Below are 57,671 nucleotides of genomic sequence, written 5' to 3'. Positions count from 1 at the left end.
GGCCAGACCCGCATACCGGTCACCTACCTGCTGCCCGGCTCCGGTTCGCGGGACAGCTGGGCGGGCCAGCACTCCGACCACCCCTACAGCCTGTTCGCGCACGTCGGGGTCAAGACGGCGGTGCCGGCGACGGCGGCGGACGCGTACGGGCTGCTGGTGACCGCGATCAGGGACGACGACCCGGTCGTGGTCTTCGCGCCCTCCGGCGCGCTGGGCCTGCGCGAGGACGTCGACCTCGGCGGGCTCGCCCCCGTACCGCTCGGCTCGTCCCGCATCCACCGGGCGGGCAGCGACGTCACCGTGGTCGCGGTCGGGCACCTCGTGCAGGACGCGCTCGCCGTCGCCGAGGAGCTGGCCGGCTCGGTGTCGGTCGAGGTCTTCGACCCGCGCTCGCTGTACCCCTTCGACTGGGCGGGCCTTGCCGCGTCGCTCGACCGTACGGGCCGGCTGGTCGTGGTGGACGACTCCAACCGGTCCTGCGGCATCGGTGCGGAGATCGTCGCGACCGCCGCGGAGGAGATGCGGCTCGTCGCACCGCCGCGCCGGGTGACCCGCCCGGACGGTGCGGTGCTGCCCTTCGCCCGCGACCTCGACCTGGCCTGCCAGCCGACCAGGTCCCAACTGCGGGCGGCGGTCGAGAAGTCGGTCGGTGCGGGGTGACGCGGGCGCGGAGTGAGGCGGCCGGCCGAGATGACGTGTGGCGAAACCGAGGAGGAGAGCTGTGACCGGCACCAACATCCGGGCGAGGCTCGCCGCCGACCCGGGGGTCGGCGCGGGCAACGTCCTGCCCAAGCTGTTCGAGCACGGCGCCGACCCCGACGGTCCCGGCGCCGCCTTCGACACCCCCGTCGACGGCCACCCGGCCTGGCAGCAGCTGACGTTGGCGCAGCTGCGCGAACGCGTCGCCGCCCGGGCCGCCTGGTGGCGGGCCAACGGCATCGGCCCGCGCGACCCCGTCGCCATCCATGTGTCCACTGCCGCGGACTGCCTGCTCACCTTCCAGGCGCTGGCCTGGCTCGGCGCGATCCCCGCGCTGATGAACCCGCACCTGCCCGGGGACATCGCCGCCGAGTACGTCCGCAGGCTGCGCGCGGTCGCCATTGTCACCGACCCCGAGCACCGCGACCGGCTCGCCGGGCACTCCCTCGGCGTCGCGCTGCACGCCGACGCGGCCGAGACCGGCACCGGCGACCCGGCGCAGGCGCCGCCGCCCTACCGCCACCACGCCGACGACCCGATCGCCATCACCCACTCCTCGGGCACCACCCGGATGCCGGCCGCGGTCGTGCACTCCAGCGCCAGCCTCTTCGCCGCCACCCGGCTCTTCCGGCTGTCGGCACCGCGCGCCCGGGGTGCCGAGCGGATACTGAGCACACTGCCCGCCGCGCACGCCGCCGGCATCTCCGCGCTCAACATGGCGCTGTGCCTGCGCAGCGACCTGCTGCTGCTGTCCACGCAGAACGACGGCCCGGCGGTGCTGCGCGCCATCGAGCGCTGGAAGCCCAGCGGTGTCCTCGGATTCGCCGCCACCTGGACGCAGTTGGCCCGCCACGACCTGGCCGCGTACGACCTGGACTCGGTGTCGCTGTGGTTCAACACCGGTGACTGCGCGCACGAACCGCACATCCGCCGCCTGGTCGCCGTCGGCTCCCGCGAGACCGTCACCCGCGACGGTGTGCGCCGCACCCCCGGCTCCAGCTTCGTCGACGGCCTGGGCTCCACCGAGATGGGCCACTCCGCCTTCCACATCACCCACACCTCCACGACCGAGCGTTACGGGCGCTGCGTCGGCGTCCCGCACGGCTTCGCCGACGTGGCGCTGCTCGACACCGCCACCGGCGAGCAGGTGGGTGTCGGCCAGGTCGGCCAACTGGGCCTGAAAGCCCCCACCTTGGCCCCCGGCTACTGGAACGACTCGGCGGCCACCTACCGCAACCGGCTCGACGGCTACTACCTCACGGGAGACCTGATGTACCGCGACGAGGAGGGCTACTACTTCCACGTCGACCGGGCGGTCGACGCCGTCGACCTCGGCGGCGAATGGCTCTACACGGCCATGTCGGAGGAACGCATCCTCGCCGCCTGCCCCGACGTCCACGACTGCACGGTCGTCTCGGTGGACGTCGGCGGCCGGGTCGTCACCGACGTGCTGCTCGCCCTGCACACCGGCGCCGACGCGACCGCCGACCGTACGCCCGCGGTCCGCGCCGCCCTCACAGACGCCGCCGCGGCGACCCTGCGCAAGGTCGTGGTCATCGCCGAGTCCGACCTGATCACCGGCCCCACCGGCAAGGTCCGCAAGTTCCTGATGCGGCAGCGGCACCGCGCCGAGACGGCGGGGGTGTGACATGGCAGCCGAGACCGGGCCGCGGCCCACGGAGCGGGTCGCCGTCGACTTCGCAGGCGAGGGCGAGGGCAGCGACGAGCTGTCGTGGGGCATGTGGGAGATCTGGAACGCGATGCGCCGGCAGCGCAGCGCCCTGCCCATCGGCGGCCGGGCACCCCTCGAACCCGGCACGACCGTGGCCGACCTGGCGGCAGAACTGAGCTACCTGATGGGCCGCTTCCCCTCGATGCGCACCCGGCTGGTCATGCACCCCGACGGCAGGACGACCCAACAGCTCTTCGCCACCGGCCGCATCGACCTCGACGTCTACGACGCAGAGCCGGACGCCGACCCCGAGGAGGTCGCCGCCGCGGTCGAACAGCACTACCGGGACACCGAGTTCGACTACGCCGGCCGGTGGCCGGTCCGCATGGGTGCGGTACGCCACCGCGGCACGCCCACCCATCTGGTCACCGTCATGCACCACCTGGTCACCGACGCACTCGGCGGTGCGCTCATGCTCCGCGAGGTCAAGGCGCGCGAGACCGCGCCCGTCACCGGCCTGCAGCAGCTGGAGCAGGCCAGGTGGCAGAACTCGCCCGCCGGGCAGCGGCAGAACGAACGGTCGCTGCGCCACTGGGAGTCTGTGCTGCGCACCGTCCCCGCCCGGCAACTGCCCGGCCCCACCGACCCGCGCACCCCGCGCCACTGGGCCGGCTTCTTCCGCTCACCCGCGCTCGACGCGGCCCTGCCGGGCGTCGCCGCACGCACCGGCGCGGAGATCCCCACCGTGCTGCTCGGCCTGTACGCGTACGCCCTCCACCAGGCCACCGGCATCAGCCCCGTCGTCTTCCGGCCGATCGTCAACAACCGCTTCCGCTCCGCGCTTTCCGACGTGGTGTGCATGGTCGCGCAGGCCGGCGTCTGCGTGCTCGACCTGGAGGGCGCCACGCTGGAGCAGGCGGTCGAGAAGGCCGGGCGCAGCAGCATGTCCGCCTACAAGCACGCGTACTTCCACCCGAACCGGCTGGTCGAGCTGGTCGAACGGGTCTCGCGCGAGCGCGGCGAGGACGTCAGCATCGGCAGCTTCTTCAACGACCGCACCGCCCGCCGCCCCGATCCCTCCGCCCCACTCCCGACCGCCCAGGACCTGCACGAGCTCCGGGCGCAGACCTCCTTCACCTGGACCCTGAAGGAGGACACCCAGACCGAGCGCTTCTTCGTCAACGCGGACGACGCCCCCGACGGCACGGTCTTCGAGATCCGCATCGACACGCATTTCGTCTCGCCCGCGGAGGCGGAGGATTTCGCCGCGGCGATGGAGGCGGCGGCGGTGGCCGCCGCCGGGGCCGAGGCGTCCGGCCGGGACGTCGCGGCTTCCGCCGCGGGGGGAGTTGAGCCCGAGGATGCGGCTCACGGTGCCGTGGGTGCGGAGGGGTGCGGCCGGGACGTTGCGGCTTCCGCCGCCGCGGGGGCTGAGCCCGAGGCTGCCGCTGCCGCTGCCGCTGCCGCTGCCGCTGCCGCTGCCGCGGGCTCGGGCGCGTCCGGCCGGGACGTTGCGGCTTCCGCCGCGGGGGACCAGCCCGGTGGGCCGACCGGCGGCGCGGTGGCTGGCGCCTCGGCCGACCTCGGCGGGGCCGACGGCCGTGCGGCGGATGGCGGCGGGGCGGACGGCGGCTCGGCGGATGGAGGCGGGGCGGACGGCCGTGCGGGGGCTCGCCGCGAGGCGGCGGCTGCCGCGCTGGGTGCGCGCACCGCGTCCGGTGCGGTCTCCGGCGGGGGCCACGGATGACCGCCGTGGTGGGGGTCGGGGTGTGGGTGCCGGAAGGGCGGGTGGGGATCGAGGAGGTGGGCGGGGAGCTGGGGCTGAGCGGGATGCAGGTCAAGATCTTCCGGCGCTACCACCGGCTCGGCGAGATCGCCCGCGACCCGCACGGCGGGCTCGCCGAGTTGCTGCGCGGTGCGCTCGACGGGCTCGACGCCCTGCGCGGCCAGGAGCACCGCGTGCGGTACGTGCTGCACGCCCGTACCTTCCCCACCGTCGTGCCCTACCCGCACGACCCCGTGCGCGAGGTGTGCGACGCCTACGGCCTCGGCCACGCGGCCGTCTTCGCGGTCGGCCACCACGCCTGCGCCTCCGGCCTGCTGGCCCTGGACGCGGCGGGCCGGCTGCTCGCCGCAGAGGGCGACCACGACGGCCTCGCCCTGGTGCTCACCGGCGAGAAGACCTTCACCGCCGAGGCCCGGCTCGTCCCCGGCACCTCCTTCTTCGGCGAGGGCGCCGCCGCCTGCCTCGTCGCCGCCACGGGCGAGCGTGACCGGCTGCTCGCCTACGCATCCGACCTGCGCGGCGACATCGACTCGGGCGACGAGGAAGCCGCCCTGGCATTCCAGCGGGTGTACGCGGACACGCTCGCCGCGACGATCACCGCCGCGGTGGCCCGCGCGGGCCTGGCGATGGACGACGTCGGCGTCGTCCTGCCGCACAACGTCAACCGCGTCGCCTGGCACCAGGTGTGCCGCACCCTGGGCTACCCGCGCGAGCGGGTCGTGCTCGACAACGTGGCCGCCACCGGCCACCTCTTCTGCGCCGACAGTTTCGTCAACTACCGCACCGCACAAGCCCGCGGGCTGCTCCGGCAGGGCGAGCCGTACGTGATGGCCGCCGCCGGCGCGGGCAGCGGCGCCGCCTTCTCGGCGATGGCCTTCGTCCACTGACCCCACCACTCCCACTTCCCCCGCCAGGAGGCACCACCGATGACGGAGCAGGACACCACAGCCGAGGCCGCCGACCCGGCGCTGCGCGACCGCCTGGTCGACAGCATCCGCGACCTCCTCCCGCAGGTCCTCGGGCGCGAGGTCGCCGGCGTCACCGCCGACACCGCCCTCATGGACGCGCTCGGGATCAGCTCCACCACCGGCCTCGAACTCGTCCTCGAACTGGAGGAGCGCCTCGAACTGGAGATCAGCGTCGAGGAGCTGGGCCGCGACGACTTCGGCACGGTCGGCTCGCTCGCCGCGTACGTGGCGGGAAACCTGCTCACGGAAGCGTGATGATGCGGACCTTCGTGCCCCATGCCGCCGCCGACGAGGCCCCCGCCGGGTGGGGGGTGCGCCGGGCCGCCCGGCTGGACTTCCCAGGCCCCGCGGCCCTCGCCGCCGACCCCGTGCACACCGAACGGCTGCGCGTCTACCTCACCGACCTGCTGCACCCCTACGGACTCGCCCTGGACGAGGCCGCGTTGGCGCGCGGCGGCCAGTCGTACGCGGAGATGGGCGAGGCGCTCATCGCCCTCGCCCTCCCTCCCGGCGAGTCCGTCGACCTGCTCGTCCTCGCCTACGCCGTCCCCGACATCGCCCCCGGCCGCGCCACGACCACCCGGCTCAGCCACGTCTGCCCCGGCGCCCCGATGGCCTTCGCGGTCACCGACCAGGCCGCGACCGCCCCGTTCACGGCCCTGCGCCTGATCCGCGCCTACGCCAGTGCCCCGGCCATGTCCCGCGCGCTGCTGCTGATCGCAGAACAGCCGTCCGTCCCCTACGACGCGCACCTCCCCCGCACCCTCCCGCACACGGCAAGCGCCGTGGCCTTCGTCCTCGGCCCTGACAGCCCTTTCCCACTGACGCTGCCAACGGCGCCACCCGCGCCGGGGAGAGTGGGTGCGGTGTCGCCGCCCGCGGGCGGGGGAGCGGGTGGGGCGATGGCGCTGTCCGCGCCTGGGGAAGCGGGCGCGGATACCGTGCGGCCCGCGCTCGGTGGAGCGGACGCGGTCGGCGCGCTGATCGCCGCTGCACCTGGCCCGGTGACCGCGATCCTCGGCCCGGGCCTCACCCCTGCCGCCGCCCCCGGCGCGCACCGCGCGCGTACCGCAGACCCGGGGCGACCCACCACCGGCGTGTGGTGGGAACTGGCCGCCGAGGTGGCGGCCATGCGGGACGCGCCGGCCGCCGCCCCGCCGCACCTGCTGGTCGCGGACCGCGACGCAGCCTCCGGCGCCCTGTCACTGGCCGCCCTCACCCCCGCACTGGAAGCCGCCGTGTCCGGGAGCCAGCCATGAACGCCCCCACACCGCCCCCGCCCCCCGCCGCAACACCCCGCCCCCCCGAGCCCATCCTGACCACCCCGCCCAACTCGGCGACGAGTGCGCCGCCCGCACCGATCCTGGCTGCCGCATCTGGCCCGCCGCCTGCGCCGGCCTCGGCCGCGACGCCTGGTGCGGCAGCCGGCTCGGCGCCGGCACCGACCGCGCCCCCCGGCACGCGGCCCGCTGCCGCCGGAGTCCCCGGCGCGCCGCCCAGGCCCGCCCTGGCCGCGACGTCCGGTCCGCCGCCTGCGCCAGCCGGGGCCGCGGCGGCCGACTCGACGCCCCCGCTGGCTGCGGTGCCCGGCTCAGCGGCGGGCTCGCGGCACGCGTCGGCTCTGGCCGCGACGTCCGGCCCGCCGCCTGCTCCCGGCTCGGCCGGGGCATCCGGCCCGGCTGCCGGCTCGCCGCCCGCGCCCCCCGGCGCGCTCGCCGGAGACCTCGGTCCGAGGGGCGGGCAGGCTGTCGAGGGTCGGTCGGTGCGGGGGGTGCCCGGGACCGTGGAGGGGTATCGGGCGCTGGCCCGGGGGCGGCTGGGGGGCGAGGTGTGGGACTTCTTCGAAGGCGGGGCCGAGAGTGAGCGGACCGTCGGGGACAATCGGCGGGCGTTCGGGCGGGTGACGTTGCGGCCGCGGGTGCTGGTGGACGTGTCGCGGTGCGACACCGCCGTGGAGGTGCTGGGGGCGCGGCTGCGTACGCCGGTGGGGGTGGCGCCCACCGCCTACCACCGGTTGGCGCACCCGGACGGCGAGGTCGCGACGGCCCAAGGCGCCGGCGCGGCGGGCGCGTTGTTCGTCGTCAGCATCTACGCGAGCCGCACGATCGAGGACGTCGCCGCGGCGGCGACGTCGCCCTGGTGGCTCCAGCTGTACTGGCTGCGGCGCCGCGACATCCTCGCGGACCTCGTCGCCCGGGCGGCAGCCGCCGGGTGCGGGGCGGTCGTCCTGACCGTGGACGCACCGCGGCTGGGCCGCAGGCACCGCGACGCCCGCAACGGCTTCGCGCTCGGCCCTGGCATCCGTGCCGCCAACCTCGACTCCGCCGTGACCGCCTCCGCCCACCTGCCGGCCGCAGGCCGCTCCGCGCTGGCCGCGCACGCCGTGGAGGCCGTCGACCCGTCGGTGACCTGGTCGGACCTGGCGTGGTTGCGGGCGCGCAGCGACCTCCCGCTGGTCCTCAAGGGCGTCCTCACCGCCCAGGACGCGGCCCTGGCCGTGGACCACGGCGCCGACGCGGTCGTCGTGTCCAACCACGGCGGGCGCCAACTCGACCGCGCACCCGCCACGTTGGACGCCCTGGCCGAGGTCGTGGCCGCGGTCGGCGGCGCGATCCCGGTGCTGCTGGACGGCGGGGTGCGCGGCGGCACCGACGCCTTCGCCGCGCTGGCGCTGGGCGCCCGCGCGGTCCTGCTGGGCCGCCCCGCCCTGTGGGGTCTCGCGGCGGGCGGCGCCGCCGGGGTGGCCGGCGTACTCGACCTGGCCACCGAGGAGTTGGCGCACACCATGGCCCTGGCGGGACGCCCCGACCTGGCGTCGATCGACGGCTCGGCCGTACGGCTGCGGGCGGAGGCACGATGACGGTCCTGCTGCGACGCGACGACCTGCACGCCTCGGTGTCCGACCCCGAGTCGGCGTCGATGAACTTCCTCAACGAGGTCGCCGCCCGCTTCCCCGCCGCGATCTCGCTGGCCGCGGGCCGCCCCTACGACGGTTTCCACACCACCGACGACCTCGACCGCTACCTGCGCGGCTACCTCGCGCACCTCGAAGCGCTCGGCCTCAGCCACGAGCAGCGGCAGCGCCAACTCCTGCAGTACGGGCGGACCAACGGCCACCTGGGCGCGCTCATCGCGCGCATGCTGCTGGTGGACGAGGGCATCGAGGTGCCCGAGCAGGCGGTCATGGTCACCAGCGGCTGCCAGGAGGCGATGGTGGTCGCGCTGCGCGGCCTGTGCGCGCGGCCCGGCGACGTGGTGCTCGCCGTCGAGCCCTGCTACGTGGGGCTCACCGGAGCCGCCCGGGTGCTCGGCGTCGAGGTCGTCCCCGTGCCGGAGTCGGCGGAGGGGCTCGACCCGGACACGGTGCCCGCGGTGGTGGCCGCGGTCAGGGCCTCGGGGCGCCGGCCCCGCGCCCTCTACCTGGTGCCCAACTTCGCGAACCCGTCCGGCGCTTCGATGCCGGTGGCCGCGCGGCACCGGCTGCTGGAAGTGGCCGCCGAGTGCGACCTGCTGCTGCTGGAGGACGACCCGTACGGCCTCTTCGGCCTGGACGACGAACCCCGGCCCACGCTCAAGGCGCTGGACACCGGCGAACGGGTCGTCTACCTCGGCTCGTTCGCGAAGTCCTGCTTCCCCGGCGCCCGGGTCGGCTTCCTGGTCGCCGACCAGACGGTGGTGGACGCGGTCGGCCGGCGGACCCTGCTGGCCGAGGAACTGTCCGCGGTCAAGAGCCTGTTGACCGTCAACACCTCCCCGGTCGCGCAGGCGGTCATCGGCGGCTTCCTGGTGGAGTCGGGGTGCAGCGTGCGGGCGGCCGGCAAGGAGAAGACCGCCTTCTACCGGCGCAACCTGCGGACGCTGCTCGGCGCCCTGGAGACGTCCTTCGGCGGCGATCCGCGGGTGCACTGGAACACCCCCGCGGGCGGCTTCTTCGCCGTCCTCGACGTGCCGCTGACCGCGGACGAGGCGCTGCTGGAGACCTCGGGGCGGGACTACGGGGTGCTGTGGACCCCGATGAGCTTCTTCTACGGCTTCGACGGCCGGGGGCCGGGCGGCGGGGGCCGCCGGCAGATCCGGCTGTCGTGCAGCGCGCTGCCGCCCGAGGACATCGGCGAGGGCGTACGGCGACTGGCACAGCTGGTCGGCGACCGTGCGGAGGAGGAGCGGTGACCGCCGACGAGGTCCAGGTGTGGCTGGTGCCCGACGTGCGGTCCGAGCAGGTCGTCGCGGACCTGCTCGGCGTACTGGACGACGGTGAGCGGCAGCGGGCGGCGGCGTACCGCTCGGCCGACGACCGGCGGCGCTTCGTCGTCGCCCACGGCGCCCTGCGCCACATCGTCGCCGCCCGCACCGGCGCTGCGCCCGCCGCCATCCGCTGGGTGCGCGGCCCGCACGGCAAGCCGGACATGGCCGGCCCGCGGCCCGCCGTACAGGTCAACCTCTCGCACTCCGGCGACCTCGCCCTGGTCGCGGTCACCGCGGTGCGCCGCGTCGGCGTGGACGTCCAGCAGGTCCTGCCGCACCTGGACGCGGCCGCGGTGGCCCGCCGCTACTTCCCGCCCGCGGAGGCCGAGTCGGTGGGCGCGACCGCCGACCCCGCGGGCCGGGCCGACCTGTTCGCGCGGCTGTGGTCGCGCAAGGAGGCGCTGACCAAGGCACACGGCGGCCGACTGACCCAGGGCCTGCGCATCCCGGTCCTCCCGCACCGGGTGCCGCCCGCCCGCCCTGAGGACGCCTGGTCGGCCGGCTACCGCATCACCGACCTGCCGGCCCCGCCCGGCTACCGGGCGGCCGTCGCCCTGTCCGGCCCCGCGGACTACCGGGTGGCCCTCAACCACTGGACCCCGCAGGCCCCTTCACCGCAGCAGCCGGAGCAGCCGCAGCAGCCCCAGCAGCCACCGCACCCGTCAAGCCACCCGCCGCCCGGAGGTCGCCGACCGTGACGCTCGACCCGCAGATCCAGGACATGCGCGACCGGCGCGCCCGTACCGGCGAACCGCCGCTGTACACACTGTCGATCGCCGAGGCGCGGGCCGCCGACCTGGCCGCGATCCAGGCGGACGCGGGCACCCCGCGCGCCCTGTACGAGGTGCACGACCGGGAGATCCCCGGCCCCGGCGGTCCGCTGCCGCTGCGGATCTACCGACCCGGACCTGACCCGCAACTCCCGGTGCTGCTCTACTACTTCGGCGGCGGCTGGACGCTGGGCAGCATCGACACCGCGGACGCGGTGTGCCGGGCGCTGGCCGCGGAGGCCGGGTGCCTGGTCGCGAGCGTCGGGTACCGCCTGGCGCCCGAACACCCCTTCCCCGCCGCCGTGCACGACTGCCACGCCGCCCTGCGCTGGGTCGCCGCGCACGCGGCCGAGATCGGCGCCGACCCGGCCAGGCTCGCCGTCGGCGGCGACAGCGCGGGCGGCAACCTGGCCGCCGCGGTGACCCTGCTGGCCCGCGACGCCGGCGGCCCCCCGCTGCTCGCCCAACTCCTGGTGTACCCCAACACCGACCAGTCGGCCGACGACGCCTCGATGCGCGCCAACGACGACCCGTGGCTCTTCAACCACCACTCGGTGGCCTGGTACGCCCGCCACTACCTCGCCACCCCGTCCGACGCGGCCGACCCCCTCGCCTCGCCGCTGCGCGCCCCCGACCTGGCGGCCCTGCCCCCCGCCCTGGTCATCACGGCGGAACACGACCCCCTCCGCGACCAGGGCGAGTCCTACGCCCACCGCCTGACCGCCGCCGGCGTCCCGGTGGAACTGACCCGCTATCCCGGCATGCCCCACGGCTTCTTCGCGATGACAGCCACCACCCCCGCGGCCGCCAGGGCGCAGTCCCGGTCCGCCGCCTTCCTCCGCACCCGCTTCGCCCGCGAGGCCTAGGCCGTGTTTTGGAAGTAGCGCCGTCCGCCCACAGGGCGGGCCCCGCGGCGTCTGGTGCGTGCGATCGCAAGGCGGAGGGTCGTCCTCGTAGTGGGCCTACTCGGACGACTCCGGCAACGCAGCGAGCGTGCAGGCCAGGCGTCGCGGGGCAGGCGGGACCTCCAAAACACGGCCTAGTCCAACCGGCTCGCCAGCCAGGTGAGTTGGCGGCGGGTGTGGAGGGCCTCGCCACCCTCGTGGTGGTTGAAGGGGTAGACGTGGACCGTGCGGTCCGCGGCCGCGTAGTGGTTGTAGGCGGCGAAGACCGTGCTGGGAGGGCAGACCGTGTCGCGCAGGCCCACGCCGACGTGGAGGGGGGCGGTGGCGCGGCGGGCGAAGTGGATGCCGTCGACGTAGGCGAGGGTTCTGCGGACGGCGGGTTCCGCCTCGCGGTTGACCGCGAGGTAGCGGACGATCTCGCCGTAGGGGTCGGCGTCGGTGAGGTCGATGGCGCGCTGGATGTGGCACAGGAAGGGTGCCGAGATCATCAGGGCGGCGAGGTCGGGGACCAGGCCCGCGGCGGCGAGGGCCAGGCCGCCGCCCTGGCTGTTGCCGACGGCGGCGACGCGGCCGGGGTCGACGCCCGGGAGGGCGCGGGCGGCGGTGACGGCGCGGGCCGCGTCGGTGATCAGGCGGCGGTAGTAGTAGTCGTGCGGGGTGAGGATGCCGCGGGTGGCGACGCCGGGGCCGCCGGGGGCGGCGGGTGCCGGGTCGGGGGTGGCGCCGCCGTTGCCGTACAGGTCGCCCTGGCCGCGGCTGTCCATCAGCAGGTGGGCGTAGCCGGCGGCGGCCCAGGTGAGGCGCTCGTGCGGGAGGCCGCGTCCGCGTCCGTAGCCGAGGTATTCCACGACCGCGGGCAGGTCGGCGGTGGCGCCGCGGGGGCGGGTGAACCAGCCGCGTACCGGCTGGCCTTCGTAGCCGGCGAAGGTCACGTCCCAGGTGTCGACCAGGCTCAGCCCGGTGTCGGCGGGTGCGACGTCGATCAGTACGGGGGTCGCGTCGGCCTGCTTGAGGGTGGCGGCCCAGAAGGCGTCGAAGTCGTCGGGTTCCGGCACGTCGGGGGCGTACTGCTGCAACTCCCCGAGCGGTAGGTCGAACAGGGGCACGTGTCCTCCAAGGGGCCTGCCGGGTAAGGGGGTTGGGCTGCGACGCGGGTTCGGCGCACCGGCGCCGGCGTACGACCGGGCGCGCGGTTCAGGGCGCGGGTCTGGGCGGTGCGGTGCTGGCGCGGACGACCAGTTCCGTGCCCAGGTCGATGCGGCTGGTCGGCACCTCGACGCCGGCCGCCAGGTCGAGCAGCATCCGGGTGGCGGTTCCCGCCATGTCGTGCAGCGGCTGGTGGACGGTGGTGAGCGGGGGTTCCATCCACTCGGCGACCGGCAGGTCGTCGTAGCCGACCACCGACAGGTCGCCCGGCAGGTCGAGGCCGAGGTGGCGGGCGGCCCGCAGGACGCCCATGGCCTGCGCGTCGGACCCGGCGAAGATCGCGGTCGGCGGGTCGGGCAGCCGCAGCAGCTCCATGCCGTACTCGTAGCCGGCGTTGAGGTAGAAGGTGCCGTGCCGCACCAGCGAGGGGTCCATCGCCAGGCCCGCCTCGTCGTGCGCCGAGCTGAATCCGGCCAGCCGGGCGCGGCTGCACAGCAGGTCCTCGGGCCCGGAGATCATGCCGATCCTGCGGTGGCCGAGTTCCAGCAGGTGGCGGGCGGCGACCAGGCCGCCGTTCCAGTTGTTGGAGCCGACGGTGGGCACGGACGCCGGGGTCGCGCTGTCGGTGTCGACGGCCACGAAGGGCACCCGCTGCCTGCGGAGTTTCTCCTGCTGACCGGGCGTCAGCCCACACTGCACCAGGAGTACGCCGAGCGGCTGGCGGCCGACGATGAGATCGAGCCAGGTGTCGGAGGGCCGGTGGCTGCCGCCCATCTGGGTGAGCACCAGTTCGACCCCGGCGGCCGCCGCGGCCTCCTCGACGCCACGGATGATCTCCATGGCCCACGCGGAGTCGAACTCGTGGAAGACCAGGTGGACCTGGCTGGTGGCCTCGGCGGGGCGGCGGGTCCTGCGCCGGTAGCGGTGCCGTTCGAGGCTCGCCTCGACCCGCGCCCTGGTTTCCGGGGCGACGTCGGCGCGTCCGTTGAGCACCTTGGAGACGGTCGCGACCGACACGCCGACCTCCGCGGCGATGGTGGCGATCGTCGCGGCACGCTGCCCGCCTGCTGAAACGGAACTGGTCAAAGGGGGAGCCCTACGCTGCTGGGTCTGCTGGGACTTCGAAACTTTCGGTTTTTGTCGTGAAACTGTCTGAACCGAACGAGTGGCCAGGCGGTGAATATACGCCACCTGGGGCGGCTCGGCCAGGCTGGAAACCCGCTGTCGCGCCTATTGACACCCGTTCTGCCACGTCCTTAGGCTGCCCGACACATTAAGCACGAGTTTCGAAAGTTTCGACTCCGCCCGCTAGTTCTCATGCCGCCTCCTGGAAGGCCCTCCCCGGCCTGACCAGTGCCAGCGTCGGTGGGCGTGCGTCGCCCATCCACCGCACGGAGGCCCACGATGAGCACGACCAGGACGGTGGACCTGCCGTCCGACGCGCCCGGCGCGGGCGGGCGGAGTTCCGCCCGGACCCGGCCGAAAGGGCGCGTCGGGCGCATGGGCCGCAACCGCAGCCAGGGGCGGCGCACCTGGCGCCAGTCACTGCGCCGCGACTGGCAGCTCTACTCGCTCGCGGTGCTGCCGCTGACCTTCTTCGCGGTGTTCCGCTATCTGCCGATGGCCGGGAACGTCATCGCCTTCCGCCGCTTCCACCCCGGCGGCAGCATGTTCGGCGACCAGTGGGTCGGCATGCGGTACTTCAGGCTGTTCTGGCACGACCCGACGTTCTGGCACGTCTTCACCAACACGCTGGTCATCGGGCTGCTGACGCTCGTCTTCTGCTTCCCGATGCCGATCGTGCTGGCGCTGCTGCTCAACGAGGTGCGCAGCCGCAAGTTCAAGAAGCTGGTCCAGTCGGTCTCGTACCTGCCGCACTTCCTGTCCACGGTGATCGTGGCCGGCGTGGTGATGCAGTTCCTGGCCGCGGACGGCCCGGTCAACCAGGCGCTGCACCACTTCGGGCACTCGCCGATCCTCTTCATCCAGCAACCCGGCTGGTTCCGCTCGATCTACGTGTCGTCCGAGCTGTGGCAGACCGTGGGCTGGGGCACCATCCTCTACCTGGCCGCGCTCACCTCGATCGACGACAACCTCTACGAGGCCGCGCGGATCGACGGCGCCAACCGGTGGAAGCAGACCTGGCACGTCACGCTGCCGGGCATCCGGCCGACGATGGTCACGCTGCTGATCCTCAACATCGGCACGTTCATGGCGGTCGGCTTCGAGAAGATCCTGCTCCTGTACAACCCGCTGACCTACCCGACGGCGGATGTCGTCTCCACGTACCTGTACCGGATGGGCGTGGTCTCCAACAACTTCAGCTACGCGGCCGCGATCGGCCTGTTCGAGTCGCTGATCGGCCTGGTGCTGATCGTGTCGGCCAACCGGATCTCCCGTCGCACAGTGGGGACGAGCCTGTGGTGACCCTGGACACCAACGCCACCATCGAGGACCGGCCGACGCAGCCGGCGGGCATCCGCACCACCCGCGGCTACCGGGTCTTCCAGGTCGTCAACGGCCTGATCCTGACCGGGGTCGTGATTGCGACCCTCTACCCGATCGTCAACATCGTGGCCCGCTCCTTCAGCAGCGACGGCTACATCCGCTCGGGCAAGGTCAACCTGCTGCCGCGCGGCTTCAACGTCACGACCTACAAGGCCGTGATGACCAACTCGATGTTCTGGACCGACTACCGCAACACGGTCGTCTACACCGTGGTCGCCACGGTCGTCGCGATGGTTCTGACCACTGCTTACGCGTACGTGCTGTCCAAGCGGGACCTGCGCGGCCGGGGCGTGCTGGTCGGGGTCGCGGTCTTCACGATGTTCTTCTCCGGCGGCCTGATCCCCAACTACGTCCTGGTCACCACCCTCGGCCTGAAGAACAGCGTGTGGGCCATCGCGCTGCCCAACGCGATCAGCGTCTTCAACCTGCTGGTGATGAAGGCGTTCTTCGAGGGGCTGCCGGTCGAACTGGAGGAGGCCGCCGCGATCGACGGCCTGAACACCTACGGCATCCTCTGGCGCGTGGTGCTGCCGCTGTCCAAGGCGGTGCTGGCCACGATGGTGCTCTTCTACGCGGTCTCCTTCTGGAACTCCTGGTTCGCCGCCTTCCTCTACATGGACCACTCCGACCTCATGCCGGTCACGGTCTACCTGCGCAACCTGATCTACGGGTCGACCAACGCGACGTCCGTCGGTGCCTCCGAGGCCGACGCGAGCGCGCTCGGCGCCAACATCCAGGCCGTCACGATCGTGCTGACCACGCTTCCGATCCTGGTCGTCTACCCCTTCGTCCAGCGGTACTTCGTCTCGGGAGTCACCCTCGGCGCGGTCAAGGGCTGACATCCCACCCACCTCGAACTCCCGCGCACGGCGGGAAGGGAGTCTGACATGAACAACATCTCCCGGCGCTCGATGCTGGTCTCGCTCGGTGCGGCCTCGCTCGGTGCGGCCACCCTGGGGCTCACCGGCTGCAGCAGCGACAGCGGTTCCGACGACAAGGGCAAGGACCTGTCGAAGAACAGAGAAGACGCCATGGACAAGTTCGGCGTCAACGAGCAGTTCAAGGCGGCCAAGCCGATCGCCTTCACCACGCTGCTCAACGACAACCCGGGCTATCCGGAGAAGGCCGGCTGGCTGTTCTGGACCGAGCTCGCCAAGCGCACCAACGTCACGCTCAAGCCGACCGTGGTGCCGCTCAGCGACTACGAGAACAAGCGCAGCGTCCTGATCGGCTCCGGCAGCGCCCCGGCCCTGCTGCCGAAGACCTACACCGGGCAGGAGGTGCCCTTCGTCGCCTCGGGCGCGATCCTGGCGGTCAGCGACTACGTCGACCTGCTGCCCAACTACCGCGACAAGGTCGCCCGGTGGAATCTGCAGGGCGACGTGGAGACCCTCCTGCAGGACGACGGCAAGTACTACGTGCTGCCCGGTCTGCACCAGGACGTGTGGATCGACTACACCTTCGCGATCCGCACCGACATCCTCGAGGAGCTGGGTCTGCAGGTCCCCGAGACGCTCGACGACCTGCACAACGTGCTCAAGGCGATGAAGGCCGCGCACCCCGACTCGTACCCGATGTCGGACCGCTGGAACCAGCCCACCGCGGGCGGTGCGCTGCTGCAGACCATCGGCCAGGCCTACGGCTGCGGTTACGGCGGCGGCTGGGGCTACCAGAACGCCACCTTCGACACCGCCGCCGGCAAGTTCGTCCTCACCGGTGCGATGGACCAGTACAAGGGCATGATCGAGTACGTCCACACGCTGGTGGCGGAGAAGCTGCTGGACCCGGAGAGCTTCACCCAGACCGACGACCAGGCCGAGGCGAAGTTCACCTCCGGCAAGTCGTTCGTGATCAGCACCAACGCGCAGGAGCTGGTCAACATCTACCGTCCGGGCCTGGCCAAGTCGGTCCCGAACGGCAAGGTCGCCAAGATCCCGGTGCCGATCGGCCCGGCCGGTGCCGTGAAGGTCGGCCTGCGGCTGGAGAACGGCCTGATGATCTCCACCAAGGCGCGCGACTCCAAGGACTTCGTCGCCATGATGCAGTTCGTGGACTGGCTGTTCTACTCCGACGACGGCCAGATCTTCGCCAAGTGGGGCGTCGAGGGCGTGACGTACACCCGTGACGCGGCCGGCAACTTCCACCTGACCAACGACGTCGACTACGTCGGGCTCAACCCGACCGCGACCAAGAAGCTCAACGTGGACTTCGGCTTCTCCAACGGCAACTTCGCCTACGGCGGCAGCACCCAGCTGCTGGAGTCGACCTTCTCGCAGGAGGAGAAGGACTTCCAGAAGGTGATGAACGCCCGCAAGACGCTGCCCGTGCCGCCGCCGCACCCGCTCAACGCCGACGAGCAGGAGCAGTTCGCGCTGTACGAGGCGCCGCTGAAGGACTACGTCCAGCAGCAGACCCTGAAGTTCATCCTCGGCGACCGCCCGCTCAGCCAGTGGGACGCCTTCAAGAGCGAACTCAAGGGCAAGAACGGCGACCAGTACCTCAGCCTGATCAACGGCGCCTACGACCGCTACAAGAAGTCCAAGGCCGGCGGCGACAAGAGCTGACCCCGGCGGAGCAGAACCGGCCGGCACCGACGCAGTCACAAAAGGACCACACCACATGCGCATCCACGTTCCCGACCAGCCCGCAGGACAGCTGACGGAGGCCTGGCGCCTCTGCGTCGGAACCGGCCGGTTCGACCTCGCGCTGCGGCGCGACTACCAGGACTCCCTGGCGCTCGTGCAGCGCGACATCGGATTCCGGCACATCAGGGGCCACGGCCTGCTCAGCGACAACGTCGGCATCCACCGGCCGTACGAGTACCAGGGGGTGCGGCACGTACGGCACTCCTTCGGCTACGTCGACCAGGTCGTCGACGCCTACCTCGACCTGGGGATCAAGCCCTTCGTCGAACTGGGCTTCATGCCCTCGGGCCTGGCCTCCGGCGACCAGACCGTCTTCTGGTGGCAGGGCAACGTCACCCCGCCGCGCGACTGGCGGGAGTGGGCGGAACTGGTGCGCGCCACCGTGCGGCACCTGATCGCGCGCTACGGCCTGGAGGAGGTGCGGACCTGGCCCATCGAGGTGTGGAACGAGCCGAACCTGGACGTCTTCTGGGAGGGCGCCGACCAGGACGCCTACCACCGGCTCTACGAGGTGACCGCGTCCGCCGTCAAGGACGTGGACGCGGCACTGCAGGTGGGCGGCCCCTCGCTGGCGCCCGGCTACCAGCCGGAGTGGATCACCCGCTTCGCCGACTTCGTCGCCGAGCGCTCGGCGCCGATCGACTTCGTCAGCCGGCACGCCTACACCTCGGGACCGGCCCAGGAGGTGCCCTTCGGCACCCACCAGACCCTGGTGCCCGCCTCGGGGCTGCTGGAGCAGTTCGCGGCGCCCGGCGAGCAGCTGGCCGGCACCGAGCTGGCCGAACTCCCGGTGCACATCACCGAGTTCAACTCCTCCTACCGCCCCGACAACCCGATCCACGACACCGCGATGCACGCCGCCTACCTGGCGCCGGTGCTGGCGGCGGGCGGCGACCTGGTCGACTCCTTCTCCTACTGGACCTTCAGCGACATGTTCGAGGAGGTCGGCATCCCCACCACCCTCTTCCACGGCGGGTTCGGCCTGCTGACGCACCGCCAGATCAAGAAGCCGACCTACCACCTGTACGCCTTCATGGCCCGCATGGGCGACACGGTGCTCGCCCGGGGCGAGGACCACCTGGTCACCCGGCACGACGACGGCCGGGTCACCGTCCTGGCCTGGGCGCCGGTCGACGTCACCGGCGGCGAACCGGTCGACGGCCACACCGTACGGCTGTCGGTCCCGGTGGGCGGCCCCGAGGGCTCGGCCGTCTACGCCCACCGCTCCACGGTCGCCGAGGACTCCGGCAACGCCTACGCCGCCTGGTGCGAGATGGGCCGGCCCGCCTCACCCGGCCGGCGCCAGCTCGACGCCCTGCGCGAGGCGTCGGAGCCCGCCCGCAGCCACCGCTCCCTGCCGGTGGCCGGCGGGCGCGTCGACTGCGACCTGGTGCTCGCCCGGCACGAGGTCACCCTGCTGGAACTGACACCGGTGCAGGACGAGACCCCCGCATGGTGGGACGAGAGCCGGCTGCTCGGCCTGGCCCCGCAGCCGCAGCGCGACGGAGGGGCATGACATGACGACCGCGTCCGCGGCACGCAAGGAGTTCGGCGAAGGCCCGCTGGCCCGCGCCGCCGCCCTGGTCTACAGCCTGCTCGTCCTCGAAGTGCTGCTGGTGCTGGGCGCGGCGCCCGGCCTGGTGCTGCTCGGGCTGCTCGACCGCGACGCGAGCAACGTGCCGCTGGCCGCGCTGTGCGCACTTCCCCTGGGACCGGCCTGGTCCGCGGCGCTCTACGCCTGGCACCACCGCAGCCGCGACCTGACGGAACTGCACCCGGCGAAGGCGTACCGGCGCGGGTACCGGGCCGCCGTCCCCGGGGTGTTCACGCTGTGGGCGCCGTGGCTCGTCGCGATGGGACTGGTCGGCACCGTCCTCACCCACCGCGACGCGGCCGGTGTGCCCGGCTGGTGGCTGGGGCTGCTCGCGGTGATCGCGGCGGTCTCCGCACTGTGGATGGCCAACGCGCTGGTGATCACCGCGCTGTTCACCTTCAAGGCCGTCGACACCGCACGGCTGGCCGCGTACTTCCTGGTGAAGTCCTTCAAGGCCACCGTGGGCAACCTGTGCGTGCTGGCCGCGGCCGTCGCCGTGACGGCCGCCGGCGCCCAGCTGCTGCCCCTGCTGCTGGCGTCGGTCGCCGCCGCGGGCACGCTGCTCAACAGCCGCCCGATGATCACCGAGATCCGCGAGGAATTCACCGCATGAGCCTGCCCGCCACCCCCAGCACGCCCTACGGCGGGGACTACAACCCCGAGCAGTGGCCGCAGGAGGTGTGGAAGCAGGACTACCGGCTCTTCGACAGCGCCCGCATCGACACCGTCACCCTCGGCGTCTTCACCTGGGCGCTGACCCAGCCGGCCGAGGAGACCTACGACTTCACCGTCCTGGACCGGATCGTCGCGGAGGCCGAGGCGCACGGCCGGCGGATCTGCCTGGCCACCGGCACCGGCGCCCACCCCGCATGGCTGGCCCGCGCCCACCCCGAGGTCACCCGCACCGACTTCGAGGGCCGCAGGCACCGCTACGGGCAGCGGCACAACTCCTGCCCCAGCTCCCCGGTCTTCCGGCGGCTGTCCGCGGCCGTCGCAGGGCGCATCGCGGAGCGGTACGCCGACCGGTCCGCGGTCATCGCCTGGCACGTGGGCAACGAATACGGCGGCGCCTGCTACTGCGAGAACTGCACGGCGGGCTTCCGCGGCTGGCTGCGCGAGCGGTACGCGACCCTGGACGCGCTCAACACCGCGTGGAACACCACGTTCTGGTCGCACACCTTCTCCGACTGGGACGAGATCGAGGCGCCCTCCGCGCTCACCGAGCACTGGCGCGGCCCCGACCACACCGCCTTCCAGGGCATCACCCTGGACTACCTGCGCTTCATGTCGGACGCGATGCTCGCCAACTTCCGCGACGAGAAGGCCGCGATCCGCCGCCACAGCCCCGACACCCCGGTCACCACCAACTTCATGGGCATGTACCGCCCGATCGACTACCACCGGTGGGCGCCCCACCTGGACTTCGCGTCCTGGGACAACTACCCGCCGGAAGACCAGTCGCCGGCCTGGATGGGACTGAGTCACGACCTGATGCGCGGCCTCAAGGACGGCCAGCCGTTCTGGCTGATGGAGCAGGCGCCGAGCACCACCGCGTGCCGCGACGTCAACCCGCTCAAGCGGCCGGGGGTGATGCGGCTGTGGAGCTGGCAGGCGGTCGCCCACGGCGCCGACGCGGTCCTCTTCTTCCAGATGCGCGCCTCACGGGGCGCCAGCGAGAAGCTCTTCGGTGCGGTCATCAACCACGCGGGACGCGACGACACCCGGGTCTTCCGCGAAGTCGCCGCCCTCGGCGAGGAGTTGGAGCGGCTGGGCAGTGCGGCGCTGGGTGCCCGCACACCGGCGCGCACCGCGCTGCTCTTCGACTGGGACAGCTGGTGGACGCTGGAGATCTCCGACGGCCCCTCCCGCCTGGTCCGCTACCAGCAGGTGGTGCTCAGCTACTACCGGGCGCTGTGGGAGGCGGGCGTCGACGTCGACGTCGTCCCGGTCACCGCCGACCTGTCGCGTTACGACGTGGTCGTCGCCCCGGCCCTGCACATGGTCAAGGGCGACCTGGCGCAGCGGCTCGAAGCGGTCGCCGAACGCGGCGGCTCCGTCCTGTCCTGCTACCTGTCGGGCCGGGTCGACGAGTCCGACAACGCCTTCCTCATGGACGTCCCCGGGCCGCTCGGCCCGCTGATGGGCGTCAGGATCGACGAATGGGACGCCCGCGGCCCCGAGTTCGCCAACCCGGTGCGCTTCGGCGACGGTTCCCCCGACGCCGAGGCCCGGCTGGTCTTCGAACTGGTCGTCCCGCAGGGAGCCGAGGTCCTGGCCACCTACCAGGCCGACTTCTACGCCGGTACACCCGCCGTCACCAGGAACCCCTTCGGCGCCGGGCACGGCTGGTACGTCGCCGCCGGGCTCGACCAGGCCGGCGTCGGCCACGTCGTGCGGCAGGTGCTCGACGCACACGGCATCGCGGGCCGCCACCCGGACCTGCCGCACCTGGAGACCGCCGCCCGCGTCGCGCCCGACGGGACAAGGCTGCTGTTCCTGCTCAACCACGCCGCCGAGCCGGTCGAGGTGCCCGCGGGCGCCGGAGGCCTGGACCTCCTCACCGGTGAACACATCACTCCGGGCCGCCCGTTCGGCCTGGACGCATACGGGGTGCGGGTGCTGCGCGAGGACGACTGAGCCCGCGCTCCGGCCCAGAACGCCGCCGCCCCTCGTCCGGAGGGCGGCGGCGTTCGCCTTTCACCGTCCGCCGTTTCGCCGTTTCGCTGTCCGCCGCTTCGGCGCCGGCCGGTGTGCGGCTACGGGATGTGCCGCCCGTGCGCGTCCGGCACCCCGGACTTGCGCAGGAAGTAGGCGTTGACCTGGTCGCGCCACTCCTGTGCGCACCGCACCTGCTCGTCCAGGCGCTCCGCCACCCGCGTGTGCAGGGCCGCGTCGACCAGGCCGCCGCCCGCCAGCTCCGCCCACCGCGACCGCATCGCCTCCGCCTCCAGGGCGCCGGCGAAGTGCGTGTCGTAGATGTGCTGGATCACCGTGGTGCCCGAGTGCAGCACATGCCCGTACGGCACGTGGTGGAAGAACAGCAGCAGTTCGTCGGGGCACCGCTCGGCGGACTCGTAGACCTCCGACCAGGGCTGCGGGTACTGCCCGGTGTAGCCGGTGCCGGTCGCGCGGGTGCGGTCCACGCCGATGCCGTCGCGGTCGGCGTAGTGGTAGGTGCCCCACGGGGTGTACTCGTAGCCGTCCACGTCGGGCCCGTAGTGGTGGCCCGGGCGGACCATGAAGCCGACGCCGAGCGGTGCGGTGTAGCGCTCGTAGGTCTGCCACGAGCCGTCCATCACCGCGTGCAGGGTGCTGCGCAGCGGGGCGGGGTCGCCCGACGGCAGCGCGCCGAAGGTCAGGTCGATCCACTCGTCGAGCAGCGCCGCCGGGTCGCTGTCCGGCGCCCAGGCGAGCCGGCCGAAGGCGTACAGGTTGGCCTGCGCCAGCGGGTGCCCGGTCCAGTACGGGTCGTCGCCGACGTTGGACACCGCGACCAGGCCGCCGCCCGCTGCCGGGTCGGCGGCCAGCGCCGCGACGTCGCGTGCCTCGCCGCCGTCGCCCCACGGCCGGAAGCCGAGGACGCCGCTCCACATCGGGGCCAGGTAGCACACGTGCCGCTGCTGCCCGGTGTACTCCTGCGTGACCTGCAACTCCACCGCCAGCCGGGTGCGGGGCATCGCCGCGATCACCGGGGAGACCGGTTCGCGGGTCTGGAAGTCCATCGGCCCGTGCTTGACCTGGAGCACCACGTTCGCGGCGAACTCGCCGTCCTGCGGGGCGAAGTGGTCGTAGGCGGCCCGCGCGCGGTCCGTCGAGCGGTCGCGCCAGTCCTGCTGGTGGTTGTAGACGAACGCCCGCCAGTGCACCTCGCCGCCGAAGGGCGCCAGCGCCTCGGCGAGCATGTTGGCGCCGTCGGCGTGGCTGCGCCCGTAACTGAAAGGCCCCGGCTGGCCCTCGGAGTCGGCCTTCACCACGAAGCCGCCGAAGTCCGGTATCGCCTGGTAGACCCCCGCGGCGGCCTTCGCCCACCAGGCACGGACCTCGCCGTCCAGCGGGTCGGCGGTCGTCAGCGCCCCCAGCACCACGGGCGAGGCGAAGTTGACCGACAGGTGCAGCCGGATGCCGTACGGGCGGAAGACGTCCGCGAGTTCGGCGACGTCGCCCAGCCGGTCGGTCAGCAGGTGCGTCTCCGCGGTGTGCACGTTGACGTTGTTCACCGACACCGCGTTGATCCCGGTCGCCGCGAGCAGCCGCGCGTACGCCCGCACCCGCGGCAGGTCGCCGCGCGGCCCGCCGTCCCGCCAGAAGACCGACCCTCCTGCGTAACCCCGCTCGACGTGGCCCATCACCGGGTGCACTTCCAGGTTGTCCCAGTGGTCCAGCATCCGGGTGCGCATCGCCGGGCGGTGCGCTGCGGCCGGGACGTCGCCGCCCTCGAAAGCCGACCCGCCGAGGCGCACCACGTGGAAGAGCCCGTACAGCAGCCCCGCCGCCGCGTCGGCCAGCACGAAGCAGACACCGCCGACCCGGGCGAAGACGAACCCCTCCTCGCCGAGCGGCTCCGCACCGGCCGCGGCCCGCACGTCCACCACCGCGGGCAGCGCGGGTACGTCACCGGTCAGCGCGAACACGAGGTCGTACGGGCCCGCCTCGGCGTCGGGCGAACGCCCCACCCGGCCCCCGTAATCGACGCAGGCCCGCGCCACCTCCTCGTACACCGTCACCGCGAGCGGCCCGTCGCCCCGCACCAGCACCCGGTGCGAGCCGAGCGCACGGAAAGCCTCGGGCGGCAGCCATGCCGCGTGTACACCGGTCGCTGTGTCCATGCCCACGGAGAATTCCCGCCTCACTCGCCCGACGGCCGCCATGGCGCGGCCCGGCACCGAATCTACAGAATCCGAATAACGAGGTAAATGCCGAGGTCACGGCTGGTGCGGAAATCCTTGCGGAGCGAAAAGTTTCGAAGCTCCAGTGGATTGCCGCGACTTCCGGTATTTCCGCCGGCAAGGCCGCCGCATTTGTCGGGGCCGCCGCAATTCGCGGCCGCGGCGGCCCCCCGGGCCGGTCACCCGACGGCGACGACCCTGGCCCAGCCAGGCGGCGGATTGCGGGAGTAGCGGGCGTCGTCGGACGGGTCGCGGCGGAAGAGACCGACCACCGTACGGAAAGGCGGGCGGACCGCGGGCCAGGGAGTGTGGCCGTCGGTCAGCACCACCACGGCGTCGGGGCGCTGCTGCCCGGCCCTGGCGAGGCCCGCCCGCAGATCCGTACCGCCGCCGCCGACCAGCGGGATGCCGCCCGCGCCCGCCAGCCGGTGCACCGCCCCCGCGGCGGCGTCGCACGACAGCACGCCCACCCGGTCGCGGCCACCGCCCACCGCCCGGGAGATCGCGGTCACTTCGAGCAGCGCAGAGCCCAACTCCTCGTCGCTGACCGACCCCGAGGTGTCGATGACCACGCACACCCGCGGCGGGTTGCGCCGCAGGCTCGGCAGGACCGCGCGCGGCACCGCCGCGGAACGGCGGGACGGCCGCCGGTAGGAGTAGTCGTCGCCCGCGCCCCCCGCGGACGCCGCCGAGCGGATCGCAGAACCCAGCAGGTCACGCCACGGCTGCGGCGGGTGGAAGACCTCCTCCGCCCAGCGCCGCCAGCCCTGCGGGGCCTCCCCCGGAGCGGCGTTGATGCCCTGCGCGACCCGGAAGCGCACCGCGTCCCGCTCCTGCGCGCTCAGCCCGTGCGCACCGCCGGGGCCCAGCTCCCAGCCCCGCTCCACCCCGTCCACACCGCTGCCGCAGTCCAGCCACGCCAGCCACGCGATGTGCGGCCCCAGCCGGAACCGCCGCAGGTAGTCCTCCATCAGCTTGCCGCCCGGCAGGCCCAACATGTGCGGGGTGACCGCCCCTTCCGGCCGGGCCAGGCCCTCGCCGAAGGCGTCGTCGTTGATCTCGCAGTCCGCCGCGATGTTCATCCGCAGCCGGTCGGCAGGTCCGCTCAGGCCCTCCCTGCGGGCCAGTTGCTCGCCCCGCCCGTGGTGGTCCCGCAGCAGGTGCGACACCTCGTGCACCCACACCCCGGCCAGCTCCTCGACCGGAGTCACCGCCACGAACGCCGGTGCCGCATAGCACCGCCAGTGCCGGTCCACGGCCATCGTCGGCACCGCACGCGACTCCACGACATGCAGCGCGAACAGGGCCGAGGCCAGGTAGGGGCGGGCACGGGCCGCCAGCAGGCGGGCGGTGAACAGCTTCTCGAAGTCCAGCGGGGGGAGCGGCGGTTGGGGCGCGGGCTGCGCTTTCGGCGGTACGCGGCGCGGGCGGACGTCCCGCGGCGTCGGGCGGCCGCTCACCGGCCCGCCCGCGCGGCCTGCGCGACCCGCGCCGCCGCGCGGTCCGCGCCCCGGGACAATGCCACCACGCCCGCCAACCGCTCCACGGCCGCCGGTACTTCCCAGTCGTCGCGGCGCAACGACGCCAGCGTCGTGGCCGGGACCACCACCAGGTCGGGGGCGCCGCTCTGCAACGCCCGCACCAGCAGCGCCCACGCCGCATCCCAGCGCTCCCGGGTCGGCTCCCTGCGCACCGCGGCCACCACGCCGTCCAGCACCGCCTGCCGCAGGTCGCCCCGCTCCGGCAGCATCGCCGCACCCGGGTCCGCGAGCAGCGCCTCCGGGTCCGGCAGGTCCATCCGGTCCAGCCACGCCAGCAGTTCCAGCCCCTGGCCGTCGCCGACCGTGCCCCGCACCAGCAGCGACAGCACCTCGCGCGACGAGCCCGCCGCGGTGGCGAACGCCACCAGGCGAAGCGCCATGTCCCAACTCCGCGGCGACGGCCACGCGCCGCCCCTGCGCGCCTCGCTCGTCGGCAACTGGTGCACAAGCGCCGGGCGCACGGCCAGGAACGTGCACACCGCCCGGCGGGCGAAGGCCACCGCGTCCGTGAGCCCGTCGGCCGCCAGCCGCGGCAAGGTGGCCCGCGGCCACGTGCCGCCCAGGCCCCGGACCACGACGTCATGGTCGTGCGCCCACTGCAGGTGCACGAAGCGGTTCGCCAGCGGCGGGCTCAGCTCCCAGCCGTCCGCGGCCGAGGAGCGCGGGTTCGCCGCGGCCACGATCCGTACTCCCGGGGGGAGTCGGAGGGCACCGACGCGGCGCTCCAGCACCACCCTGAGCAACGCGGCCTGCACGGCGGGCGGCGCGGTCGACAGCTCGTCCAGGAACAGCAGCCCCCGGCCCGCCCGCACCAGCCGCACCGCCCAGTCCGGCGGCGCCATCGCGACCCCCTGCACCGCAGGGTCGTCCCCCACCACCGGCAGCCCCGAGAAGTCCGAGGGCTCGTGCACGCTGGCGATGACCGTCGTCAACGGCAGTTCCAGCGACCCCGCCAACTGCCCCAGAGCCGCGGTCTTCCCGATCCCCGGCTCCCCCCACAACAGCACCGGCAGATCCGCCGCCACGGCCAGCGTCAACGCCTCCAGCTGCCCATCGGAACGCGGTTCCGTCCCCGTCTCCCCGAGCAACGCCAGCAGGTCCCCTGCGACCTCGAGCTGCGTCGGGCCTTCGTTTGTCATCGTCATATGACCTCACCTTCTGTGTGTACCGACCCGCCTGCGTCAGGCGGCTCACTGGTTGATGCCGAGCGTTTTCGTCTGCGCCGAGCCACTGGGGGCGCCCCCAACCGGCCGGTGGTCCGGGGCGGACCGGGCAGCCCCTTCGGGTCGGTGGCGGCCCGCGCGCCCGGTGGTGGCTGGTCGCGCAGTTCCCCGCGCCCCTCAAGAGCGCCGCCGTCCGCAGCGGTACCGCCTCACCCCGGCGGGGGCCGCCGCTGCCTGCGAGGGCAACCCCCAGGGGCGCGGGGCTGCATCTGATCTGCGGCCGGCGCCGCGTGGGCGCGCTCAGCCACCCGCCGGCCGGTGGTCCGGGGCGGACCGGGCAGCCCCTTCGGGTCGGTGGCGGCCCGCGCGCCCGGTGGTGGCTGGTCGCGCAGTTCCCCGCGCCCCTATGTGCTCGGCCCCGCCGAAGAGGCACCGCTTCGTAGCCCGGGGCGGGTCGGGAGGGCGCGCCCCGGAGGGGGGAGGTTGGCGCGGTAGAGCGCGTGGGCTGTGCGGCGGGTGGATGCCGAGCGGAGGGCGGTGGCAAGTTCGCCGTCGCGCAGGGACGCGCCCGGGCCGAGGAGGGCCTCGACGAGGGCGACAGCCGCGGCGGTGTCGCCGTGGTCGAGGCGGCCGCGTACCTCGGGCAGGCAGTCGGGCCGCCGGTGGGCGGTGTCGATCGCCCGCAGGCACGGCAGCGGCGTACCACCCAGCGCGGTGAGCAGCGATTCGCGGTGGAGTTCCGCGGGGCCGTGGTCGAGGGGGGCGAGGACGCCGTCGACCAGGGCGATGCGGTGCCGGGCGCCCCGGCAGTCCACGAGCCGCAGCTGCTCCACCGGGTCCGGTGGCGGCGGACGGGTGCCCGCCTCGTACCCGGGGACGAGTGCCGCGGCGACCAGCGGGTGCAGCGCGCCCGGCCCGATGAGCCCGGCCCGCAGGAGTTCGCGGTCGGGCAGCGCCCAGGTGGCGGCGTCCGGCAGCAGGGGCAGGACAGGCGGTGGCGGCGGGCTGTCGCCGCCGACGTGCAGGACGAGCCGGCGCCGGGCGCCGAGGCGTACGGCGACCGCACCGGCGGTGCGCCCCTCGTCGCGCAGGACGAGCGCCGCTTCCTCCGCCCAGCGGTCGGCCGCGCAGCCCAGCCCGTCCGCACCGGAGCGGGTGCGCAGTTCGGCGGACCGTTCCGCGTCCCACAGGTGCCGGTGCAGGTCGAGGCGGAAGCGCCGGTGGGGGTGGCGGTGCGGGTGTCGGGCGCCGGGTCCCGCCCAGGTGCCGTCCCACAGCGCGAGGCTGATGCGCTGCCCGCCGTCCGCCCAGGCGGGGGGTGTCCTGGCGACGAGGTGCACGGGTGGGCCGTCGGCGGTGTCGTACCTGGCCAGCGGGATGGTGAGGCCGGGTCTGAGCACCCCGTCGGGGCCGACTCTCGGCATGTGCCAGCGCAGCAGGTCGGGAGCGAGCCGCCGCAGGTCTGCCCGTACGCGCGCGGCCAGCTCCCGGCCGTGGGTGCGTGCGACGGAGCGCGGGCTGAGATCGACGTCGAGACCGGCGGCGGCGCATGCGCCGGCCCAGTCGCCGGCCTGGCGGCGGGCGGTCGCGGTCTCGATCATGGGGGCCGGCACGGCGTACTTCCGCACGCGCAGCCACAGGGAAAGCCGGGAATCCTCGTGCGCGGTCTCGGTGGGCATCAGCACTCACCTTGCGCGGACGGGTCCCCCAATCTGCGGTGAGATCGGTTCGTCATCGGCGCGAGCATAGCGCCCGGCGCCGGGGGAGCGGAAGAAGTTCCGTCCCCCGGCGCCGGGTTGAGGGCCGGGCCTCGACCCGGCACGCGGGTCACAGGCCCAGGTCGAGGGCCACGCAGGACCAGGAGACGAAGGAGCGCTCGGGGTCGTACGCGTCGCCGGTCACGGGCGTGGAGCGCTGCTCCTGGACCATGTCCTCGTACCTGATCCGCTCGGGCAGGCTGCCGAACCGTGCGTGCCGTGCCGCCGCCGCGGCGCTGTCCCTGGTGCCGGTGCTCTCCATCGTCGCCCCTCCGCTTCCTGCCGTGCCGTGCGCTCGCGCGCCCTGCACGCATGACGGTGCCACCGATCGCGTCACCTGTCAAACCGGTGACGTCAACCGGTTCGGCAGCTGGTCGCCGATCCTGGCGACCTCCTGCCGGTAGGGGGTGTCGGACAGCACGAAGTGCGTGATGCCGAGCTTCGCGTACGCGTGCAGCGCCTCCGCCACGTCGTCGGGTGAGCCGACGAGCCATGTGGTGCCGGCGCCTCCTCCGCCGACCATGCCGGGTGTGGTGTACAGGCACGTGTCGAGCACCTCGCCGCGTTCGGCGAGGTCGTGCAGCCGCTGCTGGCCCACCGCCTTGCGCCAGTTGCGGGTGATGTCGGAGTCGGCCCGGTCCGCCATCGCGGCGACCTTCGCCTCCGCGTCCCGCCAGGCCTCCTCGGTGGTGTCGCGCACGAGCGTGGTGATCCGCAGGCCGTACTCCAGCGGCGCGTGTTCGCGCCCGAGCGACGTGCTCGACTCCCGCAGCCGGTCGATGCGTTCCGCGACCCCGTCGAGCGGTTCGCCCCAGAAGAGCTGGACGTCGGCCTCGGCGGCCGATACGTGTTCCGCCGCGGCGGAGGCGCCGCCGAAGTAGAGCCGCGGGGTGCGGCCCTGCTCGGCCACGTACGGCCGCGGGCTGACCGTCGAGCCCTCGACGGAGAAGAAGTCGCGGAAGGTGACGTCCTCCTCGGTCCACAACCGCCGTACGAGCCGCAGGAATTCGTGCGTGCGGTCGTAGCGGCGTGCCGGGTCGGCCTCGCCGTCGCCGTATGCCGCCGGGTTGTCCGGGCCGCTGATGATGTTGATCAGCAGCCTGCCCCGGCTGAGTCGGTCCAGGGTCGCGGCGGTGCTGGCGAAGTGCGCGGGCTGCCAGTAGCCGGGGCGTATCGCGACCAGCGGTTTGAAGGTGGTGGTGCGGGCGGCCGGCGCGGTCGCCACGGTGAAGGTGTCGGGCCGCCCCCAGCCGGTCCCGAGCAGGGCGCCGCCCCAGCCGTGCGCCTCGGCGGCGCGGGCCAGTTCCGTGGAGAAGTCGAGTGTGCCCCAGCCGGTCGTCGTGTCGTCGCCGCGGTGGCCGGGCTCGGCGGTGTTGGGGATGTACCAGAGGAACTCGTGGCTCATGCCAGGACTCCGTATGTGCGGCAGGGCAGGGCGGACCGCCGCCCTGGAAAGGTGTGGGAAGAGGTGTCGCGTAGGCGTCGGAGGACGCGGGCGGGGCTGTCGCCGGGTAATTCCTCGGCGACGAGCGGCCGTCGGCCGTGCTACGGCTGCGACGGCCCTACGGACACGGTGCGCTGGCCGACCGGAGGAGGTCGACGTGGAGGCGGCAGACCAGCCTCATTCCCTGATGCACGCGCCCGTCGGTAATCGAGGCGGGGCGCCCTGGCGACGAGGCCCCGGGCGCCCGACCGGGTGATGGTGCAACCAGGAGGTTGCACGACGGCACGGGGTGTGCAACGCTGGAGTTGCGGCTGAACGAGGTCCGCGGATGTGACGGACGGGCGACGGACGACGGACGAAGGAGCGAGCCATGGCTGAGGACCGCATCGAGCGGGAGACCCTGATCGAGGCGTCGGTGGAGAGGGTATGGTCGCTGGTGGCCGAGCCCGGCTTTTGGGCCGCCGACGCGGGAAGCGTCTCAGGAACGGTGGCCCGGGAGGGCGAACTGGTGGTGGCCAAGCACTCCGAGTACGGCGTGTTCCCGGTCCGGGTCGAGAAGGTCGACCCGCCGACGTACCTCGCCTACCGCTGGGCCAGTGCCTTCTCCGGGCAGGAGCCCGACGAGCGGAACAGCACGCTGGTGGAGTTCACCCTCACCGCGGAGGGCGACCGAAGGACCCGGCTGCGCGTCGTCGAGAGCGGGTTCGCGGCGCTGAACGGCTCCGAGGAGCTGCGCGCGGGCGCCCACCGGGACAACACCGGTGGCTGGGCACAGGTCGTCGACGCGCTGAAGCAGCGCGCGGAAGAGCAGGCCGGGTGACCGGAGAAGCCGGCACCGACAGCGGGGCCGCGGCCGTCGACGGCGTGCTCGCGGCACTCGCCGATCCCACGCGCCGCAAACTGCTCGACCTGCTCGCCGCGCGGGGCGAGGTCTCGGCCACCGCCCTGGCCGAGCGGCTGCCCGTCACCCGGCAGGCGGTCGTCAAGCACCTCGCGGTGCTGGACGCGGCGGGCCTGGTGAGCGGCCACCGCGTCGGCCGCGAGGTCCGCTACGAGGTCCGCCCCGCGGCCCTGGACGCCACCGCCCGCTGGATGGTCGCCCTGGCCGCCGACTGGGACCGCCGCCTGGCCACGATCAAGCGGCTGGCGGAGGCGGCGGAAGCCGCGGAGGCCGCCGACGCGGCGGAAGGCGACGACGGGCGGGGCTGACGCACGCGCCCGCGTACGAGCGAGGCCGGGACGCCCCCCGTCGGGCTACCGGGGCGGACCGCGTTGAGCCGTGCCGGGCACCCCCGGCCTGGACGCCGCGTCGAGCCGCGAGACGGTCCGGGGCACCCCGGGGCAGGGCTGCCGGACGCCTCCCGCCCGCGGGGGCGGTTCGGCGGGGGCGCCACCCGAGGCCGGGTGGGCCGGGGGCCTACAGGCCCGTCACCGAGCTGGACGCCGTGATGTCGTACGTCAGGGCTATCTCGCGGTGTTCGCCCGGGGCGAGGCGGAGGGTGTAGCGGGCGATGCCCTCCGCGTCGAAGGAGTCGGGCTGCGGTTCGCATTCCGCGGGGCGCAGGTCGACCTCGACCGCCGACACCTCGGAGACCGGGACGCGTTCGCGTACGGTGATCTCCCGCTCGGGGGCGTCGGCGCGGGCGTCGAGGCGGGAGACGAACAGCCGGACCCTGCGGGTCAGCACGGTTCGCTGGTTGATCGCCGCCAGGCCCGTGGTGTCGCGGCTCTCCTCGGTGTGGCGGACCACCCGGAAGGTGTCCTCGCTGCCGAAGGCGACCTCGAACTCCTCGCCCGCGCTCGCGAATTCCAGGGTGCCGCGGCCCACGAAGCCGCTGCCGCGCACCAGGTCGACCGGCCCGGCCAGCAGCACGTGGCCCGAGGTGTTGGCGAGCCTGGCGGTGGTCACGACCAGCGGCGACAGCTCGGGGGCGGCGGAGTTCTCGACCGTGCAGGGCGCGGTGAAGGACGTCAGGTGCACCCGGTGCGGGCGGTGGTCGGACGGCACGGTGACCGGGTGCGGTGCCGCCAGGACGCGGACGTCGCCGCCGTCGTGCAGCCCGGGCAGCGCGGCCGCCGACGCGGGCGAGGCGCCGCCGACCGTACGGATCTCCTCCTCGCGCAGGTTCACCTCGACCGTGCGCCGCTCCTCGGCCGAGCGCTCCCGCAGCGTCAGCACGTCCTCGCGCAGCACCGGCGGGCTCGCCGCGAGCGTCGGGCGGGCGGTGGAAAGCGTCAGCCGCACGCCCGTCCAGTCCTCGCCGGTCTGCTGCCATACGAAGGCGTCGGTCTCCACCCGCACCGACTGCCGGTCGGCGGCGAGCGTCGCCCGGTAGGCGGGCCGCCACAGCGCGCACGGCACCAGCGCGGTCACCCGCAGCTCCGCCGCCCCGTCCCGTTCCGCCTCCACCACCAGGTCGAGGTACGCGGTGAGTTGCTGCGGCTCGGTCTCGACGGCGAGCAGCGCCTCCCGCGCCTCGGCCAGTTCCTCGGTGATGTCGTGCAACCGGCGCCGCAGTCCGTGCAGTTCGCCGATGCGCGGCTCGGCCTCCTGCTCGACCCGGTCCAGCCGGTCGGCCCACCGCTCGGGGTCCGCGTCGCCGCCGCCCGCGCCCTGCACGATGTCGCGGTGCAGATCGGTCCTGGCCTGCCCGATGACTTCGAGGGCGCTCTCCAGCCGTTGCCGCAGCAGCTGCGCGTCGGCCAACTCCACTTCCAGTTCGTGCACTTCGCGGCGCAGCCCGGAGGCGTCCCGCCCGGGGTCGCCAGGCGGCACGGGCGTGTACGTGCGGACGACCCGCGCGTCGACCACCCTGGCGCCGCTGCCCGCCGCGGCGTCGGCGCGCAGCGAGCGGTCCGCGGTCAGCGGGGAGACCGGGCCGACCCGCAGCCGCGTGACACCCGCGGTGAGCGCGACGGTGCCATTGCGCTCGACCTGGGCGCGGTCCTCCATGCAGGTCACCGCGGTGATGGGCAGCGCGGTGACCTCGGGCAGGCCGTCGTCGGGTGCGGCGTCGTCGGGTGCGGCGTCGTCGTCCTTGCCGTGCAGGGCGTCGTCCACGGTCAGTTCCTCCTGTTGCCGCCGACGACGGCCTTGCCCGCGGGCAGCCGTATCCCGTAACCCCCGTTGAGGGTGGCGGTGCCGCCCGCCTCCAGCGCCACGCGCCAACTGCGCACCCCGCGCACGTAGTCGTCCTCCTGCCCGTCGACCGGGCGCTCCGCCGGGGTCCACGGCGGGCTCGCCTTGTGCTCCTCGATGCGGACGTCCTTGTCAGCGGACACGGGTACGCGCTCGCGCACCTGCACCACGACCGGGTACGGCAGGCGGTTGGCGACGTCGATCTCGACGGTGTGGTCGAGCACGGTCGTGCCGCCGCGCAGGCCCGCCGTCGACTCGCGCATGTGCGCCCGCCGGGCGACCTTCACGCTCTCGGCGACGCCCACCCCGACGGCCTGCCGCTGGCCGGGGGCCAGCGTCGGCAGCGGGGCGGTCAGGACGAAGTCGCCGTCCACCATGACGTCCACCGGGCCGGCCAGCAGGGCGTGCGCCGAGTCGTTGGTGACCAGGACGGTGCCGAAGACCGCCGGGTCCACGGCGGGCACGCACACGTACTCGAACTCGGTGCTCACCGGCACCTCGTTGACCGGGACGGTGTGCCAGCGGCCGTCCGCCGCGACGTCCACGGGGGCCGCGGTGTCGAAGCGGTAGTCGAAGGACCCGGCGGAGGCGCGCACGTCCACGGCGTGCGCAGGCCGCGCCAGACCTGCCACCGCGGCGGCCCGCCGCTGGTACTCCGCGGCGGCCGGGTGCGCGGCCCTGGGCGCGGGCCGCAGGGTGCCGCGGCCGACGGGCGCGTCGGGGCCGGCGAGGGTCAGCCGGGCGTAGTCCAGCAAGTCGGCGCCGGGGGAGGGGGGTTCGGCCGGCGCGAAGGGGGACGGCTGGGCGGCGGGGCCGCCGGCGAAGGCGTCGCTCTCCAGGGCGGGGCCGCCGGGGGCCGCGGCGGCCAGCCCGGCCCGCGCCATGGCCGCCCGGGGGCGGGGCGCCGCGGGGGCCGCGGGGGCGGCACCGTAGCCGCCGACGGCCGCGGGCATCGGCGGCGGTACGGGCGCGGAAGCCGACACCGGCAGCGGTACGTCCGGGCCGCGGGTCACGGGCGCGGCCACGGCGGCGGCGTCGTACCCGGCGAAGAGGTCGTCCAGCCCGGCCGGGGGCTCGCGCCAGCTGAGGTGGGCGGGCTCCTCCTGGCGACGCCCGATCCGCAGCGACCGCAGCTCGGGCAGGTCGGCCCGGCGCAGCAGGTCGGCGGTGGACAGCCCGAGCCGCACCCCGCTCCAGTCCTCCCCGACCCTCTGGGCCACACACGCCCGCAGCACGAGCGTCCCGGCGCCGCTGCGCCCGTCCAGCCGCAACTGGTACACCGGCGCCCAGGTGGCCCCGGGCACGTGGTACTCCAACTCAAGCTCGACGGCGACGCTTTGCCCTGCGTCCGCGCTGCCGGATGCCTGCGGCGCCCGCGGTCCGAACGGCTGCGGCGCCGGAGTGCCGGGTGTGCTGCCGCCGGTCCAGTCGGTCCCGTCCGCCTGTTTCGCGTCCGCGCCACCGGGCGGCTGCGGGCCGGGTGTGCTGCCGCCGGGTGCCGACACCGAGTCGGCGGGTCCCCCGCCGGCCGGGCCGGGCTCGCTCGATTCCGCGTCCGGGCGGGCGGCGTCCGGCCCGTGGGCGAAGGTCACCAGGGCCGTCGCGGACGGGGCCGTACGCGCCGCGGAGGTGGCCGTGGACGCCTCGGTCAGGCGGTGGTGCAGGACGTCGGCGGCGTGGTCGGCTTCGGCCAGTTCGTCCTCGACCGCGCGCAGGCGGCGGTGCAGGACCGACAGGCGGGAGTCCACGAAGCCGGCGAGGGCCAGGATCGACTCGACCGGCGCCCAGCGGGGCGGGTCGCCGCGGCGGGGGAGCGGCGCTTCCGCGCGCAGGGCGGCGACCTCGGCGACCTCCGCGGTGAGCCGGTCCCGGCGGTCGCGCAGCCGCGACTGCCGGTCCTCGGCGTCCTCCAGGTCCAGCCGCAGCCGCGGCAGGTCGTCGCCGCGGCGCAGCGCCGCCCCGAACTCGACGCGGATGTCGGTGATCCGCAGCCCCTCGGGGCCGGACACGACCCGGCCGCGCAGCGAGTCCTCGTGCAGGGTGGGCGGCAGCCCCGTGACGCGTACGGCCGCGGTGCCGGCCGGCAGGCCGAGGCGGGCGGTCCTGGTGCAGACCGCACCCGAGGAGTGCACCACCACGGACGTCACCGCCGACCCCGTCACCGGCCCGTCACCGGTCGGTATGCGCGTGCTCGCGTGCACCCTCGCTCCCCCTCAGGCCGCGGGCCGAACTCTCGTCCGTACCCTACCGGTCAGCCCACCGGCGGAGCCTCGTCCGGCCACTTCACCGTCAGCACACGGGGGTTGCCCTGCGGAGTGAGGCGGATGATCGGTATGGGCTTGGCGACGGGATTGCTGCCGGTGCGGCTGGTCTGGTAGTTGGCGGTGAACTGGATCGGGCCGCTGGCCCCCAGCACCTTGTGCGCGCCCTGCAGCGCGCCCAACTCGTTGACCACCGCGTCGGGTTGCGGCTGCTGCTGCTCGGTGAGCCGGATCGCCGCGGTGGCGGTGAGCGTGGCGTCGTAGGCCATCATCGCGTTGCCGTCGCCGAGGTAGCCGCGCGGGAAGAGCTGGTGGAAGGCCGTGTCGAAAATCCGGAAGCCCTGGGCGCCCTCGGCCGCCGCGGCCGCGTGGGCCTGGTCGTGCCCCGCGGAGTCCGACCACTCGCCGGGGTGGGCGACGCCCGCGTAGTCGACGGTGACGTGCCCGCGCAGGTCCTGCCGCAGCTGCTCGCTGTCCGGCAGGTTGGTGACGTCGTCGCCGCTGACGATGCGGATCTGCTTGTCCAGGCAGGTGTTGGAGAAGGCGTGCACCAGCACCCCGAGGTCCTGCCCGCGCCCGGCGAAGAGCACCACGGCGGGCTGCGCGGCGCAGATGTTGGTGGTCATCTGGCTGATCCGGGTGGCCACTTCGGTCTGGTGCCGCCTGCGCTCCTCCGCCGACTGCCCGTCGCGGTCGCGCTCCGAGGTGTCGTACGGTTCCACGCCGACGATCCGGTGGCCCGGTATGGCGGAGAACTTGCGGAAGCCGCTGACCAGCGTGACGTCGTAGGAGTCGTCGGCGTTCCCGTCCTCGACGAGCACCGCCCGCTTGTAGTCGGACTCGACGTAGGACAGTGCGGCGGCCATGTTGTCGACGTTGCTGGGCGAGGCGCGCACGAAGCCCTTGATGTTGTCGTAGTTGTCGGAGGTGAGGGTCGCGCCGAAGGCCGGGATGCTGTGTGCGGTCAGCTCCTTGATGGCGCTCTCGGTGCCGGCCAGGCTCAGCCCGAAGCCGGTGACCGCGGCGATGTGCCGGCTGTGGTCGCCGACGATGGTGGAGACCGCGGACTGCCAGGCGTTGGCCTGGTAGCCGTCGCTGCCGATGAGCAGCTGGACGTACGGCGTGATGCCCTCGACGTTGTTGCGGTTGGCGTAGTGCTGCGCGGTGAAGGCGCCCTGCAACTGCTCCAGGGCGTTCGGCATCGACAGGATGCTGCCCTTGTCGGCGGATATCGGCAGCATCAGCACCACGCTGACGTAGTTGGTGGCGTGGTGGTCGAGGACGTCCCGGTTCTCCTTGCGGATCGCCTCCTCGGCGTCCCGCAGGGTGGGGTGGAAGACGTAGGAGCCGTCGGTGATCCCCACGCACTCGCCGTTCGAGCCGTGGTGCACGACGGCCGTGGCGCCCTTGCGCATGCAGGGCTTGTTCAGCAGATGGTCGACGGGGACGTACACGCCGTAGCCGACCGCGGCGAGCGCCAGCACGCAGACGACGGCGAGCAGCCGGCGTGCGCCGACCGGTAAGTGCCCCACATACGCGCGTACGGTGGCGAACACGTCAGTCCTATCTCTCGTGTCGGGCGGACTTCCTCCTCGCTGCCTCCGCGGACGGCCTCGTGCCTCGGCCGGCCACTGCGGCAGCTCGCTCGTCAGTCCTTCCAGTTGTTCTCGACTCGGCGGAATCTTCCCGCCTCGCGATACAAGACCTCGTTGTCCTCGGTGATCTCCGCCAGGTGTTCGTACTCGGTGGCGATGGTGTGGGCGAGTTGGTGCGCCGGGTCGAAGGTGCGGTCGGCGTGCAGCCAGCGGGCCACCGTCAGGCGGGTGATGGCCCGGCGCCGGTTGCGGGCCTCGGCAGCGCCCGCCAGCGAGGTCACGAAGGTCCGCGGGTCGAGCGCGGTGCTCAGCCGGTTGGGCGCAGCGGTGACCTGGTCCAGGACCCGCAGCCAGGCGGCGGAGTCGGCGCTGCGCTCGTACTCCTCGTCCAGGTGCCCGACCACCGTGGTCAGCGGCTCGCGGCGGCCCAACTCGACCTGCGCCAGGGTGTGGTGGTGGCGCAGCGGCGCGTCGGTGCGGCTTGAGTAGTGCGTCGCGTAACCGGTGTGCACCGCGCGCCATGTCTCGGGGGTACGCGCCAGCCAGCGGCGCAGCAGCAGCGCGACCAGCGGGTGCAGCCGCAGCGCCTCGCCCTCCGGGGTCTCCTCCAGCCACATCGAGGCGGTCAGCCGCAGCTGCGCGGAGTCCGCGTCGACCCCGCTCCACCCCAGGTAGTGCAGTGCCGCGTTGCAGGCGCCGCGGCGCAGGCCGGGGGTGGCGGCCAGCGCCGCCATCGCGTTGAGCACCGGGTTGTCCTCGGGCGCGAGCCGGCCGTCGGCGCCTGCGGTCAGGTGGTCGGCCAGCGCCCGGCGCAGCAGGTAGTCCTCGACGGTGCTGTCGCCCCGGGCCGGGGCCGGCCAGTGTTCGGGCAGGGCCTGTTCCTCGGCGAGCCGGCTGCCCAGCAGCTGCCGCGGGTCGAAGGGCTCGGGCAACTCCGCGGGCGGGCGGCGCGGGTCGCGCGGGGGAGTGCGGCCGTAGCGGGCCAGCAGGACGGCCAGCCGGTCTGTGGACTCCGGGTGGCCGCCGGTGAGTTCGTAGAGGAAGTCGGCGTCGCGGTTGTGCCGGCCGAGCACGCTGCTGGTGCACAGGGCCAGCACCTGCTCGCCGTTGAGGTCGGCGAGCGCCACCGGGTACCACCACACCGGGTGCCCGTCGCCGCCCGGCGCGAAGGGGTGGCGCACCCCGAACTCCAGGCGCTCGTCGGTCGGTTCCAGCAGCCGGTCGGCCTCGGGGCGCACCCGGCCGCGCTGTACGGCCACCACGACGGCCGGATCCGGGCGCTGCCCCGCCGCCGCGGCCTCCCGGCGGCATTCGGCCAGGAGTTCGAGGAAGAGGTCGGCGGTCCTGCCGCCGGCGTTGTCCAGCAGCAGCAGGCAGTTGCGGGGGCGCTGCATGCGCGGCCAGGAGTCGTTGAAGTCGGCCCGTAAGTCGGCGAGCAGCGCCGCGCATAACGTGCGGGCCACGACCCGCGGGGTGCCGGTCGGGGCGTCCTGGCCGTGGTGCTGCCGGTACAGCTCCCACAGCGAGTCGTACTCCCGCCCGCCGTCGCCGCGTTCCGCCAGCCAGCGCAGCGCCTTGTCGTTGCGGTGCCGGCCCACCGCCGAGTGCAGCGCGCCCAGCAGCCCGGTCAGCGCGTCCAGCAGCCCGCGCTGCTCGGGGCTGAGCAGCACCGCGGCCCGGTTGCCCCAGTCGGTCAGCGCCGACTGCACCTGCGCGTCCTGCGGGTTGGCCCGCAGGTAGGCCTCGAAGGCGGTGCGCCCGCCGCCGGAGTCCACGAAGCTCAGCGCCTTGAGCAGCATCGCGGTGCGCGGGAAGTCGACGGCCCTGATGCCGGGGATGCGCCGGCCGAGCCCGCGCACCGCAGCCAGCACGATGTCCTCGACGCCCTGCGCCGCGCGAAGGTCGAGCCGCACGCTCAGGCAGTCCGCGGCGAACTGCGCCCACATGGTGTCGAGCAGCACCGAGCCGCCGGACCCGCGGGGTCCCGCGAGCAGCACGACCGGCAGCGGCCGGTCGGGCACCCCGCGGCGCACCAGCGCCGCCCTGGTGTACTCGACCACCCGCTCACGGCCGTGCAGCCTGACCCTGGCGTCCGTCATCACAACTCTCCGCTGTCGCTGGGATGGGGATCGTAAACCGATCCGGCGGGGACCGGTCCCGTATCCACGGAATCCGACCGGGCTTCATCCGCCCGCACAGCGGCGCGGCCGGACCAGGGGGCGGAGGCTAGGCGGCGTCCATGGCCTGGACGAACTGCTTCGGCGTCATGCGCTTGTTGAAGACCTTCTGCAGGTCGGTGAGCATCGTCGCGGCGGTGTCCGGCGGCAGCGCCTGGTCCCAGGACTGGGTGAAGGTCGGTGCGTCGGCGACCATGCCGTAGATGAAGCCGGTGTAGTCGGGGTTGATGCCGCCCATCAGCTGGCCCTTGATGCCGGCGATGGCCGGCACGTGGCCGATGGACAGCAGGTCGGCGATGTAGGAGGGCTGGTCGACGGTGTTCTCGATGAAGTCGACCGCACCGGACTTGTTGCCCGACTTCTCGGTCACCGAGAAGTAGTTGCAGGGGTTGCCGACCACGTTCTTCGGGTCGCCCTTGCCCTTGGGGACGGTCGGGAAGGGCGCCCAGCCGAGCTTGCCCGCCTTGACGAAGTCGGGCGCCGAGGTGAGCAGGTCGGCGTAGGCCCACGAGCCCATCAGCTCCATGCCCGCCTTGCCGCCGGCCAGCAGGGCGTAGGCGCCGCCCGAATCCTGGCCCACGGTGCTGTACTTGGTGCCGAAGGCGCCCCGGTCGACCAGGTCGCGGATCATGCCGAGTGCCGTCTCGACGGCCGGGTCGGCCCACGCCCCGGGCCTGCCCTCCTCGATCGCTGCGAAGACCTTCGGGCCGCCGACCCGGTCCAGCAGGTATTCGAGCCACATCAGTTCGGTCCACGACTGCGACCCGGCGAGCGCGATCGGGATGATGTGCTTGGCCTTCATCTTGTCGATGTCGGTGAGCAACTGCTGCCAGGTGGCGGGCGGTTCCTTGATGCCGGCCCGGTTGAAGACGTCCTTGTTGTAGAAGAACGCGACGGGCTGCACGCCCTCCATCGGGACGCCGTAGACCTTGCCGTCGACGGTGCCGCCGGCCAGCACGCTGGGCAGGAACTCGGCCTTGAAGTCGGAGTCCAGCCGCTTGCTGAGGTCGGTGACGGTGCCGGCCTTGACGTACTCGGCGAGGTTGCCGCCGCCCCAGTTGAGGAAGACGTCGGGGGCGTCGTCACCGCCGAGCCCGGTCTGCAGCTTCTTCTTGTACGGGTCGTTGATGAAGGTCTTGAGGGTCACCGACCCGCCGTGTACGGAGTTGTAGGAGTCGATCGACTGCTTCTGCACCGGGTTGAGGGTGTCGTTCTGCAGCGACCACACCGTCACCTTGCCGGACCCGCCGGACCCGGGACCGCCGCTGCCGCAGGCCGACGCCGTCAGTGCGAGGGCCGTCACCGCGGCCACGGTCGCCGCGGTGCGCAGGGACGCGAAGCGATTCATCGTTGGCACACGATCCTCCGGGAGCCGGAGTGCGGCTCTGCTCTGCCGAAAGTTTCGGAATTTTCGTTTTATGCTTGAAGGAACGTAGGGTTACGTTGACGTTTCGTCAACCGTCCTCCGGGTAACGTTCTGGGCCTCGCGGGGCCGAGAAGCCCCCCAGGGTGGGCCGGAATCGCCGCGCACGGCCCGCCGTGCAGTCGCACGGGCGTCCGAAAGAATCGCCGGCGCCATCGAATCATCGACTTCGCACAAATTCGCGCATGTCGCCACCCGGGTTGTCCGATCTCGATCAGACCGTCACCCGCGGTACCGAGGCGGGGTGACGGCCCGTCGGCGCCGCTGCCGGCCTCATATGCCCACGTCGGATGGGACGGGTGTGACCCGTGATCGCCATGGGCGATCACGGAGGTCATCCGACCTGTTGCCGTACGCATTGACAGGGCGGGGCAGCGGGAGTTGTCTTCCTGGCGAGATCTGTTGCTTTCAGGGTCCTTCACGGCTCGACAACGTTGTCGTCCCCACTCCCCACGGCAGACAGGAATCCCCCCATGAAACACCCCCGCACCCTCCTCGCGACCGCGCTGGCCGCGGCGCTCGCGGCGCTGTCCCTGCAGGCCGCGCACGCCGCCCCGAGCGCCCCGGCCGCCGGCGCCCCCGCGGCCCCGAACGCCGCCGCGGCGGCCGTCTGCAACGCCTACTGCGACGCCCGCGACCCGGCCCTGAGCACCCAGGACCGCAAGCCCGTGACCGCCGGCATCTTCTCGCGCACCCTCACCCTGCACTTCGACGACGCCGACGCCATGGGCTGGGCGTCCATCGACAACGGCAACCCCGGCGACGAGGTGTGGCTCGACCGGTCCTTCGACGGCGGTAGGACGTGGTCGTCCGGCAGCAAGCTCGGCGACACCACGACCCCCGCGGGGCAGCGCGGTTGGCGCACCCTGATGTACAACGTGGACGACTGGGGCACCGAGGGCGTCGGCGCGCTGCGGGCCTGCGGCAAGGCAGGCGACCGGCCCGACATCGCGTGCACCGCGTGGGCGCGCACCACCTGGAACGCCGGCAACCGCCGCACCGCCGCGGCCACCGCTCTGATGATGTCCTACGACCGCTCCACCAAGCTCTTCGGCGGCAACGGCTGGTGGACCGCCGCCAACGCGCTCACCGCGGTCATCGACGACATCCGCGTGACGGGCATGGGCAGTTACCGGTACGCCATCGCCGAGACCTACGACAAGAACCTCGGTGCGCAGGGCGGCAACTTCACCAACGACTACCTGGACGACACCGGTTGGTGGGGCCTGGCCTGGATCGACGCCTACGACCTGACCGGCGACAGCCGCTACCTGGCGACCGCACGCGCCGACGCCGACCACATGTACGCCTACTGGAACGGCACCTGCGGCGGCGGGGTGTGGTGGAACCAGTCGAGCACCTACAAGAACGCCATCACCAACGAGCTGTTCCTGCAGCTCACCGCCGCCCTGCACAACCGCATCGGCGGCGACACCACCTACCTCGGCCGTGCACAGGCGGAGTGGAACTGGTTCAAGGGCAGCGGCATGATCAACGGCGACCACATGATCAACGACGGCCTGACCTCGTCCTGCGCCAACAACGGGCAGACCACCTGGACGTACAACCAGGGCGTGGTCCTCGGCGGCCTCACCGAGCTGTACCGGGCCACCGGCGACGCCGGGCTGCTGACCACCGCCCGCACCCTCGCCGACGCCTCCACCGTACGGCTCACCTCCGGCGGGGTGCTGCGCGAACCCGGCGAGGGCGACTCCTGCACCGGCGACGGCCCCACCTTCAAGGGCGCCTACGTGCGCGGCCTCGGCAAGCTCAACTCCCAGCTGTCCGACCACCCTTACAGCGGCCCCCTGTCCACCTGGGCCGACTCCGCCTATGCGCACGACCGCAACGCCCTCGACCAGTACGGCCCGCACTGGGCAGGCGGCAGCGGCAGCAGCGACTACGGGTGCCAGGGAAGCGTCCTTGACCTCCTGAACGCCGCCGGCTGACCCCCGCTTCCCGACCCCTCCTGCCCCGAATCCTCCAGCGAAAGGGACCCCCCACCATGTCCCGACACCGCAGACTCGCCCCGCTGTGGGTGCTGACTCTGCTGGCCGCACTGCTGGCGGCCTTACCCCTCGCCTCCGCCCACGCCGCCACCTCCACCTCGATCACCGTGGACGGCACCCAGGGCGGGCGGACCTTCGACGGGATCGGCGCCATCAGCGGCGGCGGCGGCAACTCCCGCCTGCTGACCGACTACCCGGCCGCCCAGCAGTCGCAGATCCTGGACTACCTCTTCAAGCCCGGCTACGGCGCGAGCCTGCAACTGCTCAAGGCCGAGATCGGCGGCGACGCCAACTCCACCGACGGCTCCGAGCCCTCGATCGAGCACGTCCGCGGCACCGTCAACTGCAACGCCGGATACGAGTTCTGGCTCATGGAGCAGGCCAAGGCCCGCAACCCGGACATCAAGCTCTACGGCCTCGCCTGGGCCGCCCCCGGCTGGATCAGCGGCGGCTTCTGGTCCACCGACACCATCAACTACCTGATCTCCTGGCTCGGCTGCGCCAAGCAGCACGGCCTGCCCATCAGCTACCTCGGCGGCTGGAACGAACGCGGCCACGACGTCACCTGGTACATCCAGCTGCGCAGCGCCCTCAACAGCGCCGGGTACGGCAGCGTGCAGATCGTCGGTGACGACTCCGGCTGGGGCGTCGCCGACGACATGGCGGCCGACTCCGCCTTCGACAACGCCGTCTCGGTCATCGGCGCCCACTACCCCTGCCAGGGCGGCGACGGCGGCAACGCCGACACCTGCTCGTCCACCACCACCGCCAAGAACAAGGGCAAGCCGCTGTGGGCCAGTGAGAACGGCTCCATCGACATGGACCAGGGCGCACCCCCGCTGATCCGCTCCATCGTCCGCGGCTACGTGGACGCCCGTATGACCGCCTACCTCAACTGGCCGCTGGTCGCCGCGATCTACCCCAACCTGCCCTACGCCACCGTGGGCCTGGCCACCGCCGCGTCCCCCTGGTCGGGGCACTACACCGTCGGCGAGAACACCTGGGCCACCGCCCAGGTCACCCAGTTCGCGCAGCCCGGCTGGAAGTTCGTCGACTCCGCCTCCGGCTACCTGGGCGGCGCCGAGAGCAACGGCAGCTACGTCACGCTGAAGTCCCCGAACGGCAGCGACTACTCCACGGTCCTGGAGACCACCACCGCGACCACCGCGCAGACCGCGGCCGTGCACGTCCAGGGCGGCCTGTCCACCGGCGCCGTCCACGTGTGGGCCACCCGGGTCAACGCCCCCAGCGCGGCGACGGACTTCGTCCACACCCAGGACATCACCCCCTCGGGCGGCAGCTACTCGCTGACCCTGCAGCCCGGCTACGTCTACACCGTCACCACGACCACCGGGCAGGGCAAGGGCACCGCCGCCGCACCCGCCGCCCACGCACTGGCCCTTCCCTACTCCGACACCTACGAAGGCACCGCCACGAACACCCAGGCCAGGTACCTGTCCGACATGCAGGGCTCCTTCGAGGCCAGGCCCTGCGCCGGCGGGCGCGGCGGGCAGTGCGTCCAGCAGGTCGCCCCGGTCAAGCCCATCGAATGGCAGGACGACTCCGACGCCTTCACCCTGGCCGGCGACCCGGCCTGGTCCGACTACACCGTCAGCACCGACGTGGAGATGCAGCAGGCCGGCACCGTCACCCTGCTCGGCAGGGCCGGCACCCAGAACCGCCCGCAGAGCCACCAGGCGGCGTACCAGCTGCGGCTGAGCAACACCGGTGCCTGGTCCATCGCGAAGAACAGCAGCTCCGGCAACCTCACCACGCTGGCCTCCGGCACCCGCGCGGGACTCGCCCTGAACACCTGGCACACCATGGCCCTGGGCTTCTCCGGCGACCGCATCACCGCCACCCTCGACGGCGTCACCCTCGGCGCGGTCAACGACAACTCCTACGGCAGCGGCCAGATCGGATTCGGCGTCGCCGGCTACCAGACCGACCAGTTCGACAACCTGTCCGTCACGCCCAACGCGCCGGGCAACGTCAGCGGGGTGCTCAAGGGCCGGCAGTCCGGGCTGTGCGCCGACGTGCCCGCGTCCAGCCAGGACAACAACACCGCGGTGGCGCTGTGGGGCTGCAACGGCGGCCCCAACCAGACCTGGACCGCGACCCCGTCCAAGCAGCTGATGGTCTACGGCACCAAGTGCCTCGACGCGGCAGGCGGCGGCACCGCGGACGGCACCGTCGTGCAGATCTACGACTGCAACGGCACCCCGGGCCAGCAGTGGACGGTCAACGCCGACGGCACCGTCGTCGGCGCCGGCTCCGGCAAGTGCCTGGACGCCACCGCCAACGGCACTGCCAACGGCACCCCGTTGGAGCTGTGGACGTGCAACGGCGGCGCCAACCAGAAGTGGGACCGCGGCAGCGTCACCACCGCGCTGCGCGGCCAGGAGTCCGGCCGCTGCGTGGACGTACCCGCCGCCAACGAGGCCAACGGCACCCAGCCCGCGCTGTGGGACTGCAACGGCGGCAGCAACCAGGCCTGGACGTCCACCGCCAACGGGCGGCTGACCGTCTTCGACACCAAGTGCCTGCAGCCCGTCGGCGGCGGCACCGCGGACGGCACCGGCGTGGAGATCCACGACTGCAACGGCAGCGCGGGCCAGCAGTGGAACGCCAGGTCCGACGGCACGGTCGTCGGTGTCGCCTCGGGCAAGTGCCTGGACGCCGACGCGCACGGCACGGCCGACAGCACACCGCTGGACATCTGGACCTGCACCGGCGGCGCCAACCAGATCTGGAGGACCGGACGATGAGACGACTGACCGCCGCCCTCGCCGCGGCACTGACCACCGTCGCCGCACTCACCGCGCTGGGCGGCACCACAGCCCGCGCCGCAGCACCCGCTGCCGCCGCGGCCCCCGCCCCGCTGCGGCTGATGCCGCTCGGCGACTCCATCACCTGGGGCGTCGGCAGCAGCACCGGCGACAGCTACCGCTCCGCGCTGTGGAACGACCTCGCGGGCGAAGGCCACAGCCTGGACTTCGTCGGCAGCGGGCGCGACGGCGCCATGTCCGACCCCGACAACGAGGGCCACTCCGGCTGGCGCATCGACCAGATCGCGGGCATCGCCGACTCCGTCGTCGCCCGCTACCGGCCCAACGTCATCACGCTGGAGATCGGCACCAACGACCTCAACCAGAACTACCAGGTGCCCACCGCCACCGACCGGCTGCACGCGCTGGTCGACCAGCTCACCGCCGACGCGCCCGACGCCACCGTGCTCGTCGCGTCGCTGATCATCTCCACCAACTCCACAGAGGAGACCTACCGCCCCGCCTTCAACCAGGCGGTGCCCGGCATCGTCCAGGCCGAGCAGGCGGCCGGCAAGCACGTCGGCTACGTCGACATGAGTGCCCTGACCACCGCCGACCTCGCCGACGCCCTCCACCCCAACGACGGCGGCTACGTCAAGATGGCCACCGCCTTCAACTCGGCCGTCCAGGCCGCCGACGCCGCCGGCTGGATCCACGCCCCCGTCGCCCTGACCTCGGGCGTCATCCACTCCGGCATCGCCGGCAAGTGCCTGGACGACAACGGCAGTTCCACCGCGAACGGCACCGCGGTGCAGCTGTGGACCTGCAACGGCACCAACGCCCAGGTGTGGTCCGCCGCCGGCGGCACCCTGCGGGTGCTCGGCAAATGCCTGGACGCCACCGCGAACGGCACCGCCAACGGCACCAAGCTGGAGATCTGGGACTGCAACGGCGGCGGCAACCAGCAGTGGCAGCCCTACAACGGCGGCTACCGCAACCCCGTCTCCGGCCGCTGCCTCGACGACCCGTCCTCCTCCACCGCCGACGGCACCCAACTCCAGCTCTACGACTGCAACGGCACCGACGCCCAGAAGTGGAGCGCCCTGCAGACCTCCTGAGACCCCGCCCCCGGGGCGCTCACGAACCCCGCCCCTCCCGGGGGCCTTCCCCCGCGCCCTGCTCTGCCGGACCCCTCACCGGCGGGGCGGGGCGCGCTTCTGCGCGTGCCCGGGACAGCACCCCGCGGCACGGGATACCGTCTTCCCAACGGCCTTTGCGTACAGGGGTGTCCATGCTGGACGAAGCACTCGCCGCACTCGCGGCCTCGGGGGGAGCGGCTGTCGCCACGGCAGCCGGTACGGACGCGTGGGCCGGCCTGCGCGACAGCCTCGCCCGCTGGTTCGGGCGCGGCAGCGAACGCCGCCAGACCGCCGTGCTGGAACGGCTCGACCAGACCGGCGCGGAGCTGGCCGCGGTCGGACCCGCACAGGCCGAGTCCGTACGCGCCGCCTACCGGGCCATCTGGCAGACCCGCATCCAGGACCTGCTCGACGACCTCGACGACCCGCTGGAAAGGAACACCGCCGCGGCGCAGTTGCGCGCCCTGCTCGACCGGCTCCCCGCCGCGCAGGCACCGGTCGGCGCCGACCACGGCGGCGTCGCCGTCGGCGGCAACCTGTCGATCACGGCGCAGGGTTCCGGGTCCGTCGCCGCGGCCGTCGTACGCGACGTGCACCTCGGCAGGACCGACGCCGTACGCGCCGACGACGGACAGGAACGCCCTACGCCGCCGGACGCTCCCCAGGGCTGAGCGATCCGGCGCCCCACCGCCCAGCCGCGCCGACGGTCGCGCGGGCCGCACGTGCCGAAGCCGCGGAACCGGCCGCACAGGCCGCACCCGGCGCACCGCAGGCACGCGGCCAGGCCGTACCCGCCGTGCCCCTGGCCGCCGCCGCACCGCTGATCGGCGGGCAGATGCACGTCGAGAGCAGCAGCGGCGGCGTCGCCGTCGGCAGGGCCACCACCTTCAACCACTTCCAGGCCTCCGCGCCCCTGACCCCCGTACCGCTGCCGCACCGCATCGGCCGCATCCCCGTCCAGGCACCGCACTTCCAGCCCCGCGACCTCGCCGAGAGCCTGACCGCACACACCGGCCGCCCGCTGGTCCTCACCGGCACCGCAGGCACCGGCAAGACCCAACTCGCCGTCGAATACGCCGAGAACGCCTGGCGCAACGGTGAGTTAAGGCTGCTGCTGTGGGTCGCGGACGCCACCCGCGAGAGCGTCACCGCCGCCTACGCCCAAGCCGCCCAGGACATCCTCGGCCGCTACTTCTTCGACCCGGCGGAAGGCGCCCAGGCCTTCCTCAACTGGCTGCTCCCCGCGGGCGGTACGGAGCCGCGGCCCTGGCTCGTCGTCCTCGACGGGGTCGCAGAACCCGCGGAGCTCGCCGAAGGGCTGTGGCCGCCCGCCAGCCCCGTCGGCCGGGTCCTGGTCACCAGCAGCCGCCGCGACTTCGACCGGGCAGCCGACCCCGTGATCGTCCAAGTGCGGCCCTTCCAGCGGCAGGAGGCCACCGCCTACCTCGAACGTGCCCTCGCCCGGCACCCGGCCGCGGCCCGCCCGCCCGCGGCGCTCACCGCACTCGCCGACCGGCTCGGCGCCGTACCCGCCTCGCTGGCCCTCGCCGTGCGGCACATCACCGCCGAGGGCATCGACGTCCCCACGTACATCCAGCGTCTCGACGACCGCGGCTCCGGCGTCCCCGCCGCCCACGCCCCGCTGCGGCTCACCGTCGACGCCGCCAACAGCCGCCACCCGGCGGGCGTCGCCTCGCCCGTGCTCCAACTGGCCGCCGTCTTCCAGGAGGCGGGCGTCCCGCGCGACGTGCTGGCCACCGGACCCGCACTGGCCCTGCTCACCCGGCTGCGCGGCGGCGACCTCGTCACCGCGCAGGACGTCACCCGCGCGGTCCGCGTGCTCTACGACCTGAGCCTGGTCGAGATCCAGGAACTCCCCGCCGCCGCCACGGTGCTGGTCGAGGCCCCCGTACGCGCCGCCGTCCTGGCCGCGCTCACCGACGACACGCTCGGCGACCTCGTACGCGCCGCCGCCGGCGCACTGGCCGCCGCCTGGCCGCAGACCGAGGGCAGCCTGCACCTCGCCCGCCTCCTGCGGTCCAACGCCTGGCACCTGCTGCAGGAACACGGGAGCACCGTGCTGCTGCGCGACGGCGTCCCCGCCGTCGCCTTCCGCGCCGGCCGCAGCGCCGCCGAATGGGGCCAGGCCCTCGAAGCCGTCGACTACTTCCGGCTGCTGGCCCGCCACGCCGCCGCGGTGCTCGGCCCCGAGCACCCCGACGTCCTCGACGCGCGCTCCCAGGCGGCCGTCTCGCGCGGCGAGAGCGGGGACCTGCGCGGCGCCGTCGAGGAACTGACCCAGGTGCTCGACGTGCAGCAGCGCTTCGGCAGCAACCGCCTCGACACCCTCGCCACCCGGCACCACCTCGCCGTCTTCCGCCGGGCGACGACCGACGGCGGCGCCGAGGCCATGGCGGACCTCGCGGCCGTACTCGCCGACCGCACCCGGATCCTGGGAGCCGACCACCTCGGCACCCTGGAGACCCGGCGGGAGATCGCCTGGGCACATCTGCTGGCCTTCCGGGCGGAGTTCGCGGACGAGGCGCACGCCGTGCTCGCCGCCGTCGAGCGGGCCGCGGGACCCGACCACCGGCAGACCTTCAGGGCGCGCGAGGCCGTGGTGCTCGCCCACGTACGCGCCGGGGAGACCGACGCCGCCGACGCCGCCGCCAGACAGGCGGCGGAAGCGGCACTGCGGGTCTTCGGCCCCGACCACCTGGCCACCCTCGAATGGCGCTCCTGGGTGGCCGCGACCGCCACCGCCCGCGGTGAACTCGCCACCGTGGAAGCCGACCTGACCGCGCTGCTCGGCGACGAGGAGCGGCTGCTCGGCCCCGAGCACCCCGAGACCCTGGACACCCGCGGGATGCTCGCCCTGCGCCTGCGCGAGGCGGGGGACGCGGCCGGCGCGCTGCGCGAATACCTGGCCCTGCTGGCCGACCGGCGCCGCATCCTCGGCGACGACCACCCCCGCACCATGGACACGCTGTGGCTGGCGGCCGACTGCCACGGCCTGTGCAAGCAGCCGGTCAGGGCGGTCGTGGCGCTGGCCGAAGTCGTCGCGCGCAGGACCCGCACCCTCGGCCCCGACCACCGCGACACCCTCATCGCCCGGGCGAACCTGGCCCGTTGGCGCGGCGAGGCGGGCGACACCGTCGGCGCCGTCATCGACCTCGCGGCGGTGGCCGCCGACCAGGCGCGGGTGCTCGGCCCCGACGACCACAACACACTGATCACCCGGCACAACCTGGCCTGGTACCAGGGCGAGGCCGGCGACCCGGCGGGCGCGGCCGACAGCCTCGCCCAGGTGCTCGCGGACAGTGAGCGCGTCTGGGGCGCGGAACACCGGCAGGCCGTGACGACCCGGGAGGCGCTCGCCGAGTGGCGGCGCAAGGCGGGCCTCGCGGACGGGGATTCCTGAGGCGGCGCCGCCGTCGGGGGGCGGCGGTCGTCAGTCGTGCAGCAGCGCCGCCACCGCCGTGACGACGACCTCGCGGCGGTGCGCCGCCGAGTCGTCGCCGCCGGGGACCACGGCGTCGTACTCGGGCACATTGCTGCTCCAGAAGCCGGAGAGGTGCAGCACGAGGCCGAGCAGCTCCGCCGGGAGGAAGCGGGTGGTGAGCCGGCCCGCCTCCTGCGCCTCGGCGACGGCGCGGATCTTGGCCGCGTTGCTGTCCAGGACGACGGGCAGCAGCGCGCCGCTGCCGGCCCGCTCCAGGCGGTACCAGGTGGCCAGCCGCTGCGCCCAGGGCCTTTCCACGTACGAGTCGTGGAGGCGCCCCGCGTACTCGGGCAGGTCGTCCGCGTCGATCGGGACCGCGTCCACCGTCTCGCGGCACATGGCGTCGAAGACGGCGTCGAAGAGGCCGTCCTTGCTGCCGAAGTAGTGGTAGATCTGCGCCTTGTTGCTCCGGGCCTCCGCCGCGATGCGGTCCACCCGGCTGCCGGCGATGCCGTACGCGGCGAACTCGCGGGTCGCCGCGTCCAGCAGGCGGCGCCTGGTGGCCTCCGCGTCCCGGCCGATGACCTTGCTGGCGGCGACGTCCCTGTTCATGACACCCACCTTATCAACTAACCGGACAGTTGACATCGGCCTCGGATGGGTGTTCTCTGGATGCAGACAGTTACTAATCAACCGGTTAGTAAGCCGCCTGTCGGTCGAAGCCTGCCAGTCGAAGGAGCACCTCATGTCCGCCACCCCTTCCTCTTCCTCTCGTTCCTCTCGTTCCTCTCGTTCCTCTCGTTCCTCCGCTTCCGCGGTCTTCCTGGTCAGCGGCGCGTCGCGCGGGCTCGGGCGGGAGATCGTCGGTGCCGCGCTCGGCGCGGGGCACCGGGTCGTCGCCGGGGTGCGCAGCCCCAAGGCCCTGGACGACCTCGCCGAGGAGTACGGCGACCGGCTCGCGGTCGTCCCGCTCGACGTGACCGACGACGCGGCGGCGCGCGCCGCGGTCCGCACCGCTGTCGACCGCTTCGGACGGCTCGACGTGCTGGTCAACAACGCCGGGTATGCCAACGTCGGGGCGGTCGAGGACGTCGGCTTCGACGACTTCCGCACCCAGGTCGACACCAACCTCTTCGGCGTCGTCCGGCTCACCCAGGCCGCGCTGCCGCTCATGCGCGAACAGCGCTCGGGGCACATCGTGCAGGTGTCCTCGGTCGGCGGGCGGATGGCGACCCCCGGCCTGTCGGCGTACCAGTCCGCGAAGTGGGCCGTCGGCGGCTTCTCCTCGGTGCTGGCCCGCGAGGTCGGCCCGCTGGGCATCAAGGTGACCGTGCTGGAGCCCGGCGGTATGCGCACCGACTGGGCCGGCTCCTCGATGCGGGTCGACCCGGTCCGCCCGGAGTACGCCGAGACGGTCGGCGTGTTGGCCGCGATGCACAATCCCGAGTCGACCGCGGCCAGCGATCCGGCGAAGGTCGCCCGGCTGCTGCTCGACGTCGTCGCACTCGACGAACCGCCGCTGCGGCTGCTCGTCGGCCCGGACGCGTACGCCTACGCCACCGCCGCCGGGCGCGCGCTGCTCGCGGAGGACGAGCGGTGGCGCACCCTCAGCGAGTCCACCACCGCAGACGACGCCACACCCGAGCAGATCGACCCGCTGGGCCATGCGCAGTGAGAGCGCCGGGTCCCGCCGGACGCCGGACTTCCGTCCCAACAAGAGCTGGAACAGGGGCAGTTGGGACCAGCGTCGGAAGTCCCTGACTCCCGTGGCATCCTGTGACCTTCACGCTTCGCCGGTCGCCGGAGGCGAACGGACAGGGGGGTTGGGGGGAAGGTCGCATGAAGCTCTGCTTTCTCGTGGAGGAGAACTACCGCCACGACGGGATGCCGGTCGAGGTGATCCGCCGTCTCCACTCCTGGGGACACCACGTGGACGTGCTGCGACCGGGGGGATCGCTGCACCGGATGACCGAGGTCGTCAGCGCGGGCAGCCATGACGCGTGGGTGCTCAAGACGGTGTCCGGCGGACCGGGCCTCACCCTCCTCGAAGCCGCCGCCGCGGCCGGGATGACCACGGTCAACGACGCCCGGGCCATCCGCGGCGTCCGCGACAAGGCACTCGCCGCGGCGATCGGACGCAGCCGCGGCCTGCCCATGCCCACGACGTACGCGGCGGCCAAGCCCGAACTCCTCGCCGACATACCGGAGTCGGAATACCCGCTGGTCGTCAAGCCCGCGCACGGCAGCTCCGGCCGGGCCGTGCACCTGCTGGCCGCCCCCGACCGGCTGCCCGCACTCGTCCCCGTGCTGCGCGGCGAAGGCCTGCTCATCGCGCAGCCGTACGTGCCCAACGCGGGCGTCGACATCAAGGTCTACTGCGTCGGCGACGACTTCTACGCCACCGAGCGCCGCTCCCCGCTGCACCCCGACCGCCCGCACCGCGAACTCCGGGTGCCGCTGTCCCGGGAGGTCGCCGCGCTCGCCGCACAGGTCGGCGCCGTCTACGGACTCGACCTCTACGGGCTCGACGTCCTCCTCGGCCCCGACGGGCCGGTCGTCGTGGACGTCAACGACTTCCCCAGCTTCCGCCAAGTGCCCGACGCGGCATCGCGGGTGGCCAGCGCCGTCCTCGCGCTGGCCGCGGGGGAACGGCCCACCCCGGCCACCGCGGCGGTCACCACCGCCCCGGTGCCGGTCGCGGTCGGCGACACGCTGTGAGGGTCGGCCTCATCACCCCCGACCCCGGGCACCCCCTGCTGGCGGCGGCGACCTCACTGCTCACCGGCGCGGGACACCGCGTCGAGGTGCTCGACCCGGCCAGTGCGCAGGCCCCGGCCGACCCCGCCGACGTCTACCTGCTCAAGGCCCGCACCCCGCGGGCGCTGGCACTGGCCCGGCAGATCGAGGCCGGCGGTGTGCCCGTGGTCAACACGTCGGCGGCCACCGGGCGCTGCCAGGACCGTACGGCGATGGCCGAGGACGCCCTGCGGGCCGGCCTGCCCTTCGCGCCGACCCGCACCTACGCCTCCGGCGGCGACCTCGCCCGCGGGCTCGCCGAGACGCCGCCGCCCGGGGCCGTCGTCGTCAAGAGCCGGCACAGCCGCAAAGGGGACGTGGTGGTGCGGCTCGACAAGGCAGGGCAGATAGCGGAGTTCGCGGCGCGGGCCGCCGCCGAGCCCTACGTCGTCCAGGACTTCGCCGCCAACCCCGGCTGGGACCACAAGCTCTGGGCGATCGGGCCGCACGTCTTCGCGGCCCTGCGCCGCTCCGAACTGTCCCCGGCCGCCCCCGGCGGCGGCCCCGTCCCCCTCACCGACCTCCCCCCGTCCTGGCCCGCCCTGGTCCACCAGGTCGGCGAGGTCTTCGGCCTCGACGTCTACGGCGTCGACGTCATCGACGCGGGTGGCGGGCGCCCGCTCATCGTCGACGTCAACGCATTCCCGGGCGTCCGCCACCAACCGGGTGCCCCGGAAGCCCTGGCGACCCTGGCCTTGCGCCACGCCGCCCCCCGCCCCTAGCCGGGGCCGGCCCCTGCCCCTTGCGGTGGGCGTTCGCCTCCCGGTGGGTGGGTGATTGGCCGCGCAGTTCCGCCCCCAGAGCTTCGCCTGGGGGTACCCCCAGCGCCCCCAGGTGGGTGCCTCTTGCGGTGGCGTTGCCTTCTTGCCGCCCGGTGGGGGCTGGGCGCGCAGTTCCCCGCGCCCCTGAAAAACGCTTACCCTCCTGCGCGGCGGGCGCCGCCTGACAGCGCCAACTCTGCGGGAAGAGGGCACCACCCAGGGGCGCGGGGAACTGCGCGCCCGATCACGACGCACCGGAAGGTGCGAGCCCACAGCAAGTGGCAATCACCCAGGGGCGCGGGGAACGGCCGGGGGAACCCGTCACCCGGGGGAAGGGGAAAGGGGGGCGCCCGCCGTAGGGGGGCGGGGGCTAGGCCGTGTTGTGGAAGTCCCGCCTGCCCCGCGACGCCTGGCCTGCACGCTCGCTGCGTTGTCGGAGTCGTCCGGGTAGTCCCACTACGAGGACGACCCTCCGCCTTGCGATCGCACGCACCGGACGCCGCGGGGCCCGCCCTGTGGGCGGACGGCGCTACTCACAAAACACGGCCTAGGTCAGGGTGTGGAAGGTGGTGCGGAGGCGCTGGGCGGTGCGGAGGCGACGTTCGTACGTCGCGCCGACGTAGAGGAGCAGGAGGCCGGCGCCTGCGACGGCGACCCAGTGGGGGAGCCGCCCCACCGTGTGGGCAACACTCGGTGCCAGCTCCCGGGCAGCGTCAGCCAGGAGCACCGCCCCGCCGGTGAGCAGCGGCGCCCGCAGGCGGTGGCGGGCGCCGAGGAGGGTGACCGCGAGGGCGGTGAGGCCCAGCAGGAGCGGGCGCAGCCCGTGCGTGCCGGCCCAGGCGGCGACGAGGCTGGGCAGCAGGGAGAAGGCGAGGCCGGACCCGTATGCGGGCCAGGAGCCGAGCGCGGGGTCGCGGCGCCGTCGCAGGTAGCCGACGGCGAGGAGTACCGCGGAGACGCTCACCGTGTAGGGCTCTGGTGCGGTCACTCCGGCGAGCCCGAGGCGTACCCAGGAGGATGCGGCGAGCAGCACGCCCGCCGCGACGGCGCCGCGGGTGCGGCGGTCGGCGCGGACGGCGGTCCCGGCCGCTCCGGCGCCGGCGACGCCGAGGGCGGCGCTGAGCGCGTCGGGGTGGGCGGCGGTGGCGGCGAGGGCGACGGCGCCGAGGGCGTAGCCGCTGTGTTCGACGGCGAGCCCGACCCGCCCCCGAAGCCGCGCAGCGACCGGCACGGTCGCGATCCCGACGCCGAGGACGGCGAAGGCGGCGAGGTGCGGGGCGAGCCCGGCTGCGGCGCCCGCGCGAGCGGCTTCGTAGCCGAGGGCGCAGACGGTGAAGGCGGCGGCGGGTACGGCGTGGCGTCCGGCGGCGGTGAGGCAGGCGGCGAGTGCGGCTGCGGCGGCCCAGACGGTGAGTGCGGCGGCGTCGTGGGTGAGCGACCAGGCGAGGGCGACGGCCGCGGGGGCGAGCAGTGCGCAGGCCTGCGGCAGGGCGTCGGCGGCGGGCCGGCGCAGCAGCCACAGGCCCGCGCCCAGCGCTGCCGTACCGGCGACGGCGAGCGAGGCCGCGTAGGGCCACCCGGCGGCCGGCGGTGCCGTCACCACCGCGCCCGCCGCGGCGAGGGCGGCGCCGCAGAGCAGGGGCGCGCGCTGCCGTCCGAAGCGTTCGGCGGCCCCGGCCAGCAGGGCCGCGAGAACGGCGGCGACGACCGGCACGTGGCCGCCGGACCGCATCCGTACGAGGGCGTGTGCGAGGTCGGGCAGGACGTCCGCCGTGCCGAGGGCGAGTACGGCCGCGCCGGCCGCGAACACCCCGCCCCGCAGCGGGTCCTGTACCCGCCGCACGGGTCCGACAACCGGCACCGGGGTCATTCCCGCCAGGGCGGCGAAGCCCACGGCACCGGCGGCCCCGGCGACGCCCGCGACCCGCCAGCCGTCGCCGAGTACGGCCCATGGCAGCGCCCCGACGGCTCCGACGAGCGCCAGCCCGCCGAGTACGGCGGCGGCCCAGGCCCGCTGCTGCCCGGCACGGGCGGCGGCCAGGGATCGGGCCGCGGCCGGCGGCCCAGCGGCAGCCAGGGGCCGGGCGGAGGCCCAGGCCCGCTGAGGCCCGGACGGGGCGTCGGTCAGGGACGCAGCGGAGGTCAGGGACCGGGCGGCGGTCAGCGGCCCAGCGGCGGTCAAGGACCGGGCGGCCGTCAGGGACAGGGCGGCGGCCAGGGCCAGCGGGGTGGCGGCGCGCAGGGCGCTGGGGAGGGTCGTTGCGGCGGAGGCGGCGGGCGCGGCCAGCAGGACGGCCGCCGCCGTCACGGCGAATGCGGCGGTGCGGGCCGCGGGCATGCGCAGGGCCTGGGCCACTGCCGCGTCGGCCACGGCGGCGGCGAGCAGGGCGTAGGCGAAGCCCGTCGTGTCGAGCCGCAGGGAGGCCGCGACCAGGAGGGCGGGGCACTGGAGCAGCAGGAGGGCCGCGTAGGGGACGAGGCGGGAGCGGGTCGCGCGGGCGTAGGCGGCCGCGGCGGCGGAGGACAGGGCGGTGACCGCGGCCCAGTAGGCGGCGGCGTCGGTGTGCGCGAGGCCTGCGATGCCGGCGGCCCTGGCGGCGTAGGCGTCGAGCAGGACGAGTGCCAGGCCGACCGCGGAGGCGGTCTCCGCGGTGGCGTCGAGGCCGCGGCGGCGCAGGGCGAGGGGCGCGGTCAGGACGAGGGCGGTCAGCGCGGTGAGGACGGCGCCGCGCCCGCCGATGCCGAGGCTGCCCCAGCTGACCAGGGTGAAGACCAGTCCGGCCACGACGACCAGCACACCGCCGAGGCTGAGCAGGACGTTCTGCGCGGAGCGCGGCGGGGCGTCCGGCAGCGGCACGCGCCCGCCGCCGGCCGCCGCGTACTGCCTGGCGCGCAACTGCCCGACGAGTGCGGCCCTGCGCTGGTGCAGCACCGCCCGCCGCGCCTCGACGGCGCCCAACTCGGCGTCCAGTGACCGCAGTTCGGCGATCTCGGGGCCTTCGAGCGGCAGCCGGCACACGGGGCACACCGCGGGGCCGCCGTCGGCGACGGCGGGACCGGCGTAGGCATGGCAGCCCGGGCAGCGATATGCGTCCATGCGGCGAGTGTGCGAAGGGACGCGCGGCACCGCATGAGTACCGGTACTCAACCTGGGCGCCGGGGAGGGGGCCACGGGTCCGGCCAAGAGGCGCCTCCGCGGTGCTGGCATGCTGGGGGCCGTGGAGAGCGTACGGGTACGGCGGACGCGCAAGCTGCTGCGCGACGCGCTCGTCGACCTGATCGAGGAGCGCGGCTTCGAGCGGGTCACCGTCGCCGCGATCTGCGAGCGCGCGATGGTCAGCCGCGCGGCCTTCTACCGCAGCCACCGGGACAAGTACCAGCTGGTCGAGCTGGTCTTCGACGAGGCCGTCGCGGAGATGCTCGGCTCCTTCGGCGCGGCCGACCGCACGCCGCTGGAGCGCTGGGTCGGCTTCTTCGAGCACGTCGACGCCTACCACCGCTTCTACGGCGCCCTGCTCGGCCGCAACGGCAGCGCCTGGTTCGCCGACCGGATGCGGGCGACGCTCGCCGGGACGGTCGCCGCCCACCTGCCGCCCCCGCCGGGCGGGCGCACCGGCCCGGACCTGGTGCCGGCCGTCCTGGCGGCGATGTCCGTGCAGTCCATCACCTGGTGGCTGGACAACGGCCGCCCGGTCCCGCCGCGCGGGATCGCCGTACGGTCGGCGCGGCTCGCGGGCGTGGTGATCGCCGAGGCGCAGTCCTGGCGCACCCCCGGAATCGGCCCCTGATCCGGACCGGGACAAAAAGGTGCAAAGTTAAAGCCCGCGTAAGTGGCCAGGGAGCTGCCTACGGATTTACGCTGAGTAAGGATGCGGCAGATCCGGGGCGGAGACCCGGAGGACATCCGTCGGTAGGAACGACACGAAACTGCACTGCACACTGCGAAGGAGGTGGCTGGAATGGCCACCGATTCGACTCACTCGACATCGCAGATCGACACCCATCCGGATCTGATGGCCCTGCGCGGCCGTTACGCGGAGGCGTCTGCGAAGCCGATCTCGGGGCTGATCGAGGGCCTCTGCTTGCTGACCGGTCTCTACCTGGCGATCTCGCCCTGGGTGGTGGGCTTCCAGAACTTCACGGGCCTGCGGGTCAGCAACCTGATCACCGGTATCGCGCTGGCCGTGCTCGCCATGGGCTTCGGCTCGGTGCTGGAGCGGACCGTCGGCCTGGGCTGGTGCGCCATCGCGATCGGCGTGTGGACGATCGTGGCGCCCTGGGCCATCGCGGGACCTGATGCGTCCACGACGCACACGGTGGTGAACAACGCCATCGTCGGCGGCGTCGCCTGTGCGCTCGGGTTGGCCACGATGGGCCTCGGGTTCATGGGAGGCAAGGCAGGCAAGCGGCGCGCGCGCTGACGCGGAGCGAG

At 73.7% G+C, this 57,671-nt stretch carries 43 protein-coding genes (1 of these 43 running past the window's edge); 28 read left to right on the top strand and 15 right to left on the bottom strand.

Translation table 11 applies throughout. The features are described from left to right. The 10 genes from JT723_RS03440 to lipP1 all read left to right on the top strand — a co-directional run. Window positions 1-660: the 3' portion of an alpha-ketoacid dehydrogenase subunit beta gene (locus tag JT723_RS03440; protein ID WP_205042877.1), read on the top strand. 312 nt of this gene lie to the left of the window's left edge; only the last 660 of its 972 coding nucleotides appear in the window; the start codon falls outside the window, past its left edge; the stop codon is at window positions 658-660. Window positions 661-721: 61 nt separating this feature from the next. Next, on the top strand, window positions 722-2,347 hold the full coding sequence (locus JT723_RS03435) for a class I adenylate-forming enzyme family protein (protein WP_205042876.1): 1,626 nt from the start codon (window positions 722-724) through the stop codon (window positions 2,345-2,347). Between the two features lies 1 nt (window position 2,348). Continuing rightward, on the top strand, window positions 2,349-4,118 hold the full coding sequence (locus JT723_RS03430) for a condensation domain-containing protein (protein WP_205042875.1): 1,770 nt from the start codon (window positions 2,349-2,351) through the stop codon (window positions 4,116-4,118). Next, entirely contained in the window at window positions 4,115-5,044 is a 930-nt protein-coding gene (locus tag JT723_RS03425; protein ID WP_205042874.1) for a 3-oxoacyl-[acyl-carrier-protein] synthase III C-terminal domain-containing protein, read from the top strand. The genes JT723_RS03430 and JT723_RS03425 overlap by 4 nt, the downstream gene beginning before the upstream one ends. Before the next feature lie 39 nt (window positions 5,045-5,083). Next, window positions 5,084-5,380 carry a phosphopantetheine-binding protein gene (locus JT723_RS03420; protein WP_205042873.1) on the top strand — a complete coding sequence of 99 codons (297 nt, stop codon included), beginning with the start codon at window positions 5,084-5,086 and terminating at the stop codon, window positions 5,378-5,380. Further along, window positions 5,380-6,384: a hypothetical protein gene (locus tag JT723_RS03415; protein ID WP_205042872.1), complete on the top strand. Its 1,005-nt coding sequence runs from the start codon at window positions 5,380-5,382 to the stop codon at window positions 6,382-6,384. Before JT723_RS03420 ends, JT723_RS03415 begins: the two co-directional genes overlap by 1 nt. A 524-nt stretch (window positions 6,385-6,908) precedes the next feature. Continuing rightward, on the top strand, window positions 6,909-7,985 hold the full coding sequence (locus JT723_RS03410) for an alpha-hydroxy acid oxidase (protein ID WP_251513015.1): 1,077 nt from the start codon (window positions 6,909-6,911) through the stop codon (window positions 7,983-7,985). Next, the gene (locus JT723_RS03405) at window positions 7,982-9,295 is read left to right on the top strand and encodes an aminotransferase-like domain-containing protein (RefSeq protein WP_205042870.1); all 1,314 of its coding nucleotides are present in this window, start codon (window positions 7,982-7,984) and stop codon (window positions 9,293-9,295) included. The genes JT723_RS03410 and JT723_RS03405 overlap by 4 nt, the downstream gene beginning before the upstream one ends. Further along, window positions 9,292-10,068, top strand: coding sequence for a 4'-phosphopantetheinyl transferase family protein (locus tag JT723_RS03400; RefSeq protein WP_205042869.1), 777 nt, complete (start codon window positions 9,292-9,294; stop codon window positions 10,066-10,068). Before JT723_RS03405 ends, JT723_RS03400 begins: the two co-directional genes overlap by 4 nt. Next, the gene (gene lipP1 / locus JT723_RS03395; RefSeq protein ID WP_205042868.1) at window positions 10,065-11,006 is read left to right on the top strand and encodes a LipP1 family hormone-sensitive lipase; all 942 of its coding nucleotides are present in this window, start codon (window positions 10,065-10,067) and stop codon (window positions 11,004-11,006) included. The genes JT723_RS03400 and lipP1 overlap by 4 nt, the downstream gene beginning before the upstream one ends. A gap of 173 nt (window positions 11,007-11,179) precedes the next feature. Here lipP1 and JT723_RS03390 read toward each other — a convergent pair whose 3' ends face one another. Both JT723_RS03390 and JT723_RS03385 read right to left on the bottom strand, forming a co-directional pair. After that, window positions 11,180-12,151, bottom strand: coding sequence for an acetylxylan esterase (locus JT723_RS03390; protein ID WP_205042867.1), 972 nt, complete (start codon window positions 12,149-12,151; stop codon window positions 11,180-11,182). Window positions 12,152-12,239: 88 nt separating this feature from the next. Then, window positions 12,240-13,277 carry a LacI family DNA-binding transcriptional regulator gene (locus JT723_RS03385; protein ID WP_205042866.1) on the bottom strand — a complete coding sequence of 346 codons (1,038 nt, stop codon included), beginning with the start codon at window positions 13,275-13,277 and terminating at the stop codon, window positions 12,240-12,242. A gap of 318 nt (window positions 13,278-13,595) precedes the next feature. Here JT723_RS03385 and JT723_RS03380 point away from each other — a divergent pair, with 318 nt between their 5' ends. Genes JT723_RS03380 through JT723_RS03355 form a run of 6 tightly spaced genes read left to right on the top strand, consistent with a single transcriptional unit; the run spans window position 13,596 to window position 21,575 of the window. Beyond that, the gene (locus JT723_RS03380) at window positions 13,596-14,618 is read left to right on the top strand and encodes an ABC transporter permease (RefSeq protein ID WP_372441215.1); all 1,023 of its coding nucleotides are present in this window, start codon (window positions 13,596-13,598) and stop codon (window positions 14,616-14,618) included. 2 nt (window positions 14,619-14,620) lie between these two features. Continuing rightward, window positions 14,621-15,538: a carbohydrate ABC transporter permease gene (locus JT723_RS03375; RefSeq protein ID WP_240165061.1), complete on the top strand. Its 918-nt coding sequence runs from the start codon at window positions 14,621-14,623 to the stop codon at window positions 15,536-15,538. A gap of 48 nt (window positions 15,539-15,586) precedes the next feature. Next, complete coding sequence (locus JT723_RS03370; RefSeq protein ID WP_205042865.1) at window positions 15,587-17,263, top strand: ABC transporter substrate-binding protein; 1,677 nt, start codon at window positions 15,587-15,589, stop codon at window positions 17,261-17,263. Window positions 17,264-17,318: 55 nt separating this feature from the next. Next, window positions 17,319-18,860 carry a GH39 family glycosyl hydrolase gene (locus JT723_RS03365; protein WP_205042864.1) on the top strand — a complete coding sequence of 514 codons (1,542 nt, stop codon included), beginning with the start codon at window positions 17,319-17,321 and terminating at the stop codon, window positions 18,858-18,860. A gap of 1 nt (window position 18,861) precedes the next feature. Then, window positions 18,862-19,551 carry a hypothetical protein gene (locus JT723_RS03360; RefSeq protein WP_205042863.1) on the top strand — a complete coding sequence of 230 codons (690 nt, stop codon included), beginning with the start codon at window positions 18,862-18,864 and terminating at the stop codon, window positions 19,549-19,551. Next, window positions 19,548-21,575 carry a beta-galactosidase gene (locus tag JT723_RS03355; RefSeq protein ID WP_205042862.1) on the top strand — a complete coding sequence of 676 codons (2,028 nt, stop codon included), beginning with the start codon at window positions 19,548-19,550 and terminating at the stop codon, window positions 21,573-21,575. Before JT723_RS03360 ends, JT723_RS03355 begins: the two co-directional genes overlap by 4 nt. A gap of 119 nt (window positions 21,576-21,694) precedes the next feature. On the opposite strand, the gene JT723_RS03350 is transcribed toward JT723_RS03355, so the two are convergent. The 6 genes from JT723_RS03350 to JT723_RS03325 form a co-directional block, all read right to left on the bottom strand. Beyond that, complete coding sequence (locus tag JT723_RS03350; RefSeq protein ID WP_205042861.1) at window positions 21,695-23,764, bottom strand: alpha-glucuronidase; 2,070 nt, start codon at window positions 23,762-23,764, stop codon at window positions 21,695-21,697. Window positions 23,765-24,003: 239 nt separating this feature from the next. Further along, on the bottom strand, window positions 24,004-25,197 hold the full coding sequence (locus JT723_RS03345) for a vWA domain-containing protein (protein WP_240165060.1): 1,194 nt from the start codon (window positions 25,195-25,197) through the stop codon (window positions 24,004-24,006). An 83-nt stretch (window positions 25,198-25,280) separates the two neighbouring features. Next, window positions 25,281-26,510 carry an AAA family ATPase gene (locus tag JT723_RS03340; RefSeq protein WP_205042859.1) on the bottom strand — a complete coding sequence of 410 codons (1,230 nt, stop codon included), beginning with the start codon at window positions 26,508-26,510 and terminating at the stop codon, window positions 25,281-25,283. 422 nt (window positions 26,511-26,932) lie between these two features. Beyond that, window positions 26,933-28,207: a hypothetical protein gene (locus tag JT723_RS03335; RefSeq protein ID WP_205042858.1), complete on the bottom strand. Its 1,275-nt coding sequence runs from the start codon at window positions 28,205-28,207 to the stop codon at window positions 26,933-26,935. Window positions 28,208-28,355: 148 nt separating this feature from the next. Further along, window positions 28,356-28,547 carry a hypothetical protein gene (locus tag JT723_RS03330; protein ID WP_205042857.1) on the bottom strand — a complete coding sequence of 64 codons (192 nt, stop codon included), beginning with the start codon at window positions 28,545-28,547 and terminating at the stop codon, window positions 28,356-28,358. Between the two features lie 78 nt (window positions 28,548-28,625). Further along, window positions 28,626-29,690 carry an LLM class flavin-dependent oxidoreductase gene (locus JT723_RS03325; protein WP_205042856.1) on the bottom strand — a complete coding sequence of 355 codons (1,065 nt, stop codon included), beginning with the start codon at window positions 29,688-29,690 and terminating at the stop codon, window positions 28,626-28,628. 409 nt (window positions 29,691-30,099) lie between these two features. Here JT723_RS03325 and JT723_RS03320 point away from each other — a divergent pair, with 409 nt between their 5' ends. Both JT723_RS03320 and JT723_RS03315 read left to right on the top strand, forming a co-directional pair. Further along, window positions 30,100-30,549: an SRPBCC domain-containing protein gene (locus JT723_RS03320; RefSeq protein ID WP_205042855.1), complete on the top strand. Its 450-nt coding sequence runs from the start codon at window positions 30,100-30,102 to the stop codon at window positions 30,547-30,549. Further along, a complete protein-coding gene (locus tag JT723_RS03315) occupies window positions 30,546-30,938 on the top strand; it encodes an ArsR/SmtB family transcription factor (protein ID WP_205042854.1) in 393 nt (130 codons plus the stop codon). The genes JT723_RS03320 and JT723_RS03315 overlap by 4 nt, the downstream gene beginning before the upstream one ends. A 208-nt stretch (window positions 30,939-31,146) precedes the next feature. Here JT723_RS03315 and JT723_RS03310 read toward each other — a convergent pair whose 3' ends face one another. The 5 genes from JT723_RS03310 to JT723_RS03290 all read right to left on the bottom strand — a co-directional run bounded on the left by JT723_RS03310 (window position 31,147) and on the right by JT723_RS03290 (window position 40,249). Next, a complete protein-coding gene (locus JT723_RS03310) occupies window positions 31,147-32,790 on the bottom strand; it encodes a mucoidy inhibitor MuiA family protein (protein WP_307794112.1) in 1,644 nt (547 codons plus the stop codon). Between the two features lie 2 nt (window positions 32,791-32,792). Continuing rightward, a complete protein-coding gene (locus tag JT723_RS36045) occupies window positions 32,793-35,069 on the bottom strand; it encodes a DUF4139 domain-containing protein (RefSeq protein WP_205042853.1) in 2,277 nt (758 codons plus the stop codon). Window positions 35,070-35,119: 50 nt separating this feature from the next. Continuing rightward, window positions 35,120-36,685 (bottom strand): ABC transporter substrate-binding protein, encoded by a 1,566-nt coding sequence (locus tag JT723_RS03300; RefSeq protein WP_205042852.1) that lies wholly within the window; start codon window positions 36,683-36,685, stop codon window positions 35,120-35,122. A 92-nt stretch (window positions 36,686-36,777) separates the two neighbouring features. Continuing rightward, on the bottom strand, window positions 36,778-38,823 hold the full coding sequence (locus JT723_RS03295) for an ATP-binding protein (protein WP_205042851.1): 2,046 nt from the start codon (window positions 38,821-38,823) through the stop codon (window positions 36,778-36,780). A 127-nt stretch (window positions 38,824-38,950) separates the two neighbouring features. Next, window positions 38,951-40,249 carry an extracellular solute-binding protein gene (locus JT723_RS03290; protein ID WP_206247764.1) on the bottom strand — a complete coding sequence of 433 codons (1,299 nt, stop codon included), beginning with the start codon at window positions 40,247-40,249 and terminating at the stop codon, window positions 38,951-38,953. Window positions 40,250-40,797: 548 nt separating this feature from the next. Between JT723_RS03290 and JT723_RS03285 the strand changes: the two genes are divergently transcribed. The 5 genes from JT723_RS03285 to JT723_RS03265 all read left to right on the top strand — a co-directional run bounded on the left by JT723_RS03285 (window position 40,798) and on the right by JT723_RS03265 (window position 49,661). Further along, on the top strand, window positions 40,798-42,273 hold the full coding sequence (locus JT723_RS03285) for a glycoside hydrolase family 76 protein (protein WP_205042849.1): 1,476 nt from the start codon (window positions 40,798-40,800) through the stop codon (window positions 42,271-42,273). Between the two features lie 56 nt (window positions 42,274-42,329). Further along, window positions 42,330-45,101, top strand: coding sequence for a ricin-type beta-trefoil lectin domain protein (locus JT723_RS03280; protein WP_240165030.1), 2,772 nt, complete (start codon window positions 42,330-42,332; stop codon window positions 45,099-45,101). Beyond that, window positions 45,098-46,219, top strand: coding sequence for an SGNH/GDSL hydrolase family protein (locus tag JT723_RS03275; protein ID WP_205042848.1), 1,122 nt, complete (start codon window positions 45,098-45,100; stop codon window positions 46,217-46,219). The genes JT723_RS03280 and JT723_RS03275 overlap by 4 nt, the downstream gene beginning before the upstream one ends. Window positions 46,220-46,392: 173 nt before the next feature. Further along, window positions 46,393-46,911 carry a hypothetical protein gene (locus JT723_RS03270; RefSeq protein WP_205042847.1) on the top strand — a complete coding sequence of 173 codons (519 nt, stop codon included), beginning with the start codon at window positions 46,393-46,395 and terminating at the stop codon, window positions 46,909-46,911. A 125-nt stretch (window positions 46,912-47,036) separates the two neighbouring features. Then, a complete protein-coding gene (locus JT723_RS03265) occupies window positions 47,037-49,661 on the top strand; it encodes a tetratricopeptide repeat protein (RefSeq protein ID WP_205042846.1) in 2,625 nt (874 codons plus the stop codon). A 30-nt stretch (window positions 49,662-49,691) separates the two neighbouring features. On the opposite strand, the gene JT723_RS03260 is transcribed toward JT723_RS03265, so the two are convergent. Then, on the bottom strand, window positions 49,692-50,294 hold the full coding sequence (locus JT723_RS03260) for a TetR/AcrR family transcriptional regulator (protein ID WP_205042845.1): 603 nt from the start codon (window positions 50,292-50,294) through the stop codon (window positions 49,692-49,694). A 133-nt stretch (window positions 50,295-50,427) separates the two neighbouring features. On the opposite strand from JT723_RS03260, the gene JT723_RS03255 reads away from it, so the two are divergent. The 3 genes from JT723_RS03255 to JT723_RS03245 all read left to right on the top strand — a co-directional run bounded on the left by JT723_RS03255 (window position 50,428) and on the right by JT723_RS03245 (window position 53,200). Further along, entirely contained in the window at window positions 50,428-51,357 is a 930-nt protein-coding gene (locus JT723_RS03255) for an SDR family NAD(P)-dependent oxidoreductase (protein WP_205042844.1), read from the top strand. A gap of 164 nt (window positions 51,358-51,521) precedes the next feature. After that, window positions 51,522-52,400, top strand: a complete 879-nt coding sequence (locus tag JT723_RS03250; protein ID WP_205042843.1) for an ATP-grasp domain-containing protein — start codon at window positions 51,522-51,524, stop codon at window positions 52,398-52,400. After that, window positions 52,397-53,200 carry an ATP-grasp domain-containing protein gene (locus JT723_RS03245; protein ID WP_205042842.1) on the top strand — a complete coding sequence of 268 codons (804 nt, stop codon included), beginning with the start codon at window positions 52,397-52,399 and terminating at the stop codon, window positions 53,198-53,200. Before JT723_RS03250 ends, JT723_RS03245 begins: the two co-directional genes overlap by 4 nt. Window positions 53,201-53,786: 586 nt before the next feature. Here the strand turns inward: JT723_RS03245 and JT723_RS35700 are convergent. Beyond that, window positions 53,787-56,336 (bottom strand): SCO7613 C-terminal domain-containing membrane protein, encoded by a 2,550-nt coding sequence (locus JT723_RS35700; protein ID WP_205042841.1) that lies wholly within the window; start codon window positions 56,334-56,336, stop codon window positions 53,787-53,789. A 121-nt stretch (window positions 56,337-56,457) separates the two neighbouring features. Here JT723_RS35700 and JT723_RS03235 point away from each other — a divergent pair, with 121 nt between their 5' ends. Continuing rightward, window positions 56,458-57,027: a TetR/AcrR family transcriptional regulator gene (locus tag JT723_RS03235; RefSeq protein WP_205042840.1), complete on the top strand. Its 570-nt coding sequence runs from the start codon at window positions 56,458-56,460 to the stop codon at window positions 57,025-57,027. 171 nt (window positions 57,028-57,198) lie between these two features. After that, window positions 57,199-57,660: an SPW repeat protein gene (locus JT723_RS03230; RefSeq protein WP_205042839.1), complete on the top strand. Its 462-nt coding sequence runs from the start codon at window positions 57,199-57,201 to the stop codon at window positions 57,658-57,660. The last annotated feature ends 11 nt before the right edge of the window (window positions 57,661-57,671 follow it).

Source organism: Actinacidiphila bryophytorum (assembly GCF_016916835.1).
GTDB lineage: Bacteria > Actinomycetota > Actinomycetes > Streptomycetales > Streptomycetaceae > Actinacidiphila > Actinacidiphila bryophytorum.
The sequence above is the reverse complement of the archived record's forward strand: the minus strand, read 5'-3'. Positions and strand labels throughout refer to the sequence as shown.

Excerpts from the sequence above, each read along its gene's own strand:
- JT723_RS03405 (WP_205042870.1), top strand. The coding sequence starts at position 7,982 with ATGACGGTCCTGCTGCGACGCGACGACCTGCACGCCTCGGTGTCCGAC.
- JT723_RS03230 (WP_205042839.1), top strand. The coding sequence starts at position 57,199 with ATGGCCACCGATTCGACTCACTCGACATCGCAGATCGACACCCATCCG.
- JT723_RS03425 (WP_205042874.1), top strand. The coding sequence starts at position 4,115 with ATGACCGCCGTGGTGGGGGTCGGGGTGTGGGTGCCGGAAGGGCGGGTG.
- JT723_RS03250 (WP_205042843.1), top strand. The coding sequence starts at position 51,522 with ATGAAGCTCTGCTTTCTCGTGGAGGAGAACTACCGCCACGACGGGATG.
- JT723_RS03325 (WP_205042856.1), bottom strand. The coding sequence starts at position 29,690 with ATGAGCCACGAGTTCCTCTGGTACATCCCCAACACCGCCGAGCCCGGC.
- JT723_RS03330 (WP_205042857.1), bottom strand. The coding sequence starts at position 28,547 with ATGGAGAGCACCGGCACCAGGGACAGCGCCGCGGCGGCGGCACGGCAC.
- JT723_RS03340 (WP_205042859.1), bottom strand. The coding sequence starts at position 26,510 with ATGACGATGACAAACGAAGGCCCGACGCAGCTCGAGGTCGCAGGGGAC.
- JT723_RS03285 (WP_205042849.1), top strand. The coding sequence starts at position 40,798 with ATGAAACACCCCCGCACCCTCCTCGCGACCGCGCTGGCCGCGGCGCTC.
- JT723_RS03430 (WP_205042875.1), top strand. The coding sequence starts at position 2,349 with ATGGCAGCCGAGACCGGGCCGCGGCCCACGGAGCGGGTCGCCGTCGAC.
- JT723_RS03370 (WP_205042865.1), top strand. The coding sequence starts at position 15,587 with ATGAACAACATCTCCCGGCGCTCGATGCTGGTCTCGCTCGGTGCGGCC.
- JT723_RS03415 (WP_205042872.1), top strand. The coding sequence starts at position 5,380 with ATGATGCGGACCTTCGTGCCCCATGCCGCCGCCGACGAGGCCCCCGCC.
- JT723_RS03290 (WP_206247764.1), bottom strand. The coding sequence starts at position 40,249 with ATGAATCGCTTCGCGTCCCTGCGCACCGCGGCGACCGTGGCCGCGGTG.
- JT723_RS03320 (WP_205042855.1), top strand. The coding sequence starts at position 30,100 with ATGGCTGAGGACCGCATCGAGCGGGAGACCCTGATCGAGGCGTCGGTG.
- JT723_RS03360 (WP_205042863.1), top strand. The coding sequence starts at position 18,862 with ATGACGACCGCGTCCGCGGCACGCAAGGAGTTCGGCGAAGGCCCGCTG.
- JT723_RS03420 (WP_205042873.1), top strand. The coding sequence starts at position 5,084 with ATGACGGAGCAGGACACCACAGCCGAGGCCGCCGACCCGGCGCTGCGC.
- JT723_RS35700 (WP_205042841.1), bottom strand. The coding sequence starts at position 56,336 with ATGGACGCATATCGCTGCCCGGGCTGCCATGCCTACGCCGGTCCCGCC.
- JT723_RS03350 (WP_205042861.1), bottom strand. The coding sequence starts at position 23,764 with ATGGACACAGCGACCGGTGTACACGCGGCATGGCTGCCGCCCGAGGCT.
- JT723_RS03365 (WP_205042864.1), top strand. The coding sequence starts at position 17,319 with ATGCGCATCCACGTTCCCGACCAGCCCGCAGGACAGCTGACGGAGGCC.
- JT723_RS03380 (WP_372441215.1), top strand. The coding sequence starts at position 13,596 with ATGAGCACGACCAGGACGGTGGACCTGCCGTCCGACGCGCCCGGCGCG.
- JT723_RS03275 (WP_205042848.1), top strand. The coding sequence starts at position 45,098 with ATGAGACGACTGACCGCCGCCCTCGCCGCGGCACTGACCACCGTCGCC.
- JT723_RS03295 (WP_205042851.1), bottom strand. The coding sequence starts at position 38,823 with ATGACGGACGCCAGGGTCAGGCTGCACGGCCGTGAGCGGGTGGTCGAG.
- JT723_RS03355 (WP_205042862.1), top strand. The coding sequence starts at position 19,548 with ATGAGCCTGCCCGCCACCCCCAGCACGCCCTACGGCGGGGACTACAAC.
- JT723_RS03255 (WP_205042844.1), top strand. The coding sequence starts at position 50,428 with ATGTCCGCCACCCCTTCCTCTTCCTCTCGTTCCTCTCGTTCCTCTCGT.
- JT723_RS03335 (WP_205042858.1), bottom strand. The coding sequence starts at position 28,207 with ATGCCCACCGAGACCGCGCACGAGGATTCCCGGCTTTCCCTGTGGCTG.
- JT723_RS03280 (WP_240165030.1), top strand. The coding sequence starts at position 42,330 with ATGTCCCGACACCGCAGACTCGCCCCGCTGTGGGTGCTGACTCTGCTG.
- JT723_RS03270 (WP_205042847.1), top strand. The coding sequence starts at position 46,393 with ATGCTGGACGAAGCACTCGCCGCACTCGCGGCCTCGGGGGGAGCGGCT.
- JT723_RS03260 (WP_205042845.1), bottom strand. The coding sequence starts at position 50,294 with ATGAACAGGGACGTCGCCGCCAGCAAGGTCATCGGCCGGGACGCGGAG.